Origin of the sequence: Flavobacterium frigidimaris (assembly GCF_002217275.1) — a bacterium.
Classification (GTDB): domain Bacteria; phylum Bacteroidota; class Bacteroidia; order Flavobacteriales; family Flavobacteriaceae; genus Flavobacterium; species Flavobacterium aquidurense.
On record NZ_MUGV01000001.1, the window covers coordinates 29,769 to 87,439 of the forward strand.

Below are 57,671 nucleotides of genomic sequence, written 5' to 3' on the forward strand. Positions count from 1 at the left end.
CTTATATTTCTTATATGGTGGAAAATTTTACAATTCTGAGATTTGGAAATTCAATGCTTTTAAATCATTCCAGAAATCCGGGTATGATTTTGAAACAACTCCGGCATCTTCGATGATAATTGGAACTTTAAGTGCTAATGGTGCAAAAGCCATTGCCATACGGTGATCGTTATATGTCCCAATTTTTACATTATGGTTGATATTTTCTGAAGCTACTAAAGTCAATGAATCATTAGTTACAGAAATATTAGCTCCTAATTTTGTAAGCTCTATTCTAAGTGCTTCTAATCGATCTGTTTCTTTAATTTTTAAAGTATGAAGACCCGTTAAGTGACAACCGATGCCTAAACCTAAACATGTTACTACAATTGTCTGAGCAATATCCGGTGTATTGTTTAATTCGAAATTTACGGTTTCATATTTAAAACCCTCTTGTTTTACCAAGGTCATTTTGTTATTTTGAAACGTTGTTTTTACTCCCAATTTCTCATAAAGCGATACTAATTCAGAATCTCCTTGTAAGCTATTTTCTTTATAACTAGTTAATGTTATCGAAGCCGTGTCAGCCAGGGCAACTAAACTAAAGAAATAAGATGCTGAACTCCAATCTGATTCTACTACCATTTCTTTTGAAGCAACACTTTCTTTTGGATAAACTTTAATTACATTTCCTTCAAAACTAGTTTGAATATCTAAATCATTTAGCAAAGCCAAAGTCATTTTGATGTATGGAATCGAAGTAATTTCTCCTTCTAAAGTCAGCTCTAAACCATTTTCTAATTTTGAAGCCACTAATAAAAGTGCTGAAATATATTGGCTGCTTACATCTGCTGCCAAAGTTACTTTTGAAGCAATAACTTTTTTTCCTTTGATTTTTATTGGAGGATATCCTACTTCTTTTTCATATGAAATTTCAACACCTAATTGTGCTAAAGCTTCTACCAAAATTTTTATTGGGCGTTCCTGCATTCTGCCAGAACCTGTCATTATTACATCTCTTCCTTCATTTACAGCAAAATAAGCGGTCAAAAAACGCATTGCTGTTCCGGCGTGATGAATGTCTACAATTTCGTCATTTCCAATCAACGCTTTTTGCATTACTTCGCTGTCATCAGAGTTTGAAGTATTAGAAAGTGTAATATTTGGAAACAAAGCTTTTAACAACAATAAACGATTCGTTTCGCTTTTTGATCCTGTTACTGCAATTTGTCCTTGTAAATTATGTTGCGCTGTTTGAAGTAGTAAATTCATTTTTTTTATTGTAAGTTGTAAATTATGAAGTACGAATCATTAGAAACGTAATTCAGACGCGCAATTTACCACTCCCCATTCATAATTCAAAATTCAAAACTCATAATTAAAAACTTATGAGCGATATTTCACAATTATTTCAATTTATCGTTGTTTTTATGGCGATCCTTATCACGAACCGATTTCAAATCCATTTTTTTATCAAAAGCAGCTTGCAAATCTATTCCGGTTTGGTTGGCCAGACATAAAACTACAAAAACAACATCAGCTAATTCTTCGCCTAAATCTTTGTTTTTATCGCTTTCTTTTTCAGATTGTTCACCATATCTGCGTGCAATAATTCGGGCTACTTCACCTACTTCTTCGGTAAGTTGCGCCATATTGGTCAATTCGTTAAAATAACGAACTCCGTGTTCTTTTATCCAGGTATCAACATCTAGTTGGGCATTTTTCAAATCCATCGTTATATTTTTTTAAGAACAATTTTTTCATTTTGACTGGCAAGCATCTTCTGGAAAATATCTTTTAATCCAGTATACTCATCTGCTGCAAAAATACTATTGTTAATCTCTTTTATACAACTAATTTGAATTTTATTCCCTTCACTAGAAATATTAAAACTATAAGTTATCGCTTTATCTTCAGTAGAAATACGAACAGGCTTTGGCAGTGACTCTACATTATAGCCTTCAGGAACATCCAGACTTAAATTGAATTTTTCCTGCGTTGGATATCCAAAGTAAATTCCCATCTGCCTTTGCTCCTGTGTAAAAGGATTTTTTGTTCTGGTAAAAAAAAGTAACGGATTGATGAATATTTTTCCTCCAATAATTTCAGATTGATTTTCTGAAATAAAAGAAAACGTTTCTACAATTGGATTTCCTAAATTAGTTTTCTTGTTTTCTATTGCATAATTTGAGATCTTCAAATCTCCTAATTGTTGTTCATATTTTTCAAGGTAGTTCTCCTCTTTTTTATCGGCATTTTGAATTCTGAAACTATAAGCGTCATAATCTGTTCTTTGCACTCTCACCTTTCCTTCGATTGTTCCCGAGGCATCTAATTTGGCAATTGTATTTGAAAATTCTCTGGAAACCGTTGCAGGATATAAATCTATTTCTTTAGATGTTCCGTCTTTTTTTATAAGTCGTCCTTTCCAGTTTAAAACATTAAGCGGTAAAACATTTGGTGAAGTATATTTATGGGTAGCGTCCAATAAAATTTGTTTTCCATCAATTTCAGCAGCTGCAATAACATAATTAAAACCGGTTCTTGTTGGATAGACCGGAACTCCATTTTCGACAGTACTTACCAGAACCGGATTTACTTCTATCCCTGCCAATTTCAGCATGCTGATCAATATAAAATTGATTTCGGCCCCATTTCCTGTTTGTTCTTTGTATGCTTTTATAACTCCTTTATCTGTATAATAACCATTCTCTTCATTCCAGTTCATTTTATTCTGAACGAATTTAAAAATGATCTCCAATCTCTCGTTTAACGATTCGACATTCACTAATAATCTTCTCAAATCTTCCAGCAAAAAATCACTTTGATTCAGTTCTTTTCCGAAATTTTCATCTTTAAAAATAGTGGAGGCTACTCCTTCCCAAGTCATTGTAAAATCTTTTACAGGCTGCTCTGGATAACGTATGCGTTCAAGCTCGTGTTGAATGCTTCCTTTATAATTATCAATATTATTTACGTAAGGCTCTAATAGTAATGGAGAAATATCTTTTCCGCTAAATAGAGAATTAACTTGTTGAAAGTAAAGTGTACTTGTTTGGTTGTGCTCATTCTCAAAACTCTGGCTTCCTGCAACAATTTTAGAATCTGATGTTAGGGCTGTCTTTCCAACTAAAATGGTCTTATAAACATAAAACTCCGGAATCTCTGTTTTGTATTCAAAATAATCAACCGGAATTTCATATTGAAAATCAAAGTCCGGAAGCTTCACAATATTCTCTGTTTTTAAGATATATTTATATTCAATAATCGAACCCACCTTTACATTAGGCAATGTTATGGTTTTCTCGTTCCAATATTTATTTATTTTTTTCTTAAAAGTTCCCTGATTATCCAATTTTGTTTTGACAATCGAGCCATTTTCTAAATTATAGGTAATCGCTTGCGAAAATTCCAATCGGTCTTCATTCATCTTTTCATAACCGATATAAAACTTCACCTTCTGATCAGCCCAGGCAAGCCCTTCTTTTTTATAAATTTTAATCTTAAATTCATAAACATGATTCGCTGAAAAGCCATTCGTAATATTGTAAGTAAAGAAAGTTCTTCCTTTCTTGAAGATAATAGCTGCAGGAGCTGCAGTATCTTTTGGATGTGCTTTTTCCTGTAATTCCGCTATAGTGACTTTACCCAAGTCATATTTTTGGGCATTGATTTTTGAGAAGAAGAAACAAAAGATAATTATAGCTAATTTTTGAAATTGCATATTTATATTCTTTTTAAAACTATTTTTTCATTTTGACTCGCTATTATATTTTGGAAAAACTCTTTGAGCATATTATAATCATCAGTTGCAAAGACATATTTATTTATTTCCTTCGTAACTTGAACATGTATTTTATTTTCTTCAGCAATCATATTCATTGTATAAGAGGCATCCCTATTTTCTGTTACAATCCGCATTGGTTTTGGCAACGATTCAACAACAAAACCATCCGGAATATCTAAAAACAAGTTATAAGTTTTCTGATTTGGATACCCAAAATAAACAGGCATTTGTCTCTTTTCCTGCTTAAACGGATTAGTAACATCCGTAAAAAAAAGTATTGGTCTTAAAAATATTTTTCCTCCAATAAAATCATAAGAATTTCTGGCTTTAAAATTAAATTCTTCCTGAACGGATTTTGACAAATCTCCAGTTTTATTCTCAATCTTATAATCTTCGATTTCAATTTTACCCAAATCATTTTCTAATTTTTCCAGATAAGAACTCTCATTGTTATTTGAATTTACTTCTCTAAATCGAAGCGCCTCATAATCTGTTTTCTTGATTCTCAACTTTCCATCAATCTCACCAACTTCAGGTTTTATACTGGCTGTTATCGTGTAATTTTCTTTTGAGGCAACTTTAGGTATAAGATCAACTTCCTGAGAAGAACCATCTTCCTTAATAAGCCTCCCTTTCCAATTTAAAAGACTTAATGGTAATATATTAGGAGTGGTAAACTTATTTGCAGCATCCAGCAAAATTTTCTGTCCATCAATTTCCGCAGCACCAATGACATAATTAAAAACAGTTCGATTTGGAAATACCGGAATACCATTTTCAACTGTACTCGCTAAAACAGGACTTGCTTCGATTCCGGCTGCTTTAAGCATTGAAATCAAAATAAAATTTATTTCGGCAACATTTCCTGATCTTTCTTCATATGCTTTTTTAACACCTTTATCTACAAAATAACTCCTTTTTCCGTTCCAGTTCATCCTGTTTTGAACAAACTGAAAAATCAAGTTTAATCGTTCTTTTTTAGAATCGGTCTTCTGTAATATATTTTTAAGATCTACTGAAAAATAATCTTTTTGTTTAAGTTCATCTCCAAAATCTTTACTCTTATAGATGGAAGTTGCGACGCCTTCCCAGGTTTTGGTATAATTAACAACCGGTTTATCAGGATATCTTTCTTTTTCTAATTCGTTTTGAATTGCCCCCTTATAATTATTTATATTATCAATAAATCTTTCTTCGTTAAGTGCCGGAATATCTTTTGAAGTATAAAAACTATTAATCTGTTTATAACCATTTACAAATATCTGACTACTCAGTACTAATTCTGCGTTCGTTTCTACTTTTAAATTCCCAACAACCAATGATTTATAAATAAAGAATTCCGGGATTTCTGTTTTATATTCGAAATAATTAACTGGAATATTATATTGAAAATCAAAATCAGGAAGTCTAACTATATTTTCTGATTTCAAAATATATTTAAATTCTATAATAGAACCCACTTTTACATTTGGCAAAGTGATGGTAGCCTCGTTCCAGTATTTATTGATTTTATTTTTAAAACTTCCCTCACTATTCAATTTGGTCTTTACAATTTCACCATTCTCCAGATTGTATGTTGCTGCATTCGAAAAATTCACGGTATCATCATTCAGATTCTCATATCCTACATAATAAGAAACTTTTTGATTTGCCCATTTTAGCCCTTCTTTTTTATAAATTTTAATCCTGAATTCATAAACATTATTAACGACAAGTCCTTTTCCTTCAGTATAGGTAAAAAAGGTTCTTCCTTTTTTAAACAAAATAGCGGCCGGAGCCGCTGTATCTTTTGCATTTGATTTTTCTTGTAATTCAGCAATCGTAACTTTTCCCAACTCGTAATTTTGAGCAGTGCCTTTTGAAGCCCACAAAATTATTAAAGCTGTGACAACCATTAAATGTAATCTCATTTTTATATTCTTTTTAAAACTATTTTCTCTGTTTCTTTTGCAACCATCCCTTTATAATATTCTTTTAGCATCTCGTATTTTTCAGTTGAAACTATTGCCTCATTAATTTGATGTGAAATCATCAATTGCAATGTTCCATCGTTTGATGCAATATTAAATTTGAAAGTACCTAAATCATCTGCCATTGTAATTACTGCCGGAGCTGGTAGTGTTTCAACCACAAATCCTTCCGGAATCTTGATAATGATATTATACTTATCTGTAAATGGGTAACTAAAATCTACCGGATATTCTCTAATTTCCTGCTTAAACGGATTTTGGTTTTCTGTAAAAAACAACATTGGACTGACATAAATTTTTCCTCCAATAACTTCGCACAAATCATTTCCCGTAAAAGAATATGATTCTATCATTGGTAATAAAATTTCCTTTTCATTCGTTCTTGAGTATTCACTAATTTCAATCTTATTATTTTCATTCTCTAATTTTTCAAGATACGTTTCTTCTTTAACACCATCAATATTATCTCTTGTTACCAAAGCATTATAATCAGTGCATTGTCTTCTTGTTTTACCCGTAACTTTACCATCAGCATCAATAGTATAATTCATAAAAACAGTATCAAGGGATGGTTTCTTAGGCATCATATCGATTTCTTCAGAACTTCCGTCTTTACGAATCAATCTTCCATACCAATTTAGAGCTTGTAACGGCAAAACATTCGGAACTGAAAATTTATCAGATGCATCCAGCAAAACGTATCCTGTTGGAGTTTCAACAGCCGCAATTACATAATTGAAAGCATTTCTGTTAGGAAACAATGAAATCCCGTTTGAACGTGTGCTTACCAAAACAGGATCAGCATTTAAACCCGCAAAACGTAACATTGCAGTTAGCATTAAATTGATATCACCAATGTTTCCTATTTTTTCTTTGTAAGCTTTTCTAACTCCCAAATCACAATCATAGCCCGTATAATGGTTCCATTTCACAGTTGATTTCACATGATTTAAAATTGCCAGTATTTTTTCATCAGGTGTGTTTTTCCCAGCTAATACTACTTTTAAATCATCTTCAAAATAACCCGATTTATTTAATTCCGGACCAAAAGTTTCATAGTCGTAAATTGTTTTCGCAACTGAATTCCAATCTGTAGAATATGGCTTTAATGGTTCATTAGGAAATTTAACCATCGCTAATTCATGTTCAATACTAGAGACATAATTATCCATATTATTCACAAAAACCTCGTTTTTCATAGCGGGAAAATCTTGCGCTATATACGTAGTTTGGGTCTCTATATATTCCACTTTTTCAGTAGAATAATCCGTTTTTACGACCCCAAAACCAGACCTTTCCTTATTACTAAAAATAATCGCTTTGTTATTTTTTGTAGTTGTAACTTTAGGAAAAACATATCCTTTTTGCCTCGGATTAAAAACATAATATTCTGGAACATACGTACTAAATTCCGAATAATTTACCGGAATACTATATTGAAAATTCCATTCTCTGATCATTCTGGAAGGACTTTTTACTGTATATTTAAATTCTACGACTGAACCTTCTTTTACGTTAGGCATTGTAATCTTTTTTTGCCCTCTTACTTTGTCTAATACCTCATCAAAACTCCCTTCACTTTTTAGTTTGGTTTTTTCAATTTTCCCATTAACCAAATTATAAGTGTATGCATCAGCAAAAAACACTTTTTCAGTTAGATTTGAGGTATTAAAATACCAAACGCTATGATTCGCCCAATTATATCCCTCTTTTTTATAAATTTTAATTCGGGTCTCAACTTCTGTTAAAACCACAAATCCATCAGTCTGATCGTATTCAATTCTTGATTTTCCCTTTTTATACAAAACCGCTGCGACTGCCGATGAATCTTTTGGATGCACTTTTTGCTCTAACTCAGCGATTGATACTTTTCCTAATTTAAATTCTTGTGCTGCTACTTTTGAAAAAAACAGCAACAAAACTGACAGACTTAAAAATTTGATAGATTTCATTGGTTATTCTTTTGGTTGGTTTTTGGTTAGTTTTTGGTCAATACAATTTTAGCATTATCATTTCTGGACACTTGCTCCATAAAAAGTCGATATTCATCGTATTCCTTATTTGAATATTTACCTTTATTAACGAACATAGAGCGCTTGTAAAGCAGTTTATTATTTTCTTTTTTGATAATTTCAGTCTTATATTCTCCGAACTTTCCTTTTAGTTCATAGTTCGAAGGAAGAAATTCAATCGAGAATCCCGCAGGTAAATTAATTTCAATTTCGTCTGTATCTAAATAACCACGCTGAATCTCAAAGGGGTTTTTCCTGTTTCTGATGCGTTTTATATTTTCACCATTTTGGTTAAAAGCATCAACCGCAAAAATCATTTTATTAGATGAAATTGAGGCGTAGCTTATGGCACTAATCTGAATATCTTCAGTAAAGCGTATGTTCTCTTTATTGTTCGTAAATGTTATTTTACCCAATTTCAAATTATTAATATGATCCCAGTATTTTTTATAATAAGACTCTTTCTGAGTAGGCTGAAAAGCTTCTAATCCTTGTTTAGAACTATATTGCGATCCTTCTGAAATTATCGAAATGGAACCGGAAAAATTACCATTCTCATCAATAGTATAAATTCCTTTGTCAGTTTGGGTATTTCCCTTGTCTTCATAAATTTTAGTTCTCACAATTATTCCTCCTTCAGGTTTAACAACCAACACATCTCTGTCGTCTGTGAAAGTTCCCTGATATCCAAAAGGATCATCCTGACTTGTACATTCGAGGAAAGTATAGTTATCTCCATTTGGAATTGCCAATATCATGTGATTTCCCTGCATCGAAACAAAATCAGACTGAATATTAGCCTTATAACGATCACCATATAAAATGGTGTTATAAGAAGGAACATCAACCGCCTGCAAAAGCGCTTTAGTATAATTTGATAATGCTTTACAATCTCCATATCCCAAACGATCTACGTCTGTTGCAAGCATTGGCTTCCAACCTCCTATACCAATGGCAATATTTACATATCTGGATTTTTTCTGAACATAGTCATAGATGATTTTTGCTTTCTTGATTGGATCTTTTTCATCGCCAACTAATGCTTTTATTTTCGTTTTAGTTTCTTCAGATAAATCAGTTGTTCCTGTTAAGATTTTTTCGCTGTACCATTTACCAAAAGCCTCCCAGGTTTTAGCAGTTCCATCTACACCTTCTAAGTGAAAATTTTCTAAACCCATCATAATTCTTGGGAAAAGATCTCTACCAGACGGACTGAAACTTTCCGGCTTCTGAGCGAGAATAGTAGTCGCAACATAACTCAATTGTGTTTCAGTATCTAAAGTTTTCTTGATGTTATAACCGGCAAACTGAAATTCCTTCTTTTTAAATCCGAGGTTATTAGGATAAGTAACATTTAATATACATTTTTCAATGCTTACAGAGTAGCCGCCCAGGAAATACCATTGTGGCAAAAAGGCTGTATTTGAGCTTTCAATCTCACTATTGTAAACAACAGTAAAAGGATAAGAAACAGGAGTATATTCTAAAAAAATTACGCGACTGTCCGAAAAAAGTGTGCTTCCGCTAACCGCGCTTTGGTCTTTAAAATCTTTACGTTTAACTTTCTTTATTTCATTACCAAAAGCATCATATACAATTGCTTCAATACTTTTTACGGAAGTTGATTTGTCATAGCCCTGATAGGCGTCAATATCACTTAATCCTGCCTCATTAAAAACGGTAACAATTCTTTGTGATTTGACGTTCATGCTTCGTTGCGAAGCAATTGCAATATCCATTTGATCCAAACGCACAACAGCGTCTGCATTAGCCTTAAGGCTATCGGAAAGAGTTAAAACTGAATATTCGCTCTTTTGAGCAGAAGAAATAAGGGTAAATAATAAAAAAAATAACGCAAAAAAAGGTTTTTTCATTAGTAGGGAATTTCTCCAAATATATATTATTTTTAGAAATCCTTAACATTTGTTTATGAATTTTTATTCCCTGTTTTTGCTGTCAATTAAAATTGTAACAGGCCCGTCATTTAACAGACTTACTTTCATATCTGCACCAAAAATTCCTGTTTGCACTTTCTTATTAAACTCTTTTTCTAAAGATTTTACGAAATTTTCATACATCGGAATGGCAAATTCTGGCTTTGAGGCTTTTATGTACGAAGGGCGATTTCCCTTTTTTGTAGAAGCATGAAGTGTAAATTGGCTGACCACAATAATATCGCCGCCAACATCCTGAACCGAGCAGTTCATGACATCATTTTCATCACCAAAAATTCTCATTTTAATGATTTTCCCAACCAGCCAATCGATGTCTTCCTGCGTATCGGCATCTTCAATTCCGACTAAAACCAATAATCCTTTTTGAATATCGGCGGTTTTATTTCCTTCCACAGTTACTGACGCTTGGGAAACTCTTTGAAGAACAACTCTCATATTAATTGTGAATTATGAATGGTTAATTGTGAATTTTAGATTTTAGTTAGTTTTTGTTTCGTTGTGATTATGATTGATGCTAATATTTTATTGATTTCTACAATATCAGATTTAATCGATTTGAATTGAGTTTCGTTTAAATAATCTGATTGAAACAATAATTCTAACCAATAATCTGTTTCGTTGGCTTCTTTTTGGGCAATTGCTAATTTATGAATAAAATCTTTTTTGCTTTCTGCTTGCTCGGATTCGCGAACCAATGCTCCTATTGAAGTTCCACTGCGAAGTAATTGTTTGCTTAAAACAAATTCTTTCTTTTCCTGTTTAGAAACTGAAACAATTTAACAATCCTCAAGGCAAAATTAAAAGATTTTGTTTTTATAACGTTATCTGCCATAATTCACAATTAACCATTTACAATTCACAATTATTTCTGGTTTCTAGTTTCATCGCTAATTTTACGATCCTCATCATAAGTATCGGTGCGATAATTTTCTTCATCGCCTTCGAGGATCTTTAAATAACTATTATAACGTGACCAGGCGATCTCGTCTCTTTCTAATGCAGCTTTGATAGCACAATGCGGTTCTTCTTTGTGTAAACAGTTGTTAAACTTACATTGATCTTTTAATCTGAAGAATTCAGGAAAGTATCCGCTGATTTCTTCTTTCTCCATATCTACAATTCCGAAACCTTTAATTCCCGGTGTGTCGATAATTTTGGCATTAAAGGATAAATCATACATTTCAGCAAAAGTCGTCGTGTGTTGCCCTTGTTTACTAGCTTCAGAAATGGTTTTGGTTTTAAGATGTAAAGAAGGTTCCATGGCATTTACCAAAGTCGATTTCCCAACACCTGAATGTCCGGAGAACATACTCACCTTACCAATCATCATTTCTTTTAATTCGTCAATTCCTTTCATCTCAGTCGAAGAAACTCTTAGACATTTGTAACCAATTTGCTGATATACATATTGCATATACAATTGATCTTCCAGAGTTGGTTCATCAAAAGTATCGATCTTATTAAAAACCAAAATAGTCTCAATATTGTAAGCCTCTGCAGTTACCAAAAAACGGTCTATAAAATTGAAAGTCGTCGGAGGATTATTAATCGTGATCAATAAAAAAACACGATCAATATTCGACGCAATAATATGCATTTGATGCGAAAGGTTAACCGATTTACGAACGATGTAATTCTTTCTTTCGTGAATATTAAAAATCGTTCCGGTTACGGCATCTGAAGTTTCTTCCAATTCATAATCGACAATATCGCCTACAGCAATAGGATTAGTACTTTTAATACCTTTCATCCTGAACTTCCCTTTCATACGGCATTCTATAAAATCGCCTTGTTCCGATTTTACGGTGTACCAACTTCCTGTAGATTTATATACGAGTCCTGTCATTCAAATTTTAGATTTTAGATTTTAGATTTTTAGATTACTCTGAAAACTAAAAAATATTAAAGCACAAAATTACTGTTTTACAATTGAAACCCATTGATTTCGGTATTTAAAATCATAAAAAAATCTCCAACACTTCTTTCAAAACGATGGAGATTTTAAAAAAACAATCTATTTTTAAATTATGATATAAGAAAACCAAATAACAAATTTTAGAAAAAACTAAAATTATCTTATATCACTTATATGTTTTAGAAAAAATTATGCGTTGAAAATTTTCTCCTGGTGACCAATACTCTCCTGGTGGATAGCTTTGAACATTCTCAAAACGAATTCTTCAGTAAGACCTTTTTTCTCCCCTTCTAAAATCATTTTTCCTAAGATTTCGTTCCAACGGTTGTTTTGAAGAATCGCTACGTTTGCATCTTTTTTCACCTGACCAATTTCGTCAGCTACTTTCATACGTTTTCCTAATAACTCTAATAAGTTAGCATCAAGTACGTCGATGTTAGCTCTTAGTTTTGTCATTTTTGAACTGTACTCATCTGTAGTATCATCTGTTTTTCTGATCGTCAAATCTTTAATGATTTGTTTCAAAGCATCTGGAGTAACTTGTTGAGCAGCATCAGACCAGGCATTGTCCGGATCGTAGTGCGTTTCGATGATCATACCATCGTAATTCAAATCTAAAGCCTCTTGCGTTACTTCGAAAATCATTTTACGATCTCCGGTAATGTGAGATGGATCGATGATTAATGGTAAATCAGGGAATTTATTTTGCAATTCGATAGCAATCTGCCATTCTGGAATGTTTCTGTATTTTGTTTTCTCGTAAGTAGAGAAACCTCTGTGAATAACTCCTAATTTTTCGATTCCAGCCATGTGTAAACGCTCAACACCACCTAACCATAAAGCTAAATCCGGGTTTACAGGGTTTTTAACCAAAACGATTTTATCAGTTCCTTTCAAAGTATCAGCAATTTCCTGAACTGCGAAAGGGTTTGCAGTTGTACGGGCACCAACCCATAAAACGTCGATATCATGTTCTAAGGCTAATTTACAGTGAGCTGCAGTCGCAACCTCAGTTCCCATCAATAAACCAGTTTCTTTTTTAGCTTTTTGTAACCATTTTAAACCAATTTCTCCAACACCTTCAAATCCTCCCGGACGCGTTCTTGGTTTCCAGATTCCTGCTCTGAATACACTAACTTTTGAATCTTTCAATTCATGAGCAATCTTTAATACCTGATCTTCCGTTTCTGCACTACAAGGTCCAGCTATCACAAGTGGGTGATTTAAATTGAAATCTTCTAACCACTTTCTCATTTCTTTTTTATTTTCCATCTTAATTCTAATTTACTTTTTAGTTGTTGTTAATCCGTTTAGTATTTCTTTAATTTTATTTGTGCTTTCCATTTCTTCAAAAATGGCATTGTAATTATCTTCTTTTAGCAAATCTCTAAACCGACTGAGATTTGAAATGTATTCTTCTAATGTTTCAATAACGTGTTCTTTGTTTTGCTTAAAAATCGGTGTCCACATTGCGGGAGAACTTTTTGCTAAACGAACCGTACTTTCAAATCCACTTCCCGCCATATCAAAAATATCCTGTTCGTCTTTTTCTTTGTTCATTACCGTTTTTCCAAGCATAAACGAACTAATGTGCGACAAATGCGAAACGTAAGCTATGTGTTTGTCGTGCGAAGTCGGATCCATATATCGAATCCTCATTCCGATTTCGTTGAAAAGCTGTAACGCCTTTTCCTGCAATTTAAAAGTGGTCTTTTCCACTTCACAAATGATGTTTGTCTTTCCTTTAAACAAACCTCTTATCGCCGCTGATGGGCCGGAAAACTCTGTTCCTGCAATTGGATGCGTTGCGATAAAATTTCTTCTTTTCGGATGATTTGCAACTGCATCACAAATTGGTTTTTTAGTTGAACCAACTTCAAAAACAATTGTTTTGTCTCCAACCAAATCCAATACTTTTGGCAAAACAACCAGCGCCACATCAACCGGAACCGAAACAATTACAAAATCGGCTTCAGCCAGATCTTCAAAGTTCCCTGCCTGATCGATAACACCCAAATCAATTGCTTCCTGCAAGTGGTTTTCGTTGCTGTCGATCCCAAAAATAGTCGCGTTCGGATGTTGGTCTTTGATGTCCAGCACCATCGAACCTCCTATTAACCCTATCCCTATTACGTATACTTTCATAATTCTTTTTTGTTTCTTAACCGCAATGTCCGCAAGGACTTACGCAAAGTTCGCAATCTAAAGTCTAAAATCTTGATTCTTGATTCTTGATTCTAAAATCTATCTATCGCTTCTTGTACTTTTTCTTCTTTCACACACAACGAAAATCTGATATATCCTTCTCCATTGCTTCCGAAAATTGTTCCCGGTGTAATGAAAATGTGTTTCTCGTATAATATTTCGTCAATGAACTTCTCTGCTGATTCGATTCCTTCCGGTAATTTTGCCCAGACAAAAAGCCCAACTCCTGCTGCATAAACTTCGCAACCTAATTTTTCTGCTAGTTTTTCTGTTAGTTCTCTTCGGCGTCTGTAAATTTTATTTTGATCCGAAAACCATGATTTATCACAATTTAAAGCAGCAACTGCACCTTTCTGAATTCCGTAGAACATGCCGCTGTCCATGTTGCTTTTTACTTTTAAGACTGCGTCAATAATTTCAGGATTTCCTAAAACCATTCCGACTCTCCAGCCCGCCATGTTGAACGTCTTGCTTAATGAATTTAATTCTAAAGCCACTTCTTTCGCACCTTCAACCTGCAATAAACTCATCGGATTATCATTCAAAACAAAACTATAAGGATTATCGTTAACCAATAATATGTTGTGTTTTTTAGCAAAAGCAACCAATTTTTCAAATAAGGCTAAACTTCCTCTCGCTCCTGTTGGCATGTGTGGATAACCCAGCCACATAATTTTTACTTTCGAAAGATCCAGTTTTTCTAAAGCTTCAAAATCCGGTTCCCAGGCATTTGCTTCTTTCAAATCATAATAAACCGGAACCGCTCCAACCAAATTGGTTACCGACGTATACGTTGGATAACCTGGATTCGGAATTAAAACGTGATCACCTTCATTTAAAAAGGCTAACGAAATATGCATAATTCCTTCTTTCGAACCCATCAAAGGCAAAATCTCATTATTCGGATTCAATTCAACACCAAATTGATTCTGATAAAAATCTGCCATCCCTTTTCTCAATTCCGGTAATCCCTGATAATTCTGATAACCATGCCCGTTTTCATCTTGAATTGCCGTGGCAACTGCTTCAATTACTGCTTTCGACGGACTCAAATCAGGGCTTCCAATTCCCATATTGATGATAGATTTTCCTTCAGACATTAGTTGACGCACTTCTCTCAATTTTGATGAGAAGTAGTATTCTTCAACTGTATCTAATCTTTTTGCTGTTGTAATCATTTTTTATTTGCTTTAGGCTTTAAGCTTTAGGCTTTAGGCTCTTTTTAAACTTTTATTTTTGCTTTAGATAGCAAGCTCTTAGCTTTTTTGACTTTAAGACTTTCGACTTTCCAACTTTATGACTCACTCAAAGGTTTAGTATTTTTATATTCTCCCAAAATCTTTAAATATTCTGCCATTATATTTAGTAATGTTTTAGCTTTTGCAAAATCTTCGTATTTCTCAAATGTAACATCTACGAAAAACGAATATTTCCAGGGTGTTTCAATTTTTGGAAGCGACTGAATTTTTGTTAAATTCAGTTTGCAGTCGCTCATAACATTCAAAACTGCTGCCAGACTTCCTCTTTTATGATCCAATTCAAATTTGATAGAAGCTCTGTTGATTTCGCTTTCCGGTAAAAATGAATTTTGCTTTTTAATGATCACAAAACGAGTCATATTATTTTTGATCGTTTGAATTTCCGGAGCAATGATTTCTAAATCATACATCTCAGAAGCCGTTTTACTTGCAATTGCTGCAATTCCGGTTAATTGTTTTTCCTGAATTCTTCTGGCCGTTTCAGCTGTATCTTTATCTTCAACCAATTTGATGTTTGGATACTGTTTTAAGAAATCCATACATTGTAAAATTGCCATTGGGTGCGAATGAACTTCTTTTATATCTTCAATTTTCTGACCTTTTAAAGCCATTAAATTTTGGTGAATGCTTAAATAATGCTCTCCAATAATGTGTAAATTATTCTTGTCAATCAAAGCGTAATTCGGAATAATTGGACCTGCAATCGAATTTTCAATCGCCATAACCGCCTGATCCGATTTTCCTGAAAGAAGGCTGTCGATTAATTCTTCAAAAGACAAACACTCATCAATAGCCACATTTTCAGAGAAATACTCCTTCACAACCTGATGATGGAAAGAACCTTTTATACCTTGTATTGCAATTTTAGTTGTCATATATTCAAAAAAAAATCCTGATTTTCATCAGGATTGTATATTAGTTTTATTTGTCTTTTATATTTCTCAAATAACCATAGCACAATCCTTACTTCTACTAAAGAAGAAATAAAAAGAGTTGCTAAAATAAAAACGGTTAGATGCCATTTTGTTTGTGTTATTATTTAAATTCTCTGCGAATGTATAAATTATTTTTAGCGCACCAAAAAAAATATTGCATTTTATGAAACAAAAAAGGATTTCTTAACAAAATCTACCGATTTTGTAGGATATTTTAATAAATCAGTCTTAAAATGCGATTTAGGCAAATGGTTTTTAAGAAGGTACTGAGATTCTGAGATGCTAAGGGACTAAGAATTTAGATAATTATAGTCTAATCGATAGCTCTAAATGTCCACCCAAACCAATTTCGACTATTTTTTGAAGTGTAGAAAATCTGGCTTCTTTTACATTATTTTCAATCTTTGAAATATAAGATTTTGTAGTTCCGACTTTTTCAGCTAGTTCTTCTTGGGTCATTCCCTTTTGAAGTCTGGCTTCATGAATCATTGCTCCTATTTTAAAACTTTCAAAGCCGGTTTCAAATTCATCACGTTTTGGTGTACCAATTTTCCCATACTCGAGTTCAATAAATTCATCGAGACTTGTTAAGTTTTTATTTTTCGCTTTCATATTCCTTTTTAATTTTTAATGCTTTTTCAATTTCTTTTTTAGGCGTTTTTTGGGATTTTTTTTGAAAGCCATTAATAAGAACAACTAATTTTCCCTTATCAAAAAAACAAAAAATCCTAAAAATATCACTTCCAACTTGAACTCTCATTTCAAAAAGTCCATCTGTATTTTCAATATGTTTTAAATACGTTATTGGAATTTTATCGACCGACTCAACCAATCTTATTGTCCAAAGTATTTTCTGCTTAACTTTTTCTTCTTGTTCGTAATAGAATTTTCGAAAATAATCTTTAAAAAGAAAAACAGACCTGAATTTTAAATTATCATTCATTGTAGCAAATATATAAAAGTTGTTCTAAAGTGAAACATATCTTTTAATGTTTTCACTTTTCAAATTACAATTATACGAAAAAAGCTACAAATTTTATTTTTTTTTATTTATGAAAACAACCCCGAAACCGGTTTATTCCTAATTCCAATTTTAGAATAATCAAAATTCATTTTTTCTTTTAATAGAGAAGCATACACACTTCTGAAATCAATTTCATGTTTTAAATCGCCATTATCTAAATCCGATAAGTTTGGATTATTCCCTAAAATAGTTCCTTTATTATTTCCTCCAATAATAAACATTGGCGCTGCAGTTCCGTGGTCGGTTCCGTTTCCGTTGTCTTTTACTCGTCGTCCAAATTCAGAGAAAACAACAACTGTAACATTTTGCATTAATTGTGCTTGTTTTAAATCCTGATAAAAAGTGAATAACGCATCATTCAAATCTGTTAATCTTTTTTCATGAATAGCAAGTTGATTGTCGTGTGTATCAAATCCACCAAGTGATGTGTAATACACTTTAGAATTTAAATTTCCTTTTATCAATCGCGCAATCCATTCCAGATTCTTAGACAATCCGGTTTTTGGATAACTGATTTCTGTTTTGGATTTTGCTAATGCTTTCTGGATTTCATCAGAACCTTCTGTTACTGAATTGGCGATTTTTCGAACAAAATCCAATTGTGGATTATCAGACAAGGTTACATTTTCGTCTTTATCTGATTTAACTTTAAATCGGTTTGGATCTTTTACTGTGATAGAATTAGGTTCCGTTCCTTTTAAAGCTAAATTATCAATCGAATCTAAATTTATTCCTGCCGTAGCCTGATGCCCGTTGCATTGCAAATCTAAATATCTTCCTAACCAGCCTTCGTTTATATATTTGTCTGAATCGGTTGCGGTTTGCCAGATTTCCTGACTTCTAAAATGCGAACGAATAGGTTCCGGATAACCAACATTCTGAATTACGGTTAAATCTCCGTTTTGCTGCATTTGCGCAAAATCTTTTAAAGATGGATGAAATGCCATTCCTTTGTTTTTCCCAACAACTACATCTTTATTCAAAGCGATTTTGGTTCTCAAATCATAATACAACGGATTATCGTACGGAATAAAAGTATTCAATCCGTCATTCCCTCCGTTCAATTGTACAAAAACAATACATTGCTCCCCGGTTATCAAATTAGTTTGCGAACCAAAAGCGTGCAAAAAATCAGGAAGCACAAGCAATCCGCCTGTAAATGTTCCTGTCAATGTTAGAAAATTTCTCCTGTTCATAATTTCAATTTTTAAACTAATTGATATTCCGGCAATTTTGTAATATAGTTAAAGAGTCTCGCCACGGCAAAATTGGCATGCGGTTCTTTGGGGTCAAAATCGTATTTCAGTAAATTTTCCATGTCTTTTTGCATGGAATCGTTTACTTTAAACAACAATCTGTCTGATAATTCAGTGATAATGGTTTTATTGTTTCCAGCGGAATCAAAATCAATTTTTACATCAATTTTCTCGAATTCTGTTTTTGGTTTTTCATCCTCAGAATTCATGGTGTTTAAAACTCTTCTGGTAATACTTCTTCCGCTGCAAAGCAAATCTGAAGTATTATTGCGTTGCAGGTAAATCTGAGAAGTCAGCCAGGAATTTCCTCCATCCCAACCTTTCACATTTATTTGGTTGTAGAAATCCATTCCTTGTTGTTTTAGGAAGAACATAATCATGGCATCATCCAAATCATCAATATGTAATTCTTCTAAAAGCTGTAGAATATAAACCAGCGGATTTTTAATCTTAGTTCCGGAATTCTCTTTTTTATATTCTTCTGTAAAAATTTTGGTCAGCAAAGGTTGAATTTCAAACTTTACTTTTCTGAAATAATCTCCATAATACGTTACCAAATCTTCTGACGGATTATCGTAAACAAACCATTTCAGAATTTTTCGGGTAATTAAATACGGAATGTTTTTCTGTTCAAAAATAATATCGACCAAATCATCCGCTTTCCAGTTTCCGGTTTTCCCGAAATAAGTTTTATCGCCGTTATCTTCTATGTTTTTTCTATAAAGCGCACCATCATCGCCATAATTTAATCCGGCTAATGCTTTTGCACCTTCTTTGATATCACTTTCAGAATAATTCCCAATTCCGATCGTGAATAATTCCAATAATTCCCGACTTAGATTTTCGTTGTATTTGCCTTTTTTATTATCAACATTATCTAAGTATTTCACCATTGCATTCGATTTTACAATCTGTTTGGTTAATTCCTTGAAATTGCCAAAAGCATGCTCGCGCAAAATCATATTGTGCTGATAAATCCAATAATTGACTTTTACTTTTTGAGAAGTAGAAACGAAATGATTGTGCCAAAAACAAACCATATTCTCGCGTAACGGAAATTCATCATTTCGCATTTTGGCGATCCACCATTTTTTCAATTCTACATTCGAATAGATTTCCTTCTTCAGAATTTTCTTTTTGAATTCAGTATCGGCAGTTTTTATGGATTCGCGTAGTGCTTTAAGTTCCAAAAGTGTTTTGGGATCGTCATCTAAAAAAGCAGGAAGTTGTTTGTCAAATTTTGAATCATAGGAATGTTTTAGAAATTTTTCTAATCCTAGTTTTTCAATTTTATCGGCTTCTTTACCAGAAAAACCCAATCGTAACGACCAAAGATTGCTTTTTTTCATAACGCAGGAATTTGTTTAGAAATAAGACTTTGTTTTTTCTTAAAGGTTTAATCTAAGGGGCTAAGGTTCTGAGATACTAAGGTGCTAAGGTTTTGAAAGTTTTGGTAATGTTTAGAACGGGATTTTTTTGGGGATATTGTTTATTTTATATTCAGCAATCATAATCAAACATAGCCCGTGGTTTCAACCATGGGAGACGTATTTGGGAAAAATGCATTGTGTTCCCATGGTTGAAACCACGGGCTATGTTATTAGAAATTCATCTATGAATTCTTTCTTTTCATTAACATAAAGAAAATAATTACCTATCTTTTTTTGATCTTTAAGAAGTTCTAATTTAATTTCAATGCAAGGTGTTGGAATAAAATCGTGATCTAGTAAAATTGAAATGGATTTTTGAATAATCTCATCAAAATTAATTCTCTCATGCTCGTCAAGATCTATATTTTGAAAATAATGTTCTGCCAACTGATAATATTTTACCTTATTATCAATGATATGTAAATTAGAATTCATGTTTTTTTTGCGTAAACTATTGACCAATTATTTTTTTATAGAATCCAATGTTTGTTGGCTAATCTGTTTTCTTTCTATCATAAATTTAAACCAGTTTTCCAGTTTCTGTTTGTCCTGTTTCTCCATTTTACTGATATCAATTTGAGGAAAATTGGTATAATCTATTCCATGTTTCTCTAAAATAGCATCATAAAAGTGATAGTACGCTCTTTCATAATTGAATTTCTCGGCCATAATCTTTGCGTATACCATTACACTATCTGTACTTTCACGAAAACAACAATCTTTAAAACTATAAAAAAGCTCATCATACGCATCTATATCACCTCGCTTTTTAACTCGATTAATTAATGTATCGTAGTCTGTTACTCTGGCACTTATTGTTGTTACCTCATCCTGATTAATTTCTTCTAAATTTTCTTCTTTCTGCACTTGCATCTCTACCTTTTCTTTACATGAAAAAAGACAGAATAAAAAAACTAAGCCCAAAATTTTATTTAGCATAAATTATCTAATTACCATTTAACAAAAAAACAGTTACCATTACGATAACTGCTTTCTATATTCTAAAAATCTAAAATCTCAGATCTAAAATCTAAAATTAAGATCCACACATTTCACAATCCTCAGGACCCGCAGCTTGTGCTTTTAGCAACATTGCTTTATAATCCTCAACACTGATTTCTTCAGTTTCTGCAACTAAAGCTGGAGCTGTTTCTTCTTTTTTATCGTTGTTTAATGTGAATTTAATCGCATCAACAGCTGATTTCGTTCTCAAGTAATACATTCCCGTTTTCAAACCAGATTGCCAAGCATAGAAGTGCATTGACGTAAGTTTAGAATAGTTTGCATCTTGCATGAACAAGTTCAGTGATTGTGATTGGTCAATGAAATAACCTCTCTGACGTGACATATCGATAATATCTTTCATCGACATTTCCCAAACTGTTTTGTATAGTTCTTTTAAATCTGCTGGAATCACATCAATATTTTGAACAGATCCGTTGTGACGCATGATTTCTTGTTTCAAAGTCTCATTCCACAAACCTCTTTCTACTAAATCATGAAGTAAGTGTTTGTTTACCACGATGAATTCTCCAGACAATACACGACGTGTGTAAATGTTTGATGTATAAGGTTCGAAAGCTTCGTTGTTTCCAAGAATTTGAGAAGTAGAAGCAGTTGGCATTGGCGCCACTAACAATGAGTTACGAACTCCGTGCTCCATTACTTCTTTTCTTAATGAAGCCCAGTCCCAACGTCCTGATAATTCTTCATCTTTCATTCCCCACATATTGTATTGAAATTCTCCTTTAGACATTGGAGAACCTTCAAATGTAGAATATGGTCCTTCTTCTTTCGCCATTTCCATAGAAGCGGTTACAGCTGCGAAGTATAATGTTTCGAAAATTTCCTGATTTAATACTTTAGCCTCATCGCTTGTAAACGGTAAACGCAACATGATGAAAGCATCTGCTAAACCTTGCACTCCCAATCCTACCGGACGATGACGCAGGTTAGAGTTTTCTGCTTCTTTTACCGGATAGTAGTTTCTGTCAATTACTTTGTTCAAATTACGTGTTACACGTTTTGTAACATTGTAAAGTGCTTCGTGATCAAATTTACCGTTATCGATAAACATTGGCAACGAAATAGATGCCAGGTTACAAACTGCAATTTCATCTTTAGAGGTGAACTCCATAATTTCTGTACACAAGTTAGAAGAACGAATTGTTCCTAAATTCTTGTGGTTCGATTTACGGTTTGCTGCATCTTTATACAACATATATGGCGTACCTGTTTCGATTTGTGATTCAAGGATTTTCTCCCATAATTCACGTGCACGAATGGTTTTTCTACCTTTTCCTCTAAATTCATAATCCAAATACATGGTTTCGAATTCTTCTCCGTAAACATCGTACAATCCAGGACATTCATTCGGACACATTAATGTCCAACTAGCGTCTTCCTGTACACGTTTCATGAATAAATCTGAAGTCCACATGGCGAAGAATAAATCTCTTGCACGCATTTCTTCTTTTCCTGTATTTTTCTTCAAATCCAAAAATTCAAAGATATCAGCGTGCCATGTTTCAATGTAAATCGCAAAACTTCCTTTACGTTTTCCACCACCCTGATCTACGTAACGCGCCGTATCGTTGAAAACTCTCAACATTGGCACGATTCCGTTTGAAGTTCCGTTTGTACCACGAATATAAGATCCTGTCGCACGAACGTTATGAATAGAAAGACCAATTCCTCCCGCTGATTGCGAGATTTTAGCCGTTTGTTTTAAAGTATCATAAATTCCATCAATACTATCATCCTGCATTGCCAAAAGGAAACAAGAAGACATTTGAGGTTTTGGAGTTCCCGCATTGAACAACGTTGGCGTTGCGTGCGTGAAAAACTTTTTAGACATTAAGTCGTACGTTTCAATAACCGATTTTAAATCGTCTAAGTGTATACCAACCGAAACACGCATCAACATATGTTGTGGTCTTTCTACGATTTTTCCGTTTATTTTAAGTAAGTATGAACGCTCAAGAGTTTTAAATCCAAAGTAGTCATAATTAAAATCTCTTGTATAGATAATATGAGAATCTAAAAACGCAGCATTTTCCTGAATCACGTTAAATACTTCATCCGAAAGTAAGGGCGCTTCTTGTCCATTTCTTGGATTTACGTAGTGATACATATCTTTCATCGTTTCTGAGAACGATTTTTTAGTATTTGAATGTAGGTTCGAAATTGCCACACGCGCTGCCAATTGTGCATAATCTGGATGCGCAATAGTCATAGAAGCCGCCGTTTCTGCCGCAAGATTATCCAGTTCAGAAGTAGAAACCCCATCATACAATCCCTCGATAACTCTCATGGCTACCTTAACAGGATCTACAAGCTCATTTAAGCCGTAACACAATTTTTTGATTCTTTCTGTAATCTTATCAAACATTACGGGCTCTCTGTGGCCATCTCTTTTTACTACATACATAAGCTTACTATTTATTAGTTATTGAAAAAATGAAAGACACTAGAAAACGAATTCCAGCCCTTAAACATTGTGTGTTTTTAAATTATTTTTTGAGAATTATCGAATCCTCAATAGTCGTCTGCTTCCGACCTATCAAATAGATCGAAAATGCAAAAAATTGTTATTGAATCTACGATTTGGGAAAGAGATTCAATCTTAAAAAAATGATTTTATTCTTTTAGCGTTTTTGGGATCGCTAAAATATTTTGTTGTCTAGAAATCTGCGTCAAATGAAATTTTCTGAGCATCGCTGTCTGTGTTCATCACACCCGATTTTTGATACTCGGCAACACGTTTTTCAAAGAAATTAGTTTTTCCCTGAAGCGAAATCATATCCATGAAATCAAACGGATTCGCTGATCCATACACACGATCGCAACCTAATTCTACTAACAATCTGTCTGCAACAAATTCTAGATATTGCGTCATTAGAACAGCATTCATTCCAATTAAACTTACCGGTAGTGATTCTGTTACGAATTCTCTTTCAATATCTAAAGCATCAACGATAATTTCTTTAATTCTGTCTTTTGGTACTTTATTAATCAAGTGATGATTATGCAAGTGAACGGCAAAATCACAGTGTACGCCTTCGTCGCGAGAAATAAGCTCGTTAGAAAAAGTCAAACCTGGCATTAAACCACGTTTTTTCAACCAATAAATAGAACAAAAAGCACCTGAAAAGAAAATACCTTCAACTGCAGCAAAAGCAATTAGTCTTTCAGCAAACGAATCAGACTCGATCCATTTTAAAGCCCAGTCTGCTTTTTTCTTAATTGCAGGAAAAACTTCCAAAGCGTTAAACAATTCTGCTTTCTCCGCTTCGTCTTTTACGTAAGTATCAATCAATAATGAATAGGTTTCACTATGAATGTTCTCCATCATAATTTGGAAACCATAGAAAAACTTCGCTTCAGCATATTGCACCTCATTTACAAAATTCTCAGCAAGGTTTTCATTTACGATTCCATCTGATGCAGCAAAAAATGCTAAAATGTGTTTAATGAAATATCTTTCGTCGTCACTTAATTTATTATTCCAGTCTGTCAAATCCTGGTGTAAGTCGATTTCTTCCGCAGTCCAAAAACTAGCTTCCATCTTTTTGTACCATTCCCAAATATCATGATGTTTGATAGGAAAAATAACGAAACGATTTTTATTTTCTTGTAATATTGGTTCGACTTGTGACATGACTATTTTATTTAATTTTTATGCTGAATTTTTACTTATTCAGAACGATTACAAAGATTGTCATTTGTAGCCAAAAATGAAAGCCAAACTTATTCACAATTCGGTGTAGTTTTTAACAACGCAGAAAAAATGAGATATTTTTCAGACAATAATTAAATATTTGTAAATGAGCAATTTAATATAGTCATTAACACCTAAAGCCCCCGTAGAATATAGACTTTTTAGAATAAAAAGCAAGAAATTTTAATTGTTTTTAAAAAGTTTTTTTTGAGTTAAAACTTTATTTTTTGAGTTAAAATATATCCCTGAAAAGATGTAATTAAGACACTTATTTTATTTGGATTTTTTAAGTTCTTCAGCCACTTTTTCAAGCTCCAAATACCAGTCTTGCCCAAAGCGGCGAATCAAAGCTTCTTTGACAAATTTATAAACCGGAACTTCTAATTCCTTACCTAAAGAACAGGCATCATCGCAAATATCCCATTTGTCGTAATTCACCGCAGCAAATTCTGTAAAGTCTTTTACGCGGATTGGGTATAAATGACAAGAAACAGGTTTTTTCCAATCTACGATTCCCTGATTGTACGCTTGCTCGATTCCGCAAAGAGCCGTTTTTCCGTCAAAAATAACGTAAGCGCAATCTTTTTCGTCAATTAATGGCGTTTCAAGATCACCATCAGTTCCTTTTACCCAGGTTCCCTGCGCTTCGATAGCAGCAATTCCTTCTTTTCGCAAAAAAGGTTTCACCTTAGGATAAATTTCTTCCAGAATCTTAGTCTCAGCTTCACTCAAAGGCGCACCGGCATCTCCGTCAACACAGCAGGCTCCTTTACAAGCTGACAAGTTGCACACAAATTCTTTTTCAAGAATATCTTCTGAAATAATGGTTTTTCCTAATTGAAACATGATAATAAAGTACTGTAATTTATAAAGTGCAAAGATAGTCAAAGAAAACAGATGAAATGAGATTAAATTTCACTGTAGTGGCACGCAAGTTTTACCACAGAGTATCGCAAAAAATTGTACCACAGAGATTCGCAGAGTTTTTCACAGAGCAGCGCGAAGTTTAAGTTCACGAAATTTGAGATTAACATATTGAAATCTTTGTGTAACTCTGTGAAAAAAACTTTGTGTCACTCTGTGGTAAAAAACAATTAACCTTTGCGAATCTCTGTGGTACAATTGACTTTTTGTTACAAACATCACTTTTTTAACCAATAAAACGTGTTTTTATAACAAAAATACATCGTATTCAAAAAACAACTATCTTTATTATCTACCTTTGCAAAAATTTTAAACGCTTAAAATCAAACTAATATGTTAGAAATCGACTTCAAAGAAATTATTACTGTTGGAATGGTACTTTTTGCTGTTATTGATATCGTAGGATCTATTCCGATTATTGTCAATTTAAGAGCAAAAGTGGGACATATTGAATCTGAAAAAGCTTCAATTGTTGCCGGACTAATTATGATTGTTTTTCTTTTCGTTGGAGAAGGTTTACTTAATCTTATCGGAATAGATGTGCACTCTTTTGCGGTTGCCGGATCCTTTGTATTATTCTTTTTAGCGTTGGAAATGATTTTGGGTATCCGAATTTATCGTGATGAAGAACCAGGATCAGCTTCTATTGTTCCATTGGCTTTTCCACTAATTGCAGGAGCGGGAACAATGACAACTTTACTTTCGCTTCGATCCCAATTTCACACCATTAATATTATCATTGCGATTTTGTTGAATATTATCTTAGTATATATTGTTTTGAAATCATCAAAAAAAATAGAAAATTTATTAGGAGAAAACGGACTTGGCGTGGTCCGCAAGACATTTGGAGTCATACTTTTAGCAATTGCTGTTAAATTATTCGCTGCTAATGTTAAAGGTTTGTTCGTCTAAAGGATATTTTTATAAATTTACCCCATAAAATTTCTAAAATAGAACTTTTTAACATATTTTATATATGTCGAGGTTTTACTTTAATTTTTACACAAACAAACAGCCATATGAAAATCTTTACTTCAATCTTAGTGCTTCTAGCATTAGCCTTAATTGTTTTTAATATTACGCAATTAGATTTTAAAAATCCTTTTCAGGGAGATAGCGGTGTAGCACTTATCGGGATCGCAGCTGCGCTTTGTGCAGTATTAATTCTTTTGATTTTTAGAATTTCAAAAAGAATTGAAGAAAAAATGCACGACAACAGATAATAAATATATGTTTGACGTTCTAATTATTGGCGGAGGTGTATCAGGCATGTCTTGTGCTCTCGTTTTAGGTTCTGCCAAAAACAAAGCTTTTGTTACCGATAAAAAAATCGGAATCTTCACGCATCAAAAGAATTCTTCATTGCAAGAAGCGATCTTCTATAACGCATACGGAATAACGCCTGGTAAATTAGGATCTGAACTACTTGTAGAAAGTACGCAGGATCTCGCTATTACTTATCCCCACATCACTCAGATTCCAAACGAAAAAGTAGTCAAAGTTGAAGGTATTTATCGTGAATTTACTGTTACTACAAATAAAAACACCTACAAGACTAAAAACATTGTTATCGGAATTGGCTCTGCCAATACTTTCGACATTGAAGGTTTAATGCCGTATGTTGAACCACACAAAAAAGCACTTCCCGAAAAACAACGTATTCAGCTTAAAAACGACGATCATAAAGTAGCCGACGGTATTTACGTTATTGGAACTTTAGCAGGCTGGAGAAGCCAATTGGCTATTGCTGCAGGAAGCGGCGCCGCTGTTGCTACTGATATTCTGACTTTATGGAATAACGGCGTGCAGACTCATGCGCATGATAGTATTCGATAAATTTTCAGAAAAAGAAAAACACCCATACTCCAAACAACGCCACCAAAATTACCGGAATTGCTGCCTCAACAGTTAATTTCTTTAGTTCTCTGCTATTTCCCTGTTTCAAAATTAATTTAGCGATCAGAAAATTGGCTAGAACTAACAAGATTACTCCTGTAAAACCTATAGCTAAAACTGCAAGAAAACGAAATATAAATGAAAAAGGAAGTTCATTCATTAATTGCACTTTTTGTTGATAACTGCCAAGAGAGAAAACACTAAAAAACCCGGTTATCAAGGTTATTACTAAAATCAAAAAGCCGTTTACTATTTTCAAAATTTAATATTTTTACGAGAATAAATATAAAAAAATGCACAGATATAAAATCTGTGCATTTTTTATAAATCTTATCTTTCTATTTATTACTTAACCGAAACAATCTCGGTTACCTTAATATGTTTTTCATCCTCTGTTTTCCAGATTTCTCCTTTTACAGAAACTACATCTCCAATTTTTAATTGTTTGTAATTTTGAGGTCCGCCAACATTTACAATACTTATCGTCGCTAAATATACTTCTTTTGCGTCTGTAGAAATTTTAGCTGTATAACCATCTTTTCCTGCTTCTATTGCATCTACTTTTCCGGTAACTGTATTAGAACTGCTATCTTTCATAGTTTTACAAGAAATTACAAAAGTCATTAAAACGAATAGAAAGCTTAATTTTTTTAAATTTTTCATGTTTGTGTGTTTAACCGCAAAGTACGCAAAGGTTTACGCCAGGTTCGCTAAGTTATATTTAAATTATTATTAATTATTTATTGTAATTGAATGCAGCTTCCGGCAATCACTTTTAAGCTTTCATCAAATTGCTTCCACACTCTGATATATCGAAGTACACCATCTATAGGACTATTATCAAAGAAGCCTTTTAATGAAACTGTAACTGCAACTACAGCTGTATCGCCAATTAGATTTATGGTTTGATCGGAAGCTTCAATAGTAGTAATTTTCATTTTTCCTGAACGATAAGAAGCCAAATCAAATTCTTTTGTAATCGTATTACCATCAGGCAAATTAAAAAGCAAATCGTCGTGGAGGATTTTTTCTAAAAACAAAACATCAGCATTTTTAATAGCGGTCAAAAGTTCTATTTCAGCATTTACAACAGCTTCTATTTTCATATTAAAAAGGTTTCAGCGTTATTTTTTTGGATTCTGAATGGCTTTAATCATGGCATCTTCTTTCAAAATCACATCGTAGTAGTATATTTCACCGTACAGTTGTCTGGCAAATTCAGCAGTAATATATCGATTCACTAAAGCTTTGGTTTTGTCTAATTTCAAATCTAAACCGGTCATGAAAATATAGTTTTTGAATTTCCTGAAATAAACATCCGAGTTTTTCATTTCGGCTAAAAACTCATTGAATTTAAGGCCTGAAAATGCTTTTCGGTTTTTATCTAATTCTTCAAAAACAAAATGTCCTACTACTCCGGTTTGCAGTAAATAAGCAACATTTTCATTTCCGTGTTCTGCTTCCATCGGAACAAAAACATCAGGAACAATTCCGCCTCCGCCGTAAACGACTTTGCCTTTTGGTGTTTTAAACTTTAATGAGTCCGCTACTTTTATACTGTCTTTTGCATAAAGTTCACCCGATTTTATACGAGACTCTGATTCTTTAAAATATTCTTCGTTTCCTTTTTTATACGGTTTCTGAATTGACCTTCCGGTTGGTGTGTAATATCTTGCCACAGTTAAGCGTACTGCAGAACCGTCATTGAAATCCATTTCGCGTTGCACCAAACCTTTTCCAAAAGAACGGCGACCCACAATAATTCCACGATCATTATCTTGTAATGCTCCCGCTAAAATTTCACTTGCAGAGGCGCTATTTTCATTAATCAAAACATAGACTTTTCCGGTTTCAAAACTTCCGGCTTTTGTCGCATATGTTTTCTCTGTTGTTCCGTTTTTATTTTTAGTAAAAACGATCAGTTGTTTGTCTTTCAAAAATTCATCGGCAATAGCCACCGCTTCTTCCATATAACCACCGCCGTTATCACGAAGATCGATTACAAGCGACTGAATTCCACTTTGTTTTAATCTGGTTAAACCGGTCTTGAATTCATTAAAAGTAGTTTCGGCAAAACGATTTATTTTTATATAACCGATATCATTTCCAAGCAATAAAGAGGCATCAACACTTTTTATCGGAATAATATCTCTTTTTACTTTAAACTTTAATTTCTTTTGTTCCGATTTTCTAAAAACAGTCAATTCAATTTCAGAACCCTGTAAACCTTTTAATTTGGAGAACAAGCTATCAGAAGGTAATTTTCGGCCAAATAATTTCGTTTTTCCGGCAAATAAAATTCGGTCTCCCGATTTTATTCCCGCTTTCGCCGAAGGTCCGTTTTCAATTGGTTTTATAATCGCAACAGAATCTTTATACATATAAAAATTGATTCCGATTCCAACGAAATCACCTTTCATACTTTCAGCCACTTCCGCCTGTTCGCTTGGCGGAATATAAACAGAATGCGGATCTAATTTAGATAAGATATTATCAACTGTGAGGTTTACAATTGAATCTGTATTGATACTGTCGACATATTCATTATTGATAAAATCGATCAGCTTATTGAGTTTTGTTTTGGAGTAATTTTTAGCCAAAAGACCGTCGTCAACGGGAGCATTCATGAGGCTTCCGAGGACAGTTCCAAGAGCAAAAGTCGCTCCGATCACAATTGGCAAATATTTCGAATTAAATTTCATTTACTCTTCTAAAACAGGAATATGTTCAACTTCGACACCTGCTTTTAATAAAAATTGAATTCCGGCATCATCGCGATATCCGTTTTGGTAAACCACTCTCTTTATCCCTGATTGATGTATTAATTTGCTACATTCTTTACAAGGTGAAAGTGTAATATACAAAGTGGCTCCTTCACAAGATTGTGTTGAACGGGCTACTTTTAAAATTGCATTTGCTTCGGCATGTAGCACTTCCCAACGGGTTAATCCTGCATCGTCTTCACAGCAATTTTCAAATCCGGATGGTGTTCCGTTGTATCCGTCAGAAATAATCATCCTGTCTTTTACGATAATGGCACCAACCTGTTTACGTTTGCAGTAAGAAAGTGATCCCCACTCCTTTGCAATACGAAGGTACGCTTTATCGTACTTATTTATTTTTTTTAAATCCATTTATTTTATCTGTTCCAAATTGGGCTTTCAATAATCATCGGAATCACAACTCCGATAATAAAAGCCGACATTACAAGTGCCCAGTCGCGTTTAGAAAAACGAAATACGGTCTGCACAATATAAGATAGTATCAAAACCACAAAAACAACAATTAACTGCGCTGCTTCGATTCCTAATGCAAATTCGCCTAAAGGTAATAATTTTGAGCTTGGCGAACCACCTAAAATGGTTTTAAAATAGTTCGAAAAACCAAGTCCGTGTATAATACCAAAAAAGAGCGTTACCATAAAAATTAAATTCACACCTTCATTTTTAGTAGCTTTTCCTGCCGTAAAAAGATGAAATATGGCGGTTATCAAGATGGTAATCGGAATTAAAAACTCGACTATATTTACTTTAATAGCGATGATTCCAAAAACTGAAAGCAACAAAGCCAGGGTATGACCAATTGTAAAAAGAGAAACTAAAAGCAAAATGCGTTTCCAGTCTTTAAACAAATACGGGATAGTTAAGGCGATTAAAAAAAGAACGTGATCGTAGGCATGGATATCTAAAACGTGTTTTAATCCTATCTGAAAATAAATCCAAAATTCTGACATAGGGGTAATAGTATTAATTGATTAAGGGGTTGTAAACTTACGATTTATTTTGAAAATTAAAGAAACCGCGATATTAAAACAACGCAGAAAAATAAGTTAAATTTTATGAGAAATTTAAAATGTTAAATTAAAATAAGATTTATCTTTGTTCTATATAAAACCCTATTAATTATGCCATTTTCAGAATTATTTGATAACGAATTCAAACAAAGAAACAGAGGTCATTTCTCTGCCATTGTTCGTGTAGCTTATGCTGACGGAAAAATTAATGACGAAGAGAAAGCTTTCTTGGACAAACTAGCTTCAAGATTAGAAATTTCAGAAGACGAATACAAGGAAATCCTTTCAGATCCGTGGCAACATTCTATAAACCCGCCTTATTTGTATGCGCAGCGTTTAGAGCGTTTGTATGACCTGGCGAGAATGGTTCACGTAGATCATCATTTGGGAGACCAACAAGAAGTAATGTTAACCAGAATGGGATTAGCTCTGGGATTTACTCCAGGAAACGTAAATCACATTATTAGAAAAGCATTGTCTTTAGTGGACAAAAAAGTAGATTTAGATACTTTCCTTTTCGAAATGGAAAACATGAACAAATAATAGTTTTCAGTTTTCAGTCGCAGTTTTCAGTTTGGAACTGATACTTGAAATGTAATTAAAAACAAAAATAAACCCGACCGTTTATAAACGTGTCGGGTTTTATTTTTTGAATTTCGGTGTAAAAACTGAAAACTGTGACTGAAAACTATAAAGCTTCTGCCATAAATTCTTCAGCTTTCTCTACCATATTATAACTTCCACAGAAAAACGGAACTCTTTCATGCAATTCTGTCGGTTGGATTTCCATAATTCTTCCAAAACCATCTGTTGCTTTTCCTCCCGCTTGTTCAGCAATAAATGCCATCGGATTACATTCATATAATAAACGTAGTTTTCCTTTTGGTGCTTTTGAACTTGTTGGATAAATGTAGATTCCGCCTTTGATCATATTTCGATGAAAATCGGATACTAAACTTCCAATATATCTTGAAGTATAAGGACGGTCATCTTCTTCACGCTGACAATACTTGATGTAATTTTTCACTCCTTGCGGAAAATGCACATAATTACCTTCGTTTACCGAATAAATATGTCCCTCTTTTGGAAACTGCATATTTGGATGTGAAAGATAAAAAGTTCCAATTGCGGGGTTTAATGTAAAACCATTCACACCATGTCCTGTTGTATAAACTAACATTGTTGATGTTCCATAAATTACATAACCTGCTGCTACCTGACTAGTTCCCGGTTGTAAAAAATCCTCGCTTGTTACCGGAGTTCCAATTGGTGTTATTCTTCTAAAAACAGAAAAAATAGTTCCCAAAGAAACATTCACATCAATGTTTGAAGATCCGTCAAGCGGATCCATTAAGATCACGTACTTATTATTATGACTGTTGTCGCTCCCCTGAACAGTTATAAAATCGTCGTTTTCTTCTGAAGCAATTCCACAGACAATCTCACGGTTTATTAACGTCTGGATAAATACTTCGTTTGCATACACATCTAATTTTTGCTGGTCTTCGCCCTGAATATTTTGTTCGCCTGCAGCGCCAATAATATCGACTAATCCAGCCTTGTTTACTTTATAGTTGACAACCTTTGCTGCCAAACGTATAGAGTTGATAATTCGGGAAAGCTCCCCCGACGAATACTGAAATGCTTTTTGGTTCTCAATAATAAACTCTCCCAGTGTTTTATTGCGTTCTTCCATTGCTATATCGTTATAGTTTTAATTTTAAGTCACAAATATCGCTTATTTTGTGAGAATGATTTAAAAATTATTTTGTTAGTTTGCTACTATTGTATATTTGCTAATTAAAGACGGAAAGCACGTAGTAAAAACACACTTTTTTAGCTAATAAACGCTTAATAATAAGAATATAGAAATTGCCACTCCTAAAAAGTTTGCACAAACAAACGCATTAAAATGAAAGGCAATACTATAAATAGTACAAAAAATAAAATTTACAAATATGAATATTAGAAAAGGAAATCCTGAGGACATGGAATCTGTTTTAGGATTGATACAGGAGTTGGCAATATTCGAAAAAGAACCTGACGCAGTTGTTGTAACAGTTGATGATTTAGTACGTGATGGCTTTGGTGAAAAACCACTATTTCACGTTTTTGTAGCAGAAGTTGAAAACGAAATTGTTGGAATTGCACTCTATTATTATCGTTACTCCACCTGGAAAGGAAAAACAATACATCTTGAAGATTTAATTGTTAAGGATAAAATGCGTGGTACAGGTTTAGGATCTGCACTTTATGCCGAAATTATGAAACAGGGAAAAAGGGACAATGTGAGAAGAATTGAATGGAATGTTTTAGACTGGAACACGCCGGCAGTTAACTTTTACAAGAATTCTGGCGCAAGAATTCTGGAAGACTGGCAAGTGGTTCAAATGGATGAAGCAGGAATTAATTCATTTCTGGAAAAATTATAAAAATTAGTTTGCCACAGATTAAATGATTTTCACTGATTTTTTAATCCATGGTAGAAAAAATAAGGAACAAATAGATTTCATTTAATCTGAAATCTAAAATTAAAAATCTAAAATTAACAATGAGAGTATTTAAATTTGGAGGAGCATCGGTAAAAGATGCAGATGGAATTAAAAACGTTTATGACGTTTTGCAAAAAGTAGGTTACGAAGATGTGATTCTGGTGGTTTCGGCTATGGGAAAAACTACAAATGCTCTTGAGGTTGTGATCAAGAATTATTTTGATAAATCGGCAGAATTGAATTCATCTGTCCAGGAAATCAAGAAATACCACAATCAAATATTATTAGATTTGTTTGAAGATGAAAAACATGCTGTTTTTGCGGCTGTGACTGAACAATTCTCAGAATTAGAATATTTTTTAGCACATAATAAATCTCCAAATTACAATTTTGTTTACGATCAGATTGTGAGTTTTGGAGAATTGATTTCGACTACCATTTTAAGTCATTTCATGAATTTCATGGGAATCAAAACGCAATGGCTTGACGTTCGTAATTTCATTAAAACCAATGCAAACTACCGTGATGCCGAAGTTGACTGGGAAACTACGCAACAACTTATCAGCAAAAATGTACCGAGAAAACAATTAAACATCACCCAGGGATTTTTAGGTGCTGATGAAAATAATTTCACAACCACTTTAGGTCGTGAAGGTTCTGATTATACAGCAGGAATTTTTGCTTATTGCTTAAACGCCGAAAGTGTAACAATCTGGAAAGACGTTCCCGGAGTTATGAATGCGGATCCGCGTTATTTTGAAAACGCAAGTTTGTTAAACCAAATCTCCTATCGTGAAGCTATTGAATTGGCTTTTTACGGAGCAACGGTAATTCACCCAAAAACATTACAACCACTTCAGAAAAAAGAAATTCCGTTGTATGTAAAATCATTTATCAATCCATTATTAAAAGGAACCTGCGTTTCTAAAGGTGTTGATTTAGAACCACAATACCCTTGTTTTATCGTAAAAAGAGAACAGCTTTTAATTTCGCTTTCTTCAATTGATTTTTCATTTATCATGGAAGAAAATATCAGCGAGATTTTTGGTTTATTCCACGAATTCAAAATCAAAGTAAATTTAATTCAGAATTCTGCGATTAGTTTTTCTGTTTGTGTAGAAGATAAATTTGGAAATTTCAATGACTTGAATGCGATCCTTTCTAAAAAATTCAAAGTCGATTTTAATGAAAATGTGACTTTATACACGATTCGTCATTTTACAGAACAAGCTGCACAAACCGTTGAAGACAATAAAGAAGTTTTATTGAAACAAGTGAGTAGAGAAACTATGCAAATTGTTACTAAAGAGCTAAATTAGTACTTTATAAAAAAGGTAATTATATAAATTCAATATATTAGAAAAGGCTTCACTTCTTGGTGAAGCCTTTTTTTATGTTTTTCGATATACTTATAGTTTTCGATTTTTTTATCCCAAAAAATATTTGAGACCAAATACCCGCTTTTAGCATAATACAAATATGCATAAAATCATAAATTTGAAACTATGATTTGACTATCAAAACCTAATCAAAATCAGCACTTTTATTATTAATTAAATTAATTAAAAAATATGACCAGCGGATCAATAACAATAGCATTACTTATTATTATAATCGCATTAGGCTATAGATACAAAACCTACAGGGATAAAAAATAATGCCGTTTTTTATCATAAACTTTAAATTTAAGCCCCTAAATAATGCAGCCCATTTTTTCTGTACAGTAATTATTCGAAACAGGTATAAACCTTTAATTTACCTCGCCCTACTATTCTCTGTCTGCTCAATTTCTGCTTTCTTGTAATTTGTTTTCTTTGAATTTCCAAAATTATAGGTTGCTATAAGTCTAAAATAGTTTGTTGTATAGGTTCTATGATAATATATTTGAGTTTGCCCAACATTATAATCTCCCGAAACCATAAAGTCATGAAAAATATCATTTGCTGTGAAATTCAATTTTAGCGCCTCTTTAAAAAAGTTTCTTTCGATTCCAACTGTTACTGTCGAACGGCTGTTATCACTTCCTAATCCATAACTTCTGTCACCCAGATACCAGGCAAGCAGCTGCAGCTTAAAAAGATTTGGAATCGAAAATGTATTATTCGAGTACAAATAAATCTGGGGTTTAACCGGACCTAATTCAAACTCATAAAAATCATCTACGGATTTCGTCAGATTCATACTTACTGTATTGGTAGAATTCCACCATTTTACATTAAAAGATCTTGAAAGCGAAGTGAAAAACGTATGTCCTTTATCTAGATTTAATGATCGTAAAATATAACTATTTGGAGTATTTCCCCGCAAAGCAGCTCCAGAAATAGGGTCGATTTTATAAGTATAGCCTATTTTAAAATCAAACTTTTTATACATTGTGCCAATTTCAAATGCATGAGTTTTTTCCGGAAGCAAATCAGGATTTCCTTCTATGGTTGTAAAAGGGTCCTGATAAATAACATACGGATTTAGTGCCTGATACCTTGGTCTGGTGATTCTGGATACGTACGAAAAATGAGCTTTCCAATCTTCAGAAAAATTCATGTTTAAAAGTACGTTGGGAAAAAGATTCCCATAATTTTTCTCGAATTCCTGAATCCCATTTGCATTTGTGTACAAATTATATTTTGTCCATTCACCTCTTACGCCTACAGAAAAATCAAACTTTTTACCAATTGCACTTCCGTAATTAAAATAAGCCGCACCAATACGTTCCTGATATTTAAAGTCGCTTGATAATTCATCATCAAATTCAAAATTCATATCAGTTGCAGTTGCAATCAAAAAATCTGTAGCTGATTTTATGGTCGCATAACTATACTTAGCTCCTGTTTCTAACCTGGTGTCTTCTCTAATTTTTTTAGAATAATCTATCTGTGTGGCTATTATATTTATGCTATTGCCAACATTATTCTTAAGATACTTTTGACTATTAACCTCATTTACCAAGCCATTTTCATCAATAAAATCTCTTACGGTTCCGTTATAGTTAGAATATTGCGATCCAATAAATAATGATGAACCTTGTTTATCGGTTATTGCATTATAATTTAAATTCACAAACTGATTGAGCAAAACGTCATTTTTATCAATATCCGTGGCATAAAAACTATTTCCCGAATTGTTTTCGATTGAATTTCGACTTTCAACAACTCCGCCTAAATCTTCTATATTACCACTGTAGGCAAGCGAAATGTAATTCTTTTCAGAAAAAGTATACTGCAATCCAAACCCGAAATTAGAATAATTATTAAATTGGCGTTTCCAGTCTGTGGTCAATTCTGACCTCATAAACTCCTCGGGATTTGGTCGCGTCCTGGTCGTATACAAGAGTTCTCTCCCTTTTCCTAATTGCACACCGTAATTTGTAATAAAAGAAAAATTCCCTTTTGTGTAATTAAAATCAAGCAGTGTATTGGTACTGGTTCCGGCAAATTCAGAAACCGTTATTTGCTGAGTTGCCGTTCCTTTAATTCCATTTTCACTATTTTTTTTGGTAATGATATTAATTACCGCTTTTCCTTCGGCATCGTACTTTGATGAAGGATTTGAAATTACTTCAATTTTCGAGATTTGTGTAACCGGAATTGCAGCAAATCTTTCATAATTAATCAATATTCCGTTAAGATAAATTATGGCTTCTCCTTTTCCGAGAACACTAATTTGCCCTTCAGCAACAATCACATTCGGAACTCTGCTTAATAATTCATTTACAGAACTACTTGTCGAAAGCAATGTATTGGACACATTCACTTCGATTGTTCCGTTTGAAGAATACTTTACTAATTGCGTTTGTTTTTTAATGACAATCTCATTTAACTCATTATTCGTGTTGACAACCTTGTCTGATATTATTTGCGCAGTTTGTGCATGTACTGCTGTCGAAAACAAAAGCAGCCTGAAAACAGAGAAGAGAATTGAAATATTGAATTTCATAAATTTTAGCGATTATAAATTTGACTTTGATGAGACAAAAGTCAATCGAAAATCGCTAAATGAAGTCCACGAAAGAGAAATCAGGAGTACGAATTTATAAATCGATACTCTGTTGACTACTTATGAAAACTGCAGTTGATAATTTAAAGGTGTCTTTCCGGTATGTTTTTTAAAAGCTGCAAAGAAGGTTGATTTAGAATTAAAACCCACGTCATAACCAATAGATTCTAAAGTAAATTTATCCGTTGATTTTATAATTTTACAAGCTTCGTTTATTCTGAACTCGTTGATAAAACTCGTGAAGTTCTTGCCCAGATTATTATTTAAAAATTGAGAAAGCTGATGACTCGAAATGTTTACTTCCTGAGCCAGATCCTGTAAAGTTAAATTAGAGTTTTTGTACAATTCTTTTTCTATCATTACATTTTCCAGCTTTTCAGATAAAATTGTTGCTTCTGCTGAATCTATTTTTTTACCTGAATATTTATGATTATTTAAAAGAAACAAATCGTCTGTCTTTTTTCGGTATAAAAGAATCGAGATAATTAAATACAGAATAAAAGAAAAAACTACTGCTCCACTTATATACGTTGCGCCCGGAGCTCCCATTATGGAAAGAAAATAAAAAAGAAACAATAAAAAATTCCCAATAAAAAGCATTCCAAACCACGTTTCTGCCGGAGTTGCTTTCTGTTTTCTGCTCATGATTTTTGCCAAAATATCCTTGATAGCAAAACCTGAAAAAACCAGGTAAACGAACCATTGAAAATAAATAATTTTTATAAAATAACCGCGCCAAAGCTTTGGATAATATTCATACGGAAACAGAACACCAATAGTAATAATAAGGATCGCCCAGAATAAAAGTGTGAATTTCCAGGATTTCGGCATTATATTGATTTCTTCCGTTGCCGATTTAAGAAAATAATACAAACAAGGACCAATAAAAAAACAGCCTGTAAGCCCAAATTGTAAATACATTTTTGGCAAATCAGAATCAAAGTATACAAATACAGATTTTCCAATTCGTATGCTTAATGCAAATAAAAGTGCTCCAAGAAAATAATTGGTAAGGTATTTTTTCCTGGTAAAAAAGAAGAAATAAACGCCCAAAATAATTCCATTGAAAACTCCCAAAGCACTAAAAAAGAATAAAAGCTCTTTACCTGTATCCATAATTTAAGTTTATTTTATCAGGACAAAGCTAAAAAAAATTACGGCTATTGGTATTTTTTATTCGCTTTCAAATCTTTAATTATCTTTTTCAGCTCCTTTATTCGTTCTTCGTATTGTTCAATTACATTATCTGACATTTGAATGACACTATCAGGAGAAGTTATTTCTTTTTGTTTCATTTCGACCTTTAACAAGTCTTCGGGCGCTATATCAAAAATTTTACAGATTTTAAAAATATGGTTTGCCCAAGAACAACTTTCTCCACTTTCCATTCTGGCATAAGCCGATTGTGAAATATGAAGATAATCTGCCGCTTCTTCTTGCGACATGTCTTTATTTTTTCTCAGTATTTTGAGTTTATTCCCTATCAGAATATTCATAATTCACATTGTTTTTCCTTTCAAAACAATAGAGGACACTTTTATAAATATATACTCACAAAAAATGAATTTATTTTCAAATTAAAAAACAAGCTAGTAGCTTATTTACCCGATAATCGCATAATAAAAGCACTTACAAAATTGTAACTTAGCCTTACAAAAAAAATTAAGAAGGTAATCCATGAGTTTTAATAGCGAACCTGAAAATCAAAACAAATGGCACAACGATCCGAATAACTGGATCTGGGGAATTTTTTATTACAACCCTGAAGACAGCAGATTATTTCCTCCAAAGAAGATCAAACAATTAGGATGGACTATCAATTTTGCTAATCCCAACTCAGTTTTTCTAGTCATCGTTTTAATTGCTATCGTTTTTATCTTTTCATAAACCTCAAATAAGTAAGCTTCAGTCATTCCGGCAAACATGAAATTATATATTTTAAAATATAGTATTGCAATACTTTTTTTATCGCTCCAGTCATACTTGTAATATCATTAAAATGGTAATTTCAATAGTTCTGGCCGTTTCCCTTTTTATTATTATGATTGTTCAAATACGAAACAGGAGATAAATTTCGAAACAACTCAATCCGCAATAACTTAAATTCATTAAATTTACTACGCTCTTTTTGAAAAGATAAAGAGTATTTACGAAAAACATTTTCAAAACTATGGACTACAACAACGACCCAGGTGAAGAAACCAAAAATGAATGGGAAAACGATCCGAATAACTGGATTTGGGGAATGTTTTATTACAATCCAAAAGATAAAAGGGCTTATTTTCCAAAAAGAATTAAAGAATTTGGCTGGCACGCCAATTATGCGAATCCTACGATTATAATTACAACTTCATTAGTAATTGCGGTACTATTGATTATTGTAAAATTTTCTACATTCAAGCAGTAACTTCCATTATTTGATAAGGAAACTAAAATATCCGGCGTAACAATTCCCAATTATAAATACTACTTTTGGCTTTTTAGAGTTAAAGTATTTATGTTGAAAAAATTACTGTTTTTAACGGTTTTTATCTGGTTTTCTGGACTTCAGGCTCAGGAAACAGAATCAGCGTACAAAACTAAAAAAGTAGTTGCAACCCGTGACACCATTCACATAGAAGAATTCAGTATCAACTCCAGTTTTTTCCAGCTTTTAAATACCCGGAATGAACCTATAGATACAACCTTTTATAAAATCGACTTTCAAAAAGGAACTTTAGTTTTAAATGAAAGATTCTCATCAACTGCTGACACTTTAATTGTCAATTATCTAAAATATCCCGATTTTCTAACCAAAGAATATGGCCTTTATAAAGAAAGTCAGGTAGTGAGTAACGACGTTGGTACCGAGAAATTATATAAGATAGACAATCAAAACTCCAAAAAAGTTACTCCATTTGATGGCTTAAATACTTCTGGAAGCATTACACGTGGTGTAACTGTTGGTAATAATCAAAATACGGTTTTAAACTCCAATCTTGACCTTCAGATTACCGGAAAAATATCAGATAAAGTTAGTCTGCGTGCTTCGCTTCAGGATAGTAACATTCCGTTACAGGATGGTGGCTATTCTCAAAAACTGGATCAGTTTGATAATATTTTCATGGAACTTTTTAGCAATGACTGGAACATTCGGGCAGGTGATGTTTTTTTAGAAAACAGAAAAACTCAGTTTTTAAGTTTCAATAAAAAGGTTCAGGGCCTTTCTACCAATTTTAATTTTGGGACAGACGAGAATAAAACCAACGTTTTTGCATCGGTCGCTTTTGTGAAAGGACAATATGCCAAAAGTACTTTTACCGGACAGGAAGGCAATCAGGGTCCATATAAATTAAAAGGACAAAATGGCGAATTGTATGTTTTGGTTATTTCTGGCTCTGAGCGCGTGTATGTGAATGGTGTTTTACTGAAACGTGGTGAAAACAATGATTATGTGATTGATTACAACGCAGGAGAAATTGTTTTCACTTCTCTTTTTACGATTACTTCTGAAATGAGAATTAATGTCGAATACCAATATTCAGAACGAAATTATAATCGACTAGTGACGTACGCTGGCGCTACACATGAAAGTAAAAACTGGAGTTTTGGAGGTTATTTATATTCTGAAAATGATTTAAAAAATCAGCCTTTACAACAAAATCTTTCAAGAGATCAAGTGCAAATTCTAAGTCAGGCCGGAGATGATCCTGCATTAATGACTGCTCCATCTGCCTACGTTGACAAATATGCCGATAACAAAATTCTTTACAGGAAAACACTTCTCAATTCGGTTGAAGTTTATGAATATTCAAGTGATCCTAATGAAGTATTATACAACGTAAAATTTAGTCTTGTTGGGAATAATCTCGGAAATTACATCGTTCAAAACAGTAATACAGTCGAACGGATTTTTGAATATATTGCTCCAGTAAACGGAATTCCACAAGGAAATTACGAACCTATTGTTCAATTGATTGCACCAATAAAAATTCAGGTTGCTACTTTTTTAGGAAAATACAATCCGGACGAAAAAACGCTTGCAGATTTTGAAATTGCGATGAGCAGCAACGATAAAAATTTATTTTCGGGCATTGATGATGCCAACAATAATGGACTTGCTTTTAAAACCAACATCAAAAAACGTCTTTTTACCAGAAACTGGACTTTGGATGGATTTGCCAACTATCAATATGTACAAGAAGATTTTAGATCTGTTGAGCGTTTGTACAATATTGAATTTAACCGTGACTGGAACTTAAACACCACACTTTTTGGAAATCAAAGTCTCTTAGTTACAGGTTTGAATTTTAATTTATTTGCTAAAAAGAAAACAGCTAACATTGGTTTATTTACCTATCAATTTGAAAAGTTAGATTATACTGAAAGTTATTCCGGATCGCGACATACTACAACTGCATTTTTCAAATTGAAGCAATGGACTATTGAAAATCAGGGTAGTTTTTTGAATTCTGATGCTACAACTTCAAACTCGAAATTCGTTAGAAATCAAGCCAGAACCAAATATCATTTTGGGAAAAACTGGATTGGAGCCAGTTTTCAAGTTGAGGACAATCAGGAAAAAGATAAAGTTACCAATCAGTTTTCGGCCCTGAGCCAAAGATTTTCAGAATATGGTGCTTTTATTGGTCGCGGTGACAGCACGAAAGTTTTTGCTGAGTTAGGCTTTTTACAACGACGAAACGACAGTTTACAAAACGGATTATTGCAGCATGTAAACAACTCTCAAACGTATTTTTTACGATCAAAATTAATTCAGAATAAAACAACAGATTTAGCGGTTTATGCAAGTTACAGAACACTCGATTTTACAGCTGTTTCCAAAAAAAACGAACCTTCTTTAAACTCCAGAATTCTATACACTGATCGGTTTTTTAATCAATTAATGCAACTCGGAACCACATACGAGACCAGTTCAGGAACGATTGCGCAACAGGAATTTACTTATATTGAAGTGCCAACTGGTCAGGGAGTTTATACCTGGAATGATTATAACGGTAACGGAATTCAGGAATTAGAAGAATTTGAAATTGCCCAATATTCAGATCAGGCCAGATTTATCAGGATCTTTTTGCCGAATCAGGTATATATAAAAACCAATCAAAATAAGTTTTCACAATCTGTGGCCCTTAATCCGTTGCAATGGCAAAATGGGAAAGGCTTTAAAAAATTTGCTTCCTATTTTTACAATCAGACGTCCTTTATAATGGATCGAAAAGTAAAAAGTGAAGGCGAACGTTTAGAACTCAATCCGTTTGCATCTTCTGAAGAAAATATTCTGGGATTAAACTCGAGTTTCAGAAACAGTTTATTTTACAATCGGGGAAAACAAAAGCATTCGGTTACGTATACTTATCTTTTAAATAAAGGGAAGAATTTACTTTCGGTAGGTTCGCAAACGGTAAAAAACAATTCACATCAATTGCAGTACGCGCATTTGTATCAAAAAAGCTGGTTGTTTAATTTCTTTACCAAAACCATTAAAACCGATTTGGTTTCGGAAGACTTTATTGAAAAAAACTATAACTTAAAAGGATATCAAATTGCACCAAAAATCAGTTATTTGTTTTCAAAAAACACCAGTTTAGATTTCTTTTATGAATTTCAGAACAAAGAAAATCAAATTGGAAATTTAGAAACTTTACACCAAAACCGACTTGGAACCTCCTTTTCTTATGCGGGCGAAAAGAAAGTCACACTAAATGGCGAATTTTCTTTCTATGAAAATAAATTTAACGGAAATGAATTTTCTTCTGTAGGTTTTCAGATGTTAGAAGGGCTTCAGGCCGGACAAAACTTAGTATGGAAATTGCTTTTGCAGAAAAATATCACACAGTTTTTAGATGTTAATTTAAATTATCAGGGGCGTAAAAGCGAGACTGGCGCAACGGTTCATACAGGAAATATTCAGCTTCGTGCTTATTTTTAGCACTTTACGAAAAAGCTACTAATAAATTGATTAATTTTAATTGAATTTTAAACTCTTAACCTCATGAAAAAATTATTTCTACTTTGTTTTCTAGTTGTTTTGTCTGGTAATTTTTACGGTCAGGAAACTGCAACAACAACAAAAGCCAAGAGTGAAGCAACGGCTAAAAAGAAAAAAGCTGATGCAGATAAAGCAGCAGCAGATGCAAAAAAAGAGTCAGCAAAAGCTAAAAAGTCGGCAGATGACGCTACTAAAGCATCGGCAAAAGCTAAAAAAGAATCAACAACCGCAACTAAAAAATCTGCAGATGACGCTACTAAAGCATCAGCAAAAGCTAAAAAATCTGCAGATGACGCTACTAAAGCATCAGCAAAAGCTAAAAAAGAATCTGCAAGCACAACTAAAAAATCAGCAGACAAAGAAGCTGTAAAAGCTACAAGCAATGCTGATAAAGCCAAAAAATCTGCAGCAAGCGCTGATGCAGCATCAAAAACAGCTAAAAAAGATGCCGCTTCAACTAAAAAAACTTCCGCAAAAACTTTAAAAGAAACTAACGAAAAAGCACCCTCAGTTCCGGATAAAGTTACAGGAGAATATAACGGTAAAAAAGTTTATACTGGTCCTCGTGGCGGAAAATACTACATTAATAAGAATGGAAATAAAACGTATATTCAGGATTAGAGAAGGTTCTGAGGTACTAAGGTGCTGAGGTTCTAAGGTTCTAAGGTTTTATCCCGAAGCTTTGGGATTGAGATTATAAGATAAAAAACTTTTGAAGCCGAACTTATGTTCGGCTTTTTTGTTTGTTAAGCAAAAAAAACTTAGAACCTCAGCCCCTTAGTACCTTAGAACCTTAAATAAAATATTGAGTTAATAATTTAGTAATATGTCCGAAATAGCTTAAAAAACATATTTCTTTATCTTCGTTTTTAAAAAGCGTTAAACTATGAGCATTGACTATTCTGCGAACAAAACAATTTTAGTTGCTCCATTAAACTGGGGATTAGGCCACGCCACAAGATGTATCCCAATTATTAAAGCGCTTCAAGAGAACAATTTTATTCCGATTATTGCTTCTGATGGAGTTGCGCTTGCTTTACTTCGAAAAGAATTTCCTTACATACAAACTTTAGAATTACCATCTTATCATATTGAATATGCTAAAAATGGCAAAAATTTTAAATGGAAACTGATTAAGAACCTTCCAAAAATGATTACGGCTATTTTGGACGAAAAAAAAATAGTGAATTCCTGGATCAAGAAACACGGTATTGACGGCATCATTTCAGACAATAGATTAGGCGTTTTTAGCCGAAAAATTCCCTCTGTTTTTATGACACATCAATTGAATGTCATGACGGGAAATACTACTTGGTTTACCAGCAAGTGTCATCAGCATATTATTAAAAAATATACCGAATGCTGGGTTCCCGATACAAATGAAGCAACCAATTTAACGGGTGATTTAGGGCATTTGAAAACCAGCGAACTAAATTTAAAATATATTGGTCCGTTAAGCAGAATGCGCCAGAAGGAAACACCCAAAGTTTATGATTTGATGATTATTTTATCCGGGCCAGAACCTCAACGTACGTATCTGGATGAAAAATTGCAAAAAGAAATTGTAAACTTTAATGGCAAAGTAGTTTTTGTACAGGGAATTGTAGAAAAAACACAAAACAAATGGCAAGCCGGAAATGTTACCTATTACAATTTTATGAACTCGAAACAGTTGGAACAAACTTTTAATGAGAGTGAATTTGTTCTATGCCGTTCTGGTTATACAACGGTAATGGATTTAGCAAAATTGGGTAAAAAAGCCTTTTTTATACCAACTCCGGGGCAATATGAGCAGGAATATCTGGCGATAAAACTTCAGGATGAGAATTTGGTACCGTACGCAATGCAAGACGACTTTACCATTGAAGATCTTTCAAAAGTAAAGTCGTTTAAAGGTTTGTCTCAGTTTAAAAATGATATCGATTGGGACAAGTTATTTTCTGTTTTTGAAGAATAGTTTAGAAATTAAACTGCGCTTGTAATCGCAATAAATTTCCTTGCTGACGGTTTATCGGAAGTGCACTGTCTTCAAAAGTTCTGTCTGCAATAACGTATTCGGCAGTGAATTCGAAGGCTTTAAAAGGCTGCCATTCAATACCAAGTTCGTAATCTCTTACGACATAACTTCTGGCATCTTTTTCATATTTTTTCCCTCCATCATAATATTGAAATTTGGCAAACGGATAAATATGTTGTTTTTTCAGATCCCATTTATAGTTTAGTAAAACATAACCTCCATTCAAATCTGTTTCATCAACGGTATTGGTTAGTGTATTGTAGCGTGGTCCTTTCCCAATATTATATTCAGTCTGAATTCCGAAAGGTTTTGGATACAAAACAAAAGTTGCTCCAATTCGTTGGTCTTTCACATATTGAGGGTCATTTACTATTACTCCCGAAGAAATCTCTCCTGTAAAAGCCCATTTTCCTGTGTAAGCCTGAATTCCAGGTTCGATAATTTGACTTCCTATTACAAAAGGATAGGTTACTCTGGCCACTACGTTCAAATCTCTGTTTCCATCCAGTTTGTTTGCAATTTGTCCGTTGTAAACTCCAAAGGCAAAAACTCCAAAATCGCCAGAACCTTTATAACCATCTTTTACTAACATTGCAAAACGCTCTCTTATTTCGGCCGGAGCCCAGTAAAAGAAAATTCCCAAATCACGCTCATTTAATATAGCACTGTTCATAGCATCATTACGATCTAAAGCCAGACGTTGCGAACTTGACTGCATGTTTTCAAAACCATACGGAATCTTACTTTGTCCTACACGAACACGATATTCTTTTTTCTTATCAAAAGAAAGATCAAAATATAAATCACGAATCTGAACGAAGTTTTGAATACCGGTACTTGGTGAGCTGGCAAAATCAGGTTGAAAATAGAAGAAAACATTTGGATGAACCTGACCTGAAAATACTAAACGTGCACGTCTGATAAAAAGTCCGTTGTTTGCTTTTGCATCCGGAGCTGTAGAAGTTGTACCCCACGATTTATCACATTGTTCACAGGAAACTTTATCATTTGTAGATAACAAACCATTGTATCTAATTTGAGCATAACCTCTTAAAGAGATTCTGTCATACCAATGTTCGTCGTTACTAACGCCCGATTTGGTATCTGGTAGTTTTGCTTTATTGATGGAATCCAGAAGGCGAACTACTTCTTTTTTTACATCTTCTTTACTTAGTTCCTGTGCGTTTGAAACACACGCAAATAGCAACAACATTGCTAAAAGTTTTACTTTCATTATTTCTCTTTTCTTTGACACTCCGTTTCAGGTGCAAAGATGTAACTACCTATGTTAAGAAATCATTAACAAGACGTTACTATTATAAGAATATTTGTTTCGAAATAGTTAGGTAATCATTATTGCATTCTGCAGGCCTTATTTTACGGTACTTTATCTTAGCTGAACTTACAATTACTTAACCTCAGGTTTTATTACTTTATTTGCTTTTTCAAGTGTAAAAGAAAATTCAGAACCAATTCCGAACTCACTTTCTACATACACTTTTTCTTTATGCGCCTCAATAATATGTTTTACGATTGCCAAACCTAAACCAGAACCACCTTCAGATCGTGTTCCGCTTTTATCAACTCTGTAAAAACGTTCAAAAAGTCTTGGAATATTTTGTTTTTCGACACCTTCTCCATTATCGCTAATACGAATTAAGACTTTTTTCTTGGTTAAATTTACGACACCAACTTCTGTCAAACCACCGTCTTTTCCATATTTAATAGAGTTCACAATCAGGTTCTCCAGAACTTGTTGAATTCTGTCCTTATCTCCCCGAACAATAACTGATTTCACATTTCGACTTTCAAAAGCCAATTTGATCTTCTTTTTGTCCGCCTTCATTTCTAATAAATCGAAAACATTCTGAATCAATTCTACAATGTCAAAATCAGTCATATTCAAATCCAGATCACCAGATTCCAATTTGGTAATCATATCTAAATCTTCAACTATATAGATAAGACGCTCTACTCCCTTCTCGGCACGTTTTAAATATTTTTTTCGGATATTTTTATCATCCATCGCACCATCTAATAAAGTAGAAACATAACCCTGAACAGTAAACAGAGGTGTTTTTAGTTCGTGCGAAACATTTCCTAAAAACTCTCTTCGATATTGCTCACGAATTTCGAGCATTTCAATTTCCAGTTTTTTATCGGTGGCAAACTTTTTCACTTCTCGTGAAAGCGTTTCCATGTCTGTAGTAATCGGCTGATTAATCAACGTAGTTGATTCTAATAAGGAAACCTCATCGTAAATTTTCTTAACCCTTCTATAAATGAAACGTTCTACGCGATATTGTAAAACCAAGAACGAGAAAATATAAATGGATATAAGAAAAATTATTCCAAAAGCGATTTGATGATTCAATTGGCCTTTATAAAACAAAGACATCAGCATCAGCACAAATCCAGTAGCAAAAAGGCTTATGTACAATGCCGATTTGACAGCAAATTTGTATGTTTTTTTAAAATTAATTTTCATTGATATTATTTAACCATTAAGAGATTAAGAAAAAATAAGCTTAACTCAAAAACCATATAAGAAATTGAANNTTCAATTTCTTATATGGTTTAAATTTATTGAATGTTTTTAAAACAATCTGAATCCGTTTAAATCTTAACTAAAATTCCAGTGTTGCACTAAAACCTTAGCGACTTAGTATCTTAGAAGCTTAGTAACTTTAAAAAAACTAAACTTCAAATTTGTATCCTACTCCTTTTATTGTTTTAAAAAGCTCTTCTCCAATCTTTTCACGTAGTTTTCTGATGTGAACGTCGATAGTTCTTCCACCTACAACTACCTCATTTCCCCAAACTTTATCAAGAATTTCATCTCTTTTAAAAACTTTTCCAGGTTTTGAAGCTAATAAATAGAACAATTCGAATTCTTTTCTCGGTAATGCAATTTCTACATTCCCTTTTATAATCTTATATTCTTCACGGTTAATTTCAATACCTCCAACATTTAAGGTATCGCTAACGACTTCTTGTTCTTTTAACCTTCTTAACAAAGCCTTTACTTTGCTGACCAATAATTTTGGTTTTATTGGTTTTGTAATATAATCATCAGCACCAGCGTCAAAACCAGCAACTTGCGAATAGTCTTCACTTCTTGCCGTTAAAAACGTTATGATAACATTATTTAATTCAGGGATTTTTCTGATGTGTTCACAGGCTTCCATTCCGTCCATTTCAGCCATCATTACATCCATAATAATTAAGTCCGGCAATTCTTTTTGAGCTTTTGCAATGGCATCTTTTCCATTTGAAGCTGTTACAATTTGGTAGCCTTCCTGAGCAAGGTTATAGCCTACAATTTCCAGGATATCCGGTTCATCGTCAACTAATAAGATCTTGGTTTGTGTTTTTTTCATAAAATAGCAAAAATTGAGTTTTTTCATCAAATTCTATTCTTCTAAATCCGATGATTTTTAATTGCGATGGTAAATATAACAATAAATCAACGGTTAAAAATTCGTGTTAACGGTAATTTAATCTGGTAACAATTTGATAATCTACACGGAACAAAAACATAACAAGTAGCTAACATGAACTTTACAGTGCGGTCATTTCTTTGCACAAAAATAAATTAAACACAACACTGAAATGAAATTCAATTTAAAATTTCTAATTATTACATTATTTATCTGCACGATTTCGATCGCTCAAAACAAAGGTACAATTTCTGGCGTACTAACTGACAAAGAAATGAATAATGAAGTTTTACCTTTTGCAAATGTCCTTATAAAAGGAACTAACATTAGCGCTAACACTGACATTGACGGAAAATATTCCATAAATGTAAATCCTGGAACTTATACTATTATTTTTAGCTTCGTAGGATATGAATCTGTAGAAAAACCTGTAACAGTTAAATCAAACGAAACTGTTACTGTAAATCAGGTTCTTTCTTCAGGAGGTTACACCCTTAATGATGTTGTAGTAAAATCTGCTAGTACCAACAGAGAAAAAGAAACCGCTTTATTATTAGACCAAAAAAATGCTGTAGTTATCAAACAAAGTATTGGTGCACAGGAAATGTCTAGAAAAGGGGTTAGTGATGTTGAGGAAGGTTTGACAAAAATAACCGGAATTAGCAAAGTTGGATCAAGAGGTTTATTTGTTCGTGGTCTTGAAGATCGTTACAACAACTTATTGATTAACGAACTTGCTGCACCTTCAAACAATCCATTTTCTAAAATCGTTCCTTTGGATTTATTCCCAACAAACATTGTGGGAGTAATTGATGTTTATAAAACATTTAACCCAAATATTTATGGTGATTTTGCTGGTGGAACATTTAATATTCAAACATCAAAAGCAAGCAAAAGTGTAACTAAATTAAACCTTGGTTTTGGATACACAACAGGAAACAGCTTTAAAGATTTCTTACTTTCAAGCGATGCTGATACTGCTGCCGGTTTCTTCGGATTTAACGGAAAAGACAGAGAACTACCAAGTTTCTTAGGTCCAAATGCTTCAAAAACAGCTTTCACAAACGATCAGGCTTTAAGCTCTGTGAGTGGCGATAAAGGTTTTAACGCAAGCAAAAACAAAAGTCCTTTAAATTCCAGCTTAAATTTACTTCACTCAGAAAAATTTGATTTAAGCAACGAACGTTCTTTCTCTTATTTATTATCTATTAATTATGATAATAACTATGCAATTAGAGAAGGTGTTGACAGAACTTTAGATATTCAGACTACAGGTTCAAAATACGTTAATAATTTTGTAACTACAGATTACCGCTTTAAAACTACTACGTCTGCATTAGTTGGATTAAACTACAATGCAAACAGATTTAAATTAGCTTTTAATACGTTATATATTAAAACTACTTTGAACTCGATAAGAGATCAATTTGGTCAAGCCGGTGGAACAGCTATTCAAAACACATTAATCCGTACGAATCAATTAGACAAAAGTGATTATTTGAACTTTCAATTATTAGGTGAATATAATTTGACAGAAGATAAAAATCAAACAATAAAAGCTGGTGTTTCTTACGCTGATACAAAGTTCGAGCAACCTGACAGAAAGTTCTTTACAGGACAAAAAACAGGCGAAGATGAGATTAACACTTCATACGGAGGGAATAACTTTTTACGCCAATATTTAACTGTAGACGGAAACTCATTTCTATCAGCAATGGCGGAGTACAACCTTAAGTTTGGAAAAGATGGAAAACAAAACAAATTAACAGTTGGTTACAACGGTAATACTTCAGGAATGGAATCTTCTTACCGATTTGTTTCTAGCCGTGGTGGTTTGTTTACCTCTAGCATAAACAATATAAATGATCACATCATAAGCGATCTTCAGGCTAATAACGGAACTTCTTTTGAAGAAAACTCTAATTCAACCTGGAAAGTAAAACTTACAGAAACTGCCAATGCAGGTTACACTAATTTACTTTTAAAATTTGGAGAAAAATACGAACTTAACGCTGGTGTAAGGGTTGAAAGCACAACCAAGGAAACAAAGTACAGAGGATTAGGAAGTTTTGACTCTCCGTTTAGAGTAAGTACATACGATAACTTATATGTTTTACCTTCATTGAACGTAAAATATTTGATGAATGAAAAATCAAACCTGCGTTTTGCTGCAAGTAAAACATACACAAAACCGGTAATAATGGAATCTTTCCCGATCTCTTACCAAAATGCTGATGGAACTTCAGTACAAGGAAATTCATTATTAAAAAATAGTGATAATTATAATGCAGATTTAAAGTACGAATTATTCCCTTCTGCAAAAGAAATGTTTGCTGTAGGTGCATTTGCAAAATATTTGGATAACCCAATTGAAAGAACTTTTGTTTCGAATGCTACAACAGGAACTGTTACAACATTCTTAAATTCTGACAATGCAACTTTATTTGGACTTGAAGCTGAGTTCCTTTTTGGACTAAACAGAATTAGCGAAGATCTTTCAGCATTCTCATTTGGATTAAACGGTACATTAATGGCTACTAAAGTGAACGTAAGCCCAACATATGCTTCAGCAGATGAGGATGGAGTAGTTACTATTAATCCATCAATAGAAACACACAAAGGTTCAAGAGATTTACAAGGCGCATCAAACTGGTTAGTAAATTCAGATTTGAAATATGAATTCAATTTAGGAAAAGACTGGACAAATACGATGTCTCTTGTTTACGGTGTATTCGGAAAAAGAATTTATGCAGTAGGAACAAACGGTCAGGATCATACTTATGAATTACCTGTATCACAATTGGATCTTGTTTGGGCAAGCAAAATTTCAGAGCACTTTGATGTGAAGTTTACTGCTGACAACTTACTAAATCCTGCAAGAAGATTAGAATTCGGAAACGAAGGAACTATCAAAGTTGCAGAAGAATCTTTATTAGCTCAAAGCTATAAAAAAGGAGTTGGTTTTTCTGTTAAACTAGGATACACTTTTTAGTACCCTCACACTATATAAAACGAAAGCTCCAGATATCTGGGGCTTTTTTTTTGTTTATAAACTATCATCAAAAATCTCTTAACATTCCCTTGACATTTTAGTTGGTTTTTGATAACTGTAATGTAATACTGAGATAACACCTAAAAAGGATTTCCGTTCTAATTTTGACAAAAATAAAAAACGAATAATACAACACACAAATTATGAAAACTAAACTTTTTGCTTTAGCTCTTGCTACAGGTTTATTCTTAAATTCTTGCTCTAGTAGCGACAATCCAACACCTACTACTCCTACTCCTGCAACAGGTGAAATCTCTGGTACAATTACTGCAAACAAAACTTATGCTTACGGTAACTATACTTTAAAAGGAATTGTAAAAATTAATGCTGGTGTAACTGTAACTTTTGATGCAGGATCAACAATTACTATTGATAAAGCTACCGGAGACAACGCATTAGTTGTTTTAAAAGGTGGAAAATTAATCACTAACGGAACTGCTGACAAACCAGTTGTTTTCACAGAAAAATCAAAACTTCCAGGTTCTTGGGGAGGTATCATTGTTTATGGTGACGCTCCTGTAAAAGTAGCTGGTGGAGGAACTTCTGGTACATCTGAAGATGGTAACAAAATTGCTTACGGTGGAGCTGTTGCAAATGACAATAGCGGTTCATTAGTATACACAAGAGTAGAATATGCTGGATCTAAATTAGCTGATGGAGATAAAGAAAACAATGGTTTTACTTTCTATTCAGTAGGTTCAGGAACAGTATTAGATCACTTAGTATCTTACAAAGGTGCTGATGACGGATACGAATTCTTCGGAGGAACTGTAAGTTTAACAAATTCTATCTCTTACGGAAACTATGATGATTCATTTGACTGGCAAGATGGATGGCAAGGTCAAACAAATACAAACTGGTATGCTTACCAAACTGGAAAAGGTAACTACGGAATGGAAATCGAAGCGTCTTTAAATGACAATGCTTTTGGACCAAAAGTTTCTAACATTACTTTAAGAAGAGCAGCTGGAAACGTTCCTGAAGTTGGAGACAATCAAGTTGATGCTTTCCAATTCAAAAGAGAAGGTAACGGAGAATACAGCAACATCATCATTGATGGTTACGGTAACTTCACAAATGCAGCTGGAACTGTATACACAGGATCTGCAGTTAGTATCTTAGATGCTGCAACAAACGATCACCAAGTGAAAACATCTAAAATTAAACTTTTAAATGTAAAAATCACTAACACAACAAACGTATTGCCAATCGGAGCTACATCAGCTATTGTTGTTGCTTTCCCTACTGGAACTTTCGTTCAAAGCGCTACTGCAACAGGAGCTTCTTTAACGGGTGGTGCATGGGCAACAGTTGACGGTGTTGACTTGACTAAATAGTATTAAAAAAATATAATTGTTAAAAACATCCTAAATATTTAGGATGTTTTTTTTTGGTGTAGTTTTTGTAATTTTTTTTGTATATTTACTGTAACCAAAATAACGCGATGGCAAAAAACTACTTTTATATTACATTCTTATTGGCTTTTTTCTTTACTGTAAGTGTCTCGGCACAAGACAGTAAGCAATTACCAAAACCTCAAGAGCCTACAACTATTGAGGGACTAAGCTTGTACCCTAATCCAGTGACAAACGGAAAGGTTTATATCTCCTCTAAAAATGACTTAGAGAAAGAGATAATCGTTTTTGATGTTTTGGGTAAAAAAGTAATCCAAACCCATTTGTCTTCAAAAGAATTAAACGTATCTGATTTGGTTCCTGGTGTCTATATCATCAAAATTTACGAAGAAAATGCATCCGCAACCCGAAAGCTCATTATTCGGTAAAACATAATTAAGAAAGCTCCAATTTGGAGCTTTTTTTAGTTTACAGTCACAGTATTCAGTTAAGCACATTGCGTATAAAACTGAGACTGAAAACCGAGACTGAAAACTAAAAAACAATATCTTTGTAAAAAAAAAGTTTTGATCACAGCCAACGATATTTTTACCATTTCGAGTCAGAAACAATTTGAAAAAATAGCACTAAAAGTGTTTCGTTTTCAACACGAGAACAATAAGGTATATCGTGATTTTTGTGATTTTCTAAAAGTAAATCCACAACAGGTAAAATCTTTGAAACAAATTCCTTTTTTACCCATACAATTTTTCAAAAGTCATGAGGTTGTTTCTAATTCCGATTCTCCTCAGGTTACTTTTACCAGCAGCGGTACAACCGGAATGATTACCAGCAGACATTTAGTTACCGATGCTTCTCTTTATGAAGAAAGTTACCGCAACGGATTTTCTCAATTTTATGGCAACATCGAAGATTACGTTGTTTTAGCTCTTTTGCCATCGTATCTCGAACGCGATGGATCTTCACTTATTTACATGGTCGAAGACCTTATAAAGCTATCCAATCAGCCTGAAAGCGGGTTTTATTTACACAATCATGACGACTTAATTAAAAAACTGACCGAATTAGATGAATCCGGGCAAAATGTGATTTTAATTGGTGTTACTTACGCTTTGTTGGATTTGATTGAAAAACAGCAATTCAATCTTCAAAACACCATTATTATGGAGACTGGCGGCATGAAAGGAAAACGCAAAGAAATGATTCGCGAAGAATTGCACGAACAACTTTGTAAAGGTTTTGGTGTAAATGCTATTCATTCTGAATATGGCATGACCGAACTTTTGGCGCAAGCCTATTCTTTAGGTGAAGGTATTTTTGAATGTCCGTCCTGGATGCACATTTTGGTTCGCGATCCTGAAGATGCACTCACTTACGTGAATGATGGAAAAACAGGTGGAATCAACGTTATTGATTTAGCCAACATCAATTCATGCTCTTTTATCGCCACGCAGGATTTGGGCAAAAAATATCCCAACAACTCTTTCGAGGTATTGGGACGTTTTGATAATTCTGATATTCGTGGTTGCAACCTAATGGTTTTATAGTTTAACCGTTGATTTGGTAAATCGTTAAATCGCTTTTACGAACCGATTAAACAATTACACGATTAAACAGTTAACCGATTAAACCACTCTAATCACAAAATAATTTTTCTTTCCACTTTGTAATAACACAAATTGTTTATTAATTAAATCATTTGAAGTTAAAACAAAATCTTCTTTGATTTTTTCTCTGTTTACCGAAATTGAATTCGCTGTTAAAGCTCGTCTAGCTTCTCCGTTCGATTTAAAAAAACCTGTCTTTTCGTTTAAAACAGAAACAATATCCAATCCATTTTCCAAATCAGCTTTTGCAATTTCTGCTTGAGGCACTCCGTCAAAAACTTCCAAAAAAGTCACTTCATCCAATTGTTTCAAATCGTCTGCAGTTGAGTTTCCAAACAAAATATTCGAAGCCTGAATCGCTTTTTCTAATTCTTCTTTACTGTGAACAAAAATTGTGATTTCTTCAGCCAATTTCTTTTGCAAAACTCTTAAATGCGGAGCGTTTTTATGCTCTTCAATTAAAGTGTCAATTGTATCTTTATCTAAAAAAGTAAAGATTTTGATATATTTTTCAGCATCAACATCTGTTGCATTTACCCAAAACTGGTAGAATTTATACACTGAAGTTTTATCAGCATCCAACCAAACATTTCCTCCTTCAGATTTCCCGAATTTAGATCCGTCAGCTTTTGTAATTAATGGTGTTGTTAAAGCAAATGCTTTTGCACTTTCCCCACCCATTCTGCGTACTAATTCCGTTCCTGTGGTAATATTACCCCATTGATCAGAACCTCCCATTTGCAAAAGGCAGCCGTTATTTTTATATAAATGGTAAAAATCATAACCCTGAATCAATTGGTAAGTGAATTCCGTGAAAGACATTCCTTCTCCTTCTCCACTCAATCTCTTTTTAACAGAATCCTTCGCCATCATATAATTTACCGTGATACGTTTTCCAACTTCACGGGCAAAATCAATAAAAGAGAATTCTTTCATCCAGTCATAGTTATTTACCATAATTGGAGCATTCGATGCTGTTGAATTAAAATCTAAGAAACGAGACAAAACACTTTTGATTCCGGCTACGTTTTTAGCCAAAGTTTCTTCGTTCAGTAAATTTCTTTCGTCAGATTTTCCAGACGGGTCGCCAATCATTCCTGTTGCACCACCAACCAAAGCAATTGCTTTATGGCCGGTTCTATTTAAATGAACCAATAAAATGATCTGAACCATACTACCAATATGTAGCGAATCTGCCGTTGGATCAAAACCAATATATGCCGTAGTTACTTCCTTTAGCAATTGTTCTTCCGTTCCTGGCATGCTATCATGATATAACCCGCGCCACTTTAATTCTTCAACTAGATTCTTCATTTTTTAAAATAATTTGTGCAAATATAATCAATGGCAATGGCAATGGCAAAAAACAATAGCAATGGTAAAAGCAACTTTCAATCTCAAAAAAAATAAAAATGTGGAAACACGTAAAAAAACATAATCGATTTTATATATTTTCGTCAACCAAATCACTAATATGAAAAAACTTTTACTCCTTACATTATTCCTTTATTTCTCGTCAATTAATGCTCAAATTTCTTTCGAGAAAGGTTATTTTATTTCAAATAACGGAATTAAAACACAATGTTTTATAAAAAACATTGACTGGTACAACAACCCTGTCGACTTCCAGTATAAAATTTCTATTGATGATAATGATATTAAAACAGAAACCATTACGACAGTAAAAGAATTTAGCGTCGAAAACGGCGCGTCGTTCAAAAGAGCAACTGTAAAAATTGACATGTCAGATAATCGATTAGAAAATATTACAACAACAAAAAACCCTGTCTGGAAAGAAGAAACGATCTTTTTAAAAAAATTAGTAGAAGGAAAAGCAACATTGTACTATTATCTTAATAAAGATATGCTAAGATTCTTTTATGAAACAGCCAATGTTCCTACAGAACAGCTTGTTTTTAAAGAATATCTTTCAATAAACGATCAAACTGGAGCCAGAACAACAGAAGAAAATAATTATTTCAAGCAACAGTTATTCAATAACGTACAGAACGAAAATACCAGTGAAAATGAAATCAAAAGGCTGACATACAAAACAGAACCATTAGTTAAATATTTTTTAAAGTACAACGACGCTGATGCTGCCACGATTGAAAAAACTATAAGCACTAAAAACAAAGGCATCATTTATTTAAAAGTATCTGCTGGCGCAAGTTTTACATCTCTAACAGTAGACGGAGCAGAAAGTTCTGGATATCAAAATGCGAAATATGAGAACAAAACTCAGCCAACATTTGGCCTTGAAGGAGAATATATTTTCCCATTCAACAAAAATAAATGGAGCGCATTCCTGGGATTATTTTATCAAAAATACGAAGACAGTAAAGATTACGGCGTATTATACAGCGTAACTAACAGTCAACATGTTGAACATCCATCTACCGTAAAATATTCAGGTTTTAGCCTTCCGGTAGGCGTGCGTCATTATTTCTTTTTAAATCAAAATTCAAAAATATTTATAAATGCTGCTTATGTTGTTACCTTAGGCGGAAAATTTACTTATGAATCTAAATTTGTAAATTTAGACGGAAAAGCACAAGGAAACTTTGCTTGCGGTCTTGGTTACAATTTTAAAAACAAAATTAGCACCGAAATCAGATACAATGCTAGCAAAAACTTACTTAACAACTACATGCCCTTTTCTACTC

At 33.3% G+C, this 57,671-nt stretch carries 51 protein-coding genes and 1 pseudogene (1 of these 52 only partly in view); 16 read left to right on the forward strand and 36 right to left on the reverse strand.

Features of this window, described 5'->3' with window-relative positions; all coding sequences use genetic code 11:
* Positions 1 to 27 precede the first annotated feature (27 nt).
* The 22 genes and pseudogenes from B0A65_RS00140 to B0A65_RS00245 form a co-directional block, all read right to left on the reverse strand.
* Positions 28 to 1,251, reverse strand: coding sequence for a 3-phosphoshikimate 1-carboxyvinyltransferase (locus tag B0A65_RS00140; protein ID WP_074660962.1), 1,224 nt, complete (start codon positions 1,249 to 1,251; stop codon positions 28 to 30).
* A gap of 134 nt (positions 1,252 to 1,385) precedes the next feature.
* Positions 1,386 to 1,712: a nucleotide pyrophosphohydrolase gene (locus B0A65_RS00145; protein ID WP_012022600.1), complete on the reverse strand. Its 327-nt coding sequence runs from the start codon at positions 1,710 to 1,712 to the stop codon at positions 1,386 to 1,388.
* Positions 1,713 to 1,714: 2 nt separating this feature from the next.
* On the reverse strand, positions 1,715 to 3,703 hold the full coding sequence (locus B0A65_RS00150) for a DUF3857 domain-containing protein (RefSeq protein ID WP_074660960.1): 1,989 nt from the start codon (positions 3,701 to 3,703) through the stop codon (positions 1,715 to 1,717).
* Between the two features lie 2 nt (positions 3,704 to 3,705).
* On the reverse strand, positions 3,706 to 5,676 hold the full coding sequence (locus B0A65_RS00155; protein WP_074660958.1) for a DUF3857 domain-containing protein: 1,971 nt from the start codon (positions 5,674 to 5,676) through the stop codon (positions 3,706 to 3,708).
* A gap of 2 nt (positions 5,677 to 5,678) precedes the next feature.
* Complete coding sequence (locus B0A65_RS00160) at positions 5,679 to 7,688, reverse strand: DUF3857 domain-containing protein (protein ID WP_074660956.1); 2,010 nt, start codon at positions 7,686 to 7,688, stop codon at positions 5,679 to 5,681.
* A gap of 26 nt (positions 7,689 to 7,714) precedes the next feature.
* The gene (locus B0A65_RS00165) at positions 7,715 to 9,622 is read right to left on the reverse strand and encodes a DUF3857 domain-containing protein (protein ID WP_074660954.1); all 1,908 of its coding nucleotides are present in this window, start codon (positions 9,620 to 9,622) and stop codon (positions 7,715 to 7,717) included.
* Positions 9,623 to 9,685: 63 nt separating this feature from the next.
* Positions 9,686 to 10,138 carry a D-aminoacyl-tRNA deacylase gene (gene dtd, locus B0A65_RS00170; protein WP_074660952.1) on the reverse strand — a complete coding sequence of 151 codons (453 nt, stop codon included), beginning with the start codon at positions 10,136 to 10,138 and terminating at the stop codon, positions 9,686 to 9,688.
* 35 nt (positions 10,139 to 10,173) lie between these two features.
* A pseudogene (locus tag B0A65_RS00175) lies at positions 10,174 to 10,535 on the reverse strand (four helix bundle protein).
* 30 nt (positions 10,536 to 10,565) lie between these two features.
* Positions 10,566 to 11,549, reverse strand: a complete 984-nt coding sequence (gene rsgA / locus B0A65_RS00180; RefSeq protein WP_074660950.1) for a ribosome small subunit-dependent GTPase A — start codon at positions 11,547 to 11,549, stop codon at positions 10,566 to 10,568.
* Positions 11,550 to 11,807: 258 nt separating this feature from the next.
* Positions 11,808 to 12,890 (reverse strand): bifunctional 3-deoxy-7-phosphoheptulonate synthase/chorismate mutase type II, encoded by a 1,083-nt coding sequence (locus B0A65_RS00185; RefSeq protein ID WP_026983484.1) that lies wholly within the window; start codon positions 12,888 to 12,890, stop codon positions 11,808 to 11,810.
* 12 nt (positions 12,891 to 12,902) lie between these two features.
* Positions 12,903 to 13,763 carry a prephenate dehydrogenase gene (locus B0A65_RS00190; protein ID WP_074660948.1) on the reverse strand — a complete coding sequence of 287 codons (861 nt, stop codon included), beginning with the start codon at positions 13,761 to 13,763 and terminating at the stop codon, positions 12,903 to 12,905.
* A gap of 92 nt (positions 13,764 to 13,855) precedes the next feature.
* Positions 13,856 to 15,001 carry a pyridoxal phosphate-dependent aminotransferase gene (locus tag B0A65_RS00195; RefSeq protein WP_074660946.1) on the reverse strand — a complete coding sequence of 382 codons (1,146 nt, stop codon included), beginning with the start codon at positions 14,999 to 15,001 and terminating at the stop codon, positions 13,856 to 13,858.
* A gap of 116 nt (positions 15,002 to 15,117) precedes the next feature.
* Positions 15,118 to 15,957 carry a prephenate dehydratase gene (locus B0A65_RS00200; protein ID WP_074660944.1) on the reverse strand — a complete coding sequence of 280 codons (840 nt, stop codon included), beginning with the start codon at positions 15,955 to 15,957 and terminating at the stop codon, positions 15,118 to 15,120.
* Between the two features lie 366 nt (positions 15,958 to 16,323).
* Complete coding sequence (locus B0A65_RS00205) at positions 16,324 to 16,629, reverse strand: helix-turn-helix domain-containing protein (protein WP_074660942.1); 306 nt, start codon at positions 16,627 to 16,629, stop codon at positions 16,324 to 16,326.
* Positions 16,613 to 16,960: a type II toxin-antitoxin system RelE/ParE family toxin gene (locus B0A65_RS00210; RefSeq protein WP_074660940.1), complete on the reverse strand. Its 348-nt coding sequence runs from the start codon at positions 16,958 to 16,960 to the stop codon at positions 16,613 to 16,615. Before B0A65_RS00210 ends, B0A65_RS00205 begins: the two co-directional genes overlap by 17 nt.
* 107 nt (positions 16,961 to 17,067) lie before the next feature.
* Positions 17,068 to 18,237, reverse strand: coding sequence for a DUF1501 domain-containing protein (locus tag B0A65_RS00215; protein WP_083370471.1), 1,170 nt, complete (start codon positions 18,235 to 18,237; stop codon positions 17,068 to 17,070).
* 11 nt (positions 18,238 to 18,248) lie between these two features.
* Positions 18,249 to 19,646 carry a DUF1800 domain-containing protein gene (locus B0A65_RS00220; protein WP_074660937.1) on the reverse strand — a complete coding sequence of 466 codons (1,398 nt, stop codon included), beginning with the start codon at positions 19,644 to 19,646 and terminating at the stop codon, positions 18,249 to 18,251.
* A 243-nt stretch (positions 19,647 to 19,889) separates the two neighbouring features.
* Positions 19,890 to 20,162 carry a hypothetical protein gene (locus B0A65_RS00225; RefSeq protein ID WP_074660935.1) on the reverse strand — a complete coding sequence of 91 codons (273 nt, stop codon included), beginning with the start codon at positions 20,160 to 20,162 and terminating at the stop codon, positions 19,890 to 19,892.
* A gap of 27 nt (positions 20,163 to 20,189) precedes the next feature.
* Positions 20,190 to 20,600, reverse strand: a complete 411-nt coding sequence (locus B0A65_RS00230; protein WP_123890238.1) for a hypothetical protein — start codon at positions 20,598 to 20,600, stop codon at positions 20,190 to 20,192.
* A gap of 163 nt (positions 20,601 to 20,763) precedes the next feature.
* Positions 20,764 to 23,157 carry a ribonucleoside-diphosphate reductase subunit alpha gene (locus B0A65_RS00235; RefSeq protein ID WP_074660932.1) on the reverse strand — a complete coding sequence of 798 codons (2,394 nt, stop codon included), beginning with the start codon at positions 23,155 to 23,157 and terminating at the stop codon, positions 20,764 to 20,766.
* Between the two features lie 252 nt (positions 23,158 to 23,409).
* Positions 23,410 to 24,387 carry a ribonucleotide-diphosphate reductase subunit beta gene (locus B0A65_RS00240; protein ID WP_074660931.1) on the reverse strand — a complete coding sequence of 326 codons (978 nt, stop codon included), beginning with the start codon at positions 24,385 to 24,387 and terminating at the stop codon, positions 23,410 to 23,412.
* A 333-nt stretch (positions 24,388 to 24,720) separates the two neighbouring features.
* On the reverse strand, positions 24,721 to 25,293 hold the full coding sequence (locus tag B0A65_RS00245) for a DUF3109 family protein (RefSeq protein ID WP_074660929.1): 573 nt from the start codon (positions 25,291 to 25,293) through the stop codon (positions 24,721 to 24,723).
* A gap of 411 nt (positions 25,294 to 25,704) precedes the next feature.
* Between B0A65_RS00245 and B0A65_RS00250 the strand changes: the two genes are divergently transcribed.
* From B0A65_RS00250 to B0A65_RS00260, 3 genes are all read left to right on the forward strand, one after another.
* Positions 25,705 to 26,283: a MarC family protein gene (locus B0A65_RS00250; RefSeq protein ID WP_056187324.1), complete on the forward strand. Its 579-nt coding sequence runs from the start codon at positions 25,705 to 25,707 to the stop codon at positions 26,281 to 26,283.
* A gap of 107 nt (positions 26,284 to 26,390) precedes the next feature.
* Complete coding sequence (locus tag B0A65_RS00255) at positions 26,391 to 26,594, forward strand: hypothetical protein (RefSeq protein ID WP_074660928.1); 204 nt, start codon at positions 26,391 to 26,393, stop codon at positions 26,592 to 26,594.
* Positions 26,595 to 26,601: 7 nt separating this feature from the next.
* Positions 26,602 to 27,207, forward strand: a complete 606-nt coding sequence (locus B0A65_RS00260; RefSeq protein ID WP_074660926.1) for an FAD-dependent oxidoreductase — start codon at positions 26,602 to 26,604, stop codon at positions 27,205 to 27,207.
* Positions 27,208 to 27,211: 4 nt separating this feature from the next.
* On the opposite strand, the gene B0A65_RS00265 is transcribed toward B0A65_RS00260, so the two are convergent.
* The 6 genes from B0A65_RS00265 to B0A65_RS00290 form a co-directional block, all read right to left on the reverse strand.
* Entirely contained in the window at positions 27,212 to 27,526 is a 315-nt protein-coding gene (locus B0A65_RS00265) for a hypothetical protein (RefSeq protein ID WP_074660924.1), read from the reverse strand.
* Positions 27,527 to 27,612: 86 nt separating this feature from the next.
* Positions 27,613 to 27,930 carry a hypothetical protein gene (locus B0A65_RS00270; protein ID WP_074660923.1) on the reverse strand — a complete coding sequence of 106 codons (318 nt, stop codon included), beginning with the start codon at positions 27,928 to 27,930 and terminating at the stop codon, positions 27,613 to 27,615.
* Positions 27,931 to 28,007: 77 nt separating this feature from the next.
* Complete coding sequence (locus tag B0A65_RS00275) at positions 28,008 to 28,373, reverse strand: nuclear transport factor 2 family protein (RefSeq protein ID WP_074660921.1); 366 nt, start codon at positions 28,371 to 28,373, stop codon at positions 28,008 to 28,010.
* 18 nt (positions 28,374 to 28,391) lie between these two features.
* Positions 28,392 to 29,969, reverse strand: coding sequence for a S41 family peptidase (locus B0A65_RS00280; RefSeq protein WP_074660919.1), 1,578 nt, complete (start codon positions 29,967 to 29,969; stop codon positions 28,392 to 28,394).
* Complete coding sequence (locus B0A65_RS00285; protein ID WP_074660918.1) at positions 29,970 to 30,401, reverse strand: deoxycytidylate deaminase; 432 nt, start codon at positions 30,399 to 30,401, stop codon at positions 29,970 to 29,972. It abuts the gene before it with no gap.
* Positions 30,402 to 30,406: 5 nt separating this feature from the next.
* Positions 30,407 to 31,000, reverse strand: a complete 594-nt coding sequence (locus B0A65_RS00290; RefSeq protein ID WP_072969687.1) for a HupE/UreJ family protein — start codon at positions 30,998 to 31,000, stop codon at positions 30,407 to 30,409.
* Positions 31,001 to 31,171: 171 nt separating this feature from the next.
* On the opposite strand from B0A65_RS00290, the gene B0A65_RS00295 reads away from it, so the two are divergent.
* The gene (locus tag B0A65_RS00295; RefSeq protein WP_074660916.1) at positions 31,172 to 31,603 is read left to right on the forward strand and encodes a tellurite resistance TerB family protein; all 432 of its coding nucleotides are present in this window, start codon (positions 31,172 to 31,174) and stop codon (positions 31,601 to 31,603) included.
* A gap of 145 nt (positions 31,604 to 31,748) precedes the next feature.
* Here the strand turns inward: B0A65_RS00295 and fbp are convergent, their stop codons facing one another.
* Positions 31,749 to 32,756 carry a class 1 fructose-bisphosphatase gene (fbp, locus tag B0A65_RS00300; RefSeq protein ID WP_074660915.1) on the reverse strand — a complete coding sequence of 336 codons (1,008 nt, stop codon included), beginning with the start codon at positions 32,754 to 32,756 and terminating at the stop codon, positions 31,749 to 31,751.
* A 262-nt stretch (positions 32,757 to 33,018) separates the two neighbouring features.
* Here fbp and B0A65_RS00305 point away from each other — a divergent pair, with 262 nt between their 5' ends.
* Together B0A65_RS00305 and B0A65_RS00310 are read left to right on the forward strand one after the other, a co-directional pair.
* Positions 33,019 to 33,492: a GNAT family N-acetyltransferase gene (locus tag B0A65_RS00305; RefSeq protein ID WP_074660914.1), complete on the forward strand. Its 474-nt coding sequence runs from the start codon at positions 33,019 to 33,021 to the stop codon at positions 33,490 to 33,492.
* Between the two features lie 119 nt (positions 33,493 to 33,611).
* Positions 33,612 to 34,871, forward strand: a complete 1,260-nt coding sequence (locus B0A65_RS00310) for an aspartate kinase (protein WP_074660912.1) — start codon at positions 33,612 to 33,614, stop codon at positions 34,869 to 34,871.
* Positions 34,872 to 35,307: 436 nt separating this feature from the next.
* Here B0A65_RS00310 and B0A65_RS00315 read toward each other — a convergent pair whose 3' ends face one another.
* The 3 genes from B0A65_RS00315 to B0A65_RS00325 all read right to left on the reverse strand — a co-directional run bounded on the left by B0A65_RS00315 (position 35,308) and on the right by B0A65_RS00325 (position 39,041).
* Positions 35,308 to 37,485, reverse strand: coding sequence for an outer membrane beta-barrel family protein (locus tag B0A65_RS00315; RefSeq protein WP_074660911.1), 2,178 nt, complete (start codon positions 37,483 to 37,485; stop codon positions 35,308 to 35,310).
* Between the two features lie 120 nt (positions 37,486 to 37,605).
* On the reverse strand, positions 37,606 to 38,661 hold the full coding sequence (locus tag B0A65_RS00320; protein ID WP_074660909.1) for a helix-turn-helix domain-containing protein: 1,056 nt from the start codon (positions 38,659 to 38,661) through the stop codon (positions 37,606 to 37,608).
* Positions 38,662 to 38,705: 44 nt separating this feature from the next.
* Positions 38,706 to 39,041: a helix-turn-helix transcriptional regulator gene (locus B0A65_RS00325; RefSeq protein WP_074660908.1), complete on the reverse strand. Its 336-nt coding sequence runs from the start codon at positions 39,039 to 39,041 to the stop codon at positions 38,706 to 38,708.
* A gap of 181 nt (positions 39,042 to 39,222) precedes the next feature.
* Between B0A65_RS00325 and B0A65_RS00330 the strand changes: the two genes are divergently transcribed.
* From B0A65_RS00330 to B0A65_RS00350, 5 genes are all read left to right on the forward strand, one after another.
* Positions 39,223 to 39,432 carry a DUF5808 domain-containing protein gene (locus tag B0A65_RS00330; protein WP_074660906.1) on the forward strand — a complete coding sequence of 70 codons (210 nt, stop codon included), beginning with the start codon at positions 39,223 to 39,225 and terminating at the stop codon, positions 39,430 to 39,432.
* Positions 39,433 to 39,715: 283 nt separating this feature from the next.
* The gene (locus B0A65_RS00335; RefSeq protein WP_074660905.1) at positions 39,716 to 39,952 is read left to right on the forward strand and encodes a hypothetical protein; all 237 of its coding nucleotides are present in this window, start codon (positions 39,716 to 39,718) and stop codon (positions 39,950 to 39,952) included.
* Positions 39,953 to 40,042: 90 nt separating this feature from the next.
* Positions 40,043 to 43,474 carry a hypothetical protein gene (locus B0A65_RS00340; RefSeq protein ID WP_074660903.1) on the forward strand — a complete coding sequence of 1,144 codons (3,432 nt, stop codon included), beginning with the start codon at positions 40,043 to 40,045 and terminating at the stop codon, positions 43,472 to 43,474.
* 63 nt (positions 43,475 to 43,537) lie between these two features.
* Positions 43,538 to 44,155: a hypothetical protein gene (locus B0A65_RS00345; protein WP_074660902.1), complete on the forward strand. Its 618-nt coding sequence runs from the start codon at positions 43,538 to 43,540 to the stop codon at positions 44,153 to 44,155.
* A gap of 265 nt (positions 44,156 to 44,420) precedes the next feature.
* Positions 44,421 to 45,491 carry a glycosyltransferase gene (locus tag B0A65_RS00350; RefSeq protein WP_074660900.1) on the forward strand — a complete coding sequence of 357 codons (1,071 nt, stop codon included), beginning with the start codon at positions 44,421 to 44,423 and terminating at the stop codon, positions 45,489 to 45,491.
* Between the two features lies 1 nt (position 45,492).
* Here B0A65_RS00350 and B0A65_RS00355 read toward each other — a convergent pair whose 3' ends face one another.
* The 3 genes from B0A65_RS00355 to B0A65_RS00365 form a co-directional block, all read right to left on the reverse strand.
* Positions 45,493 to 46,788 (reverse strand): porin, encoded by a 1,296-nt coding sequence (locus B0A65_RS00355; RefSeq protein WP_074661029.1) that lies wholly within the window; start codon positions 46,786 to 46,788, stop codon positions 45,493 to 45,495.
* Between the two features lie 171 nt (positions 46,789 to 46,959).
* Positions 46,960 to 48,039 carry a sensor histidine kinase gene (locus tag B0A65_RS00360; RefSeq protein ID WP_074660899.1) on the reverse strand — a complete coding sequence of 360 codons (1,080 nt, stop codon included), beginning with the start codon at positions 48,037 to 48,039 and terminating at the stop codon, positions 46,960 to 46,962.
* 208 nt (positions 48,040 to 48,247) lie between these two features.
* Positions 48,248 to 48,931, reverse strand: a complete 684-nt coding sequence (locus tag B0A65_RS00365) for a response regulator transcription factor (protein WP_074660897.1) — start codon at positions 48,929 to 48,931, stop codon at positions 48,248 to 48,250.
* Between the two features lie 232 nt (positions 48,932 to 49,163).
* Between B0A65_RS00365 and B0A65_RS00370 the strand changes: the two genes are divergently transcribed.
* The 4 genes from B0A65_RS00370 (at position 49,164) to B0A65_RS00385 (ending at position 54,945) form a co-directional block, all read left to right on the forward strand.
* Positions 49,164 to 51,983, forward strand: a complete 2,820-nt coding sequence (locus B0A65_RS00370; protein WP_074660895.1) for a TonB-dependent receptor — start codon at positions 49,164 to 49,166, stop codon at positions 51,981 to 51,983.
* Between the two features lie 203 nt (positions 51,984 to 52,186).
* A complete protein-coding gene (locus tag B0A65_RS00375) occupies positions 52,187 to 53,380 on the forward strand; it encodes a hypothetical protein (protein WP_074660893.1) in 1,194 nt (397 codons plus the stop codon).
* A 107-nt stretch (positions 53,381 to 53,487) separates the two neighbouring features.
* Positions 53,488 to 53,826, forward strand: coding sequence for a T9SS type A sorting domain-containing protein (locus B0A65_RS00380; protein WP_026983519.1), 339 nt, complete (start codon positions 53,488 to 53,490; stop codon positions 53,824 to 53,826).
* 138 nt (positions 53,827 to 53,964) lie between these two features.
* Positions 53,965 to 54,945, forward strand: a complete 981-nt coding sequence (locus B0A65_RS00385; RefSeq protein ID WP_074660890.1) for a LuxE/PaaK family acyltransferase — start codon at positions 53,965 to 53,967, stop codon at positions 54,943 to 54,945.
* Positions 54,946 to 55,023: 78 nt separating this feature from the next.
* On the opposite strand, the gene tyrS is transcribed toward B0A65_RS00385, so the two are convergent.
* The gene (gene tyrS / locus B0A65_RS00390; RefSeq protein ID WP_074660888.1) at positions 55,024 to 56,319 is read right to left on the reverse strand and encodes a tyrosine--tRNA ligase; all 1,296 of its coding nucleotides are present in this window, start codon (positions 56,317 to 56,319) and stop codon (positions 55,024 to 55,026) included.
* A gap of 160 nt (positions 56,320 to 56,479) precedes the next feature.
* On the opposite strand from tyrS, the gene B0A65_RS00395 reads away from it, so the two are divergent.
* A protein-coding gene (locus B0A65_RS00395; RefSeq protein WP_074660887.1) for a hypothetical protein crosses the window boundary here: on the forward strand, positions 56,480 to 57,671 show its 5' portion. Its footprint extends 44 nt past the window's final position; only the first 1,192 of its 1,236 coding nucleotides appear in the window; it begins with the start codon at positions 56,480 to 56,482; its stop codon lies beyond the right edge, outside the window.

What these genes read in the sequence shown, in the direction of transcription:
- B0A65_RS00140 (WP_074660962.1), bottom strand. Translation starts at nt 1,251, where the DNA reads ATGAATTTACTACTTCAAACAGCGCAACATAATTTACAAGGACAAATT.
- B0A65_RS00145 (WP_012022600.1), bottom strand. Translation starts at nt 1,712, where the DNA reads ATGGATTTGAAAAATGCCCAACTAGATGTTGATACCTGGATAAAAGAA.
- B0A65_RS00150 (WP_074660960.1), bottom strand. Translation starts at nt 3,703, where the DNA reads ATGCAATTTCAAAAATTAGCTATAATTATCTTTTGTTTCTTCTTCTCA.
- B0A65_RS00155 (WP_074660958.1), bottom strand. Translation starts at nt 5,676, where the DNA reads ATGAGATTACATTTAATGGTTGTCACAGCTTTAATAATTTTGTGGGCT.
- B0A65_RS00160 (WP_074660956.1), bottom strand. Translation starts at nt 7,688, where the DNA reads ATGAAATCTATCAAATTTTTAAGTCTGTCAGTTTTGTTGCTGTTTTTT.
- B0A65_RS00165 (WP_074660954.1), bottom strand. Translation starts at nt 9,622, where the DNA reads ATGAAAAAACCTTTTTTTGCGTTATTTTTTTTATTATTTACCCTTATT.
- dtd (WP_074660952.1), bottom strand. Translation starts at nt 10,138, where the DNA reads ATGAGAGTTGTTCTTCAAAGAGTTTCCCAAGCGTCAGTAACTGTGGAA.
- rsgA (WP_074660950.1), bottom strand. Translation starts at nt 11,549, where the DNA reads ATGACAGGACTCGTATATAAATCTACAGGAAGTTGGTACACCGTAAAA.
- B0A65_RS00185 (WP_026983484.1), bottom strand. Translation starts at nt 12,890, where the DNA reads ATGGAAAATAAAAAAGAAATGAGAAAGTGGTTAGAAGATTTCAATTTA.
- B0A65_RS00190 (WP_074660948.1), bottom strand. Translation starts at nt 13,763, where the DNA reads ATGAAAGTATACGTAATAGGGATAGGGTTAATAGGAGGTTCGATGGTG.
- B0A65_RS00195 (WP_074660946.1), bottom strand. Translation starts at nt 15,001, where the DNA reads ATGATTACAACAGCAAAAAGATTAGATACAGTTGAAGAATACTACTTC.
- B0A65_RS00200 (WP_074660944.1), bottom strand. Translation starts at nt 15,957, where the DNA reads ATGACAACTAAAATTGCAATACAAGGTATAAAAGGTTCTTTCCATCAT.
- B0A65_RS00205 (WP_074660942.1), bottom strand. Translation starts at nt 16,629, where the DNA reads ATGAAAGCGAAAAATAAAAACTTAACAAGTCTCGATGAATTTATTGAA.
- B0A65_RS00210 (WP_074660940.1), bottom strand. Translation starts at nt 16,960, where the DNA reads ATGAATGATAATTTAAAATTCAGGTCTGTTTTTCTTTTTAAAGATTAT.
- B0A65_RS00215 (WP_083370471.1), bottom strand. Translation starts at nt 18,237, where the DNA reads ATGAACAGGAGAAATTTTCTAACATTGACAGGAACATTTACAGGCGGA.
- B0A65_RS00220 (WP_074660937.1), bottom strand. Translation starts at nt 19,646, where the DNA reads ATGAAAAAAAGCAATCTTTGGTCGTTACGATTGGGTTTTTCTGGTAAA.
- B0A65_RS00225 (WP_074660935.1), bottom strand. Translation starts at nt 20,162, where the DNA reads ATGAATTCTAATTTACATATCATTGATAATAAGGTAAAATATTATCAG.
- B0A65_RS00230 (WP_123890238.1), bottom strand. Translation starts at nt 20,600, where the DNA reads ATGCAAGTGCAGAAAGAAGAAAATTTAGAAGAAATTAATCAGGATGAG.
- B0A65_RS00235 (WP_074660932.1), bottom strand. Translation starts at nt 23,157, where the DNA reads ATGTATGTAGTAAAAAGAGATGGCCACAGAGAGCCCGTAATGTTTGAT.
- B0A65_RS00240 (WP_074660931.1), bottom strand. Translation starts at nt 24,387, where the DNA reads ATGTCACAAGTCGAACCAATATTACAAGAAAATAAAAATCGTTTCGTT.
- B0A65_RS00245 (WP_074660929.1), bottom strand. Translation starts at nt 25,293, where the DNA reads ATGTTTCAATTAGGAAAAACCATTATTTCAGAAGATATTCTTGAAAAA.
- B0A65_RS00250 (WP_056187324.1), top strand. Translation starts at nt 25,705, where the DNA reads ATGTTAGAAATCGACTTCAAAGAAATTATTACTGTTGGAATGGTACTT.
- B0A65_RS00255 (WP_074660928.1), top strand. Translation starts at nt 26,391, where the DNA reads ATGAAAATCTTTACTTCAATCTTAGTGCTTCTAGCATTAGCCTTAATT.
- B0A65_RS00260 (WP_074660926.1), top strand. Translation starts at nt 26,602, where the DNA reads ATGTTTGACGTTCTAATTATTGGCGGAGGTGTATCAGGCATGTCTTGT.
- B0A65_RS00270 (WP_074660923.1), bottom strand. Translation starts at nt 27,930, where the DNA reads ATGAAAAATTTAAAAAAATTAAGCTTTCTATTCGTTTTAATGACTTTT.
- B0A65_RS00275 (WP_074660921.1), bottom strand. Translation starts at nt 28,373, where the DNA reads ATGAAAATAGAAGCTGTTGTAAATGCTGAAATAGAACTTTTGACCGCT.
- B0A65_RS00280 (WP_074660919.1), bottom strand. Translation starts at nt 29,969, where the DNA reads ATGAAATTTAATTCGAAATATTTGCCAATTGTGATCGGAGCGACTTTT.
- B0A65_RS00285 (WP_074660918.1), bottom strand. Translation starts at nt 30,401, where the DNA reads ATGGATTTAAAAAAAATAAATAAGTACGATAAAGCGTACCTTCGTATT.
- B0A65_RS00290 (WP_072969687.1), bottom strand. Translation starts at nt 31,000, where the DNA reads ATGTCAGAATTTTGGATTTATTTTCAGATAGGATTAAAACACGTTTTA.
- B0A65_RS00295 (WP_074660916.1), top strand. Translation starts at nt 31,172, where the DNA reads ATGCCATTTTCAGAATTATTTGATAACGAATTCAAACAAAGAAACAGA.
- fbp (WP_074660915.1), bottom strand. Translation starts at nt 32,756, where the DNA reads ATGGAAGAACGCAATAAAACACTGGGAGAGTTTATTATTGAGAACCAA.
- B0A65_RS00305 (WP_074660914.1), top strand. Translation starts at nt 33,019, where the DNA reads ATGAATATTAGAAAAGGAAATCCTGAGGACATGGAATCTGTTTTAGGA.
- B0A65_RS00310 (WP_074660912.1), top strand. Translation starts at nt 33,612, where the DNA reads ATGAGAGTATTTAAATTTGGAGGAGCATCGGTAAAAGATGCAGATGGA.
- B0A65_RS00315 (WP_074660911.1), bottom strand. Translation starts at nt 37,485, where the DNA reads ATGAAATTCAATATTTCAATTCTCTTCTCTGTTTTCAGGCTGCTTTTG.
- B0A65_RS00320 (WP_074660909.1), bottom strand. Translation starts at nt 38,661, where the DNA reads ATGGATACAGGTAAAGAGCTTTTATTCTTTTTTAGTGCTTTGGGAGTT.
- B0A65_RS00325 (WP_074660908.1), bottom strand. Translation starts at nt 39,041, where the DNA reads ATGAATATTCTGATAGGGAATAAACTCAAAATACTGAGAAAAAATAAA.
- B0A65_RS00330 (WP_074660906.1), top strand. Translation starts at nt 39,223, where the DNA reads ATGAGTTTTAATAGCGAACCTGAAAATCAAAACAAATGGCACAACGAT.
- B0A65_RS00335 (WP_074660905.1), top strand. Translation starts at nt 39,716, where the DNA reads ATGGACTACAACAACGACCCAGGTGAAGAAACCAAAAATGAATGGGAA.
- B0A65_RS00340 (WP_074660903.1), top strand. Translation starts at nt 40,043, where the DNA reads ATGTTGAAAAAATTACTGTTTTTAACGGTTTTTATCTGGTTTTCTGGA.
- B0A65_RS00345 (WP_074660902.1), top strand. Translation starts at nt 43,538, where the DNA reads ATGAAAAAATTATTTCTACTTTGTTTTCTAGTTGTTTTGTCTGGTAAT.
- B0A65_RS00350 (WP_074660900.1), top strand. Translation starts at nt 44,421, where the DNA reads ATGAGCATTGACTATTCTGCGAACAAAACAATTTTAGTTGCTCCATTA.
- B0A65_RS00360 (WP_074660899.1), bottom strand. Translation starts at nt 48,039, where the DNA reads ATGAAAATTAATTTTAAAAAAACATACAAATTTGCTGTCAAATCGGCA.
- B0A65_RS00365 (WP_074660897.1), bottom strand. Translation starts at nt 48,931, where the DNA reads ATGAAAAAAACACAAACCAAGATCTTATTAGTTGACGATGAACCGGAT.
- B0A65_RS00370 (WP_074660895.1), top strand. Translation starts at nt 49,164, where the DNA reads ATGAAATTCAATTTAAAATTTCTAATTATTACATTATTTATCTGCACG.
- B0A65_RS00375 (WP_074660893.1), top strand. Translation starts at nt 52,187, where the DNA reads ATGAAAACTAAACTTTTTGCTTTAGCTCTTGCTACAGGTTTATTCTTA.
- B0A65_RS00380 (WP_026983519.1), top strand. Translation starts at nt 53,488, where the DNA reads ATGGCAAAAAACTACTTTTATATTACATTCTTATTGGCTTTTTTCTTT.
- tyrS (WP_074660888.1), bottom strand. Translation starts at nt 56,319, where the DNA reads ATGAAGAATCTAGTTGAAGAATTAAAGTGGCGCGGGTTATATCATGAT.